This window comes from Caldanaerobacter subterraneus (genome assembly GCF_004345675.1).
GTDB lineage: Bacteria > Bacillota > Thermoanaerobacteria > Thermoanaerobacterales > Thermoanaerobacteraceae > Thermoanaerobacter > Thermoanaerobacter subterraneus.
This window is the reverse complement of the sequence record NZ_SLWU01000010.1, coordinates 1-57,671: the sequence shown is the minus strand read 5'-3', so window position 1 is coordinate 57,671 and position 57,671 is coordinate 1. Positions and strand designations below refer to the sequence as shown.

General features: G+C 36.6%; 54 protein-coding genes, 3 pseudogenes and 2 riboswitches (1 of these 59 running past the window's edge). Of the genes and pseudogenes, 44 read left to right on the top strand and 13 right to left on the bottom strand.

The window, feature by feature from the left end:
• The 5 genes from EV203_RS06230 to dusB form a co-directional block, all read left to right on the top strand.
• Positions 1 to 485: the 3' end of a BglG family transcription antiterminator gene (locus EV203_RS06230; protein WP_132039632.1), read on the top strand. It extends 1,549 nt beyond the left edge of the window; only the last 485 of its 2,034 coding nucleotides appear in the window; its start codon lies off the left edge, out of view; its stop codon occupies positions 483 to 485.
• Between the two features lie 11 nt (positions 486 to 496).
• On the top strand, positions 497 to 937 hold the full coding sequence (locus tag EV203_RS06225) for a PTS mannitol transporter subunit IIA (protein ID WP_132039630.1): 441 nt from the start codon (positions 497 to 499) through the stop codon (positions 935 to 937).
• A 1-nt stretch (position 938) separates the two neighbouring features.
• Complete coding sequence (locus EV203_RS06220) at positions 939 to 2,099, top strand: mannitol-1-phosphate 5-dehydrogenase (protein ID WP_132039663.1); 1,161 nt, start codon at positions 939 to 941, stop codon at positions 2,097 to 2,099.
• Between the two features lie 311 nt (positions 2,100 to 2,410).
• Entirely contained in the window at positions 2,411 to 6,100 is a 3,690-nt protein-coding gene (locus tag EV203_RS06215; protein WP_132039628.1) for a 5'-nucleotidase C-terminal domain-containing protein, read from the top strand.
• 95 nt (positions 6,101 to 6,195) lie between these two features.
• Entirely contained in the window at positions 6,196 to 7,164 is a 969-nt protein-coding gene (dusB, locus tag EV203_RS06210; protein ID WP_011024798.1) for a tRNA dihydrouridine synthase DusB, read from the top strand.
• Positions 7,165 to 7,190: 26 nt separating this feature from the next.
• Here the strand turns inward: dusB and EV203_RS06205 are convergent, their stop codons facing one another.
• Positions 7,191 to 7,985 (bottom strand): DUF169 domain-containing protein, encoded by a 795-nt coding sequence (locus EV203_RS06205; RefSeq protein WP_132039626.1) that lies wholly within the window; start codon positions 7,983 to 7,985, stop codon positions 7,191 to 7,193.
• A 12-nt stretch (positions 7,986 to 7,997) separates the two neighbouring features.
• Positions 7,998 to 8,243 (bottom strand): 4Fe-4S dicluster domain-containing protein, encoded by a 246-nt coding sequence (locus EV203_RS06200; protein WP_011024799.1) that lies wholly within the window; start codon positions 8,241 to 8,243, stop codon positions 7,998 to 8,000.
• A gap of 192 nt (positions 8,244 to 8,435) precedes the next feature.
• On the opposite strand from EV203_RS06200, the gene EV203_RS06195 reads away from it, so the two are divergent.
• The 11 genes from EV203_RS06195 (at position 8,436) to EV203_RS06145 (ending at position 21,733) form a co-directional block, all read left to right on the top strand.
• Positions 8,436 to 9,176, top strand: a complete 741-nt coding sequence (locus EV203_RS06195; RefSeq protein ID WP_132039624.1) for a hypothetical protein — start codon at positions 8,436 to 8,438, stop codon at positions 9,174 to 9,176.
• 212 nt (positions 9,177 to 9,388) lie between these two features.
• The gene (locus EV203_RS06190; protein WP_031314172.1) at positions 9,389 to 10,471 is read left to right on the top strand and encodes a LacI family DNA-binding transcriptional regulator; all 1,083 of its coding nucleotides are present in this window, start codon (positions 9,389 to 9,391) and stop codon (positions 10,469 to 10,471) included.
• A gap of 184 nt (positions 10,472 to 10,655) precedes the next feature.
• On the top strand, positions 10,656 to 12,407 hold the full coding sequence (locus EV203_RS06185; protein ID WP_011024802.1) for an ABC transporter substrate-binding protein: 1,752 nt from the start codon (positions 10,656 to 10,658) through the stop codon (positions 12,405 to 12,407).
• Positions 12,408 to 12,424: 17 nt separating this feature from the next.
• Positions 12,425 to 13,417, top strand: a complete 993-nt coding sequence (locus EV203_RS06180; protein ID WP_011024803.1) for an ABC transporter permease — start codon at positions 12,425 to 12,427, stop codon at positions 13,415 to 13,417.
• The gene (locus EV203_RS06175) at positions 13,414 to 14,256 is read left to right on the top strand and encodes an ABC transporter permease (protein WP_132039622.1); all 843 of its coding nucleotides are present in this window, start codon (positions 13,414 to 13,416) and stop codon (positions 14,254 to 14,256) included. Before EV203_RS06180 ends, EV203_RS06175 begins: the two co-directional genes overlap by 4 nt.
• Entirely contained in the window at positions 14,253 to 15,215 is a 963-nt protein-coding gene (locus EV203_RS06170; protein WP_011024805.1) for an ABC transporter ATP-binding protein, read from the top strand. Before EV203_RS06175 ends, EV203_RS06170 begins: the two co-directional genes overlap by 4 nt.
• Positions 15,212 to 16,150 carry an ABC transporter ATP-binding protein gene (locus EV203_RS06165; RefSeq protein ID WP_132039620.1) on the top strand — a complete coding sequence of 313 codons (939 nt, stop codon included), beginning with the start codon at positions 15,212 to 15,214 and terminating at the stop codon, positions 16,148 to 16,150. Before EV203_RS06170 ends, EV203_RS06165 begins: the two co-directional genes overlap by 4 nt.
• 14 nt (positions 16,151 to 16,164) lie before the next feature.
• Complete coding sequence (locus EV203_RS06160; protein ID WP_132039618.1) at positions 16,165 to 18,636, top strand: glycoside hydrolase family 2 protein; 2,472 nt, start codon at positions 16,165 to 16,167, stop codon at positions 18,634 to 18,636.
• A gap of 40 nt (positions 18,637 to 18,676) precedes the next feature.
• Positions 18,677 to 20,017 carry a GH1 family beta-glucosidase gene (locus tag EV203_RS06155; RefSeq protein WP_041587093.1) on the top strand — a complete coding sequence of 447 codons (1,341 nt, stop codon included), beginning with the start codon at positions 18,677 to 18,679 and terminating at the stop codon, positions 20,015 to 20,017.
• A gap of 83 nt (positions 20,018 to 20,100) precedes the next feature.
• A complete protein-coding gene (locus EV203_RS06150; RefSeq protein ID WP_011024808.1) occupies positions 20,101 to 21,243 on the top strand; it encodes a glycoside hydrolase family 5 protein in 1,143 nt (380 codons plus the stop codon).
• 37 nt (positions 21,244 to 21,280) lie between these two features.
• A complete protein-coding gene (locus tag EV203_RS06145; protein ID WP_011024809.1) occupies positions 21,281 to 21,733 on the top strand; it encodes a VOC family protein in 453 nt (150 codons plus the stop codon).
• 23 nt (positions 21,734 to 21,756) lie between these two features.
• Here EV203_RS06145 and EV203_RS06140 read toward each other — a convergent pair whose 3' ends face one another.
• From EV203_RS06140 to EV203_RS06120, 5 genes are read right to left on the bottom strand one after another with little or no spacing between them, the layout of a single operon-like run.
• Positions 21,757 to 22,548 (bottom strand): metal ABC transporter permease, encoded by a 792-nt coding sequence (locus EV203_RS06140; protein ID WP_132039616.1) that lies wholly within the window; start codon positions 22,546 to 22,548, stop codon positions 21,757 to 21,759.
• A complete protein-coding gene (locus tag EV203_RS06135) occupies positions 22,541 to 23,314 on the bottom strand; it encodes a metal ABC transporter ATP-binding protein (RefSeq protein ID WP_132039614.1) in 774 nt (257 codons plus the stop codon). The genes EV203_RS06140 and EV203_RS06135 overlap by 8 nt, the downstream gene beginning before the upstream one ends.
• A gap of 7 nt (positions 23,315 to 23,321) precedes the next feature.
• The gene (locus EV203_RS06130; RefSeq protein ID WP_243700597.1) at positions 23,322 to 24,203 is read right to left on the bottom strand and encodes a metal ABC transporter solute-binding protein, Zn/Mn family; all 882 of its coding nucleotides are present in this window, start codon (positions 24,201 to 24,203) and stop codon (positions 23,322 to 23,324) included.
• 25 nt (positions 24,204 to 24,228) lie between these two features.
• The gene (locus EV203_RS06125) at positions 24,229 to 25,107 is read right to left on the bottom strand and encodes a metal ABC transporter substrate-binding protein (RefSeq protein WP_132039610.1); all 879 of its coding nucleotides are present in this window, start codon (positions 25,105 to 25,107) and stop codon (positions 24,229 to 24,231) included.
• A gap of 20 nt (positions 25,108 to 25,127) precedes the next feature.
• Complete coding sequence (locus EV203_RS06120) at positions 25,128 to 25,544, bottom strand: Fur family transcriptional regulator (protein ID WP_022588310.1); 417 nt, start codon at positions 25,542 to 25,544, stop codon at positions 25,128 to 25,130.
• Between the two features lie 148 nt (positions 25,545 to 25,692).
• Between EV203_RS06120 and EV203_RS06115 the strand changes: the two genes are divergently transcribed.
• The 15 genes from EV203_RS06115 (at position 25,693) to cobS (ending at position 40,608) form a co-directional block, all read left to right on the top strand.
• Entirely contained in the window at positions 25,693 to 26,637 is a 945-nt protein-coding gene (locus EV203_RS06115; protein WP_011024813.1) for an AAA family ATPase, read from the top strand.
• Positions 26,638 to 26,656: 19 nt separating this feature from the next.
• Positions 26,657 to 27,802, top strand: coding sequence for a DUF58 domain-containing protein (locus tag EV203_RS06110; protein ID WP_132039608.1), 1,146 nt, complete (start codon positions 26,657 to 26,659; stop codon positions 27,800 to 27,802).
• Positions 27,786 to 29,084 (top strand): hypothetical protein, encoded by a 1,299-nt coding sequence (locus EV203_RS06105; RefSeq protein WP_243700596.1) that lies wholly within the window; start codon positions 27,786 to 27,788, stop codon positions 29,082 to 29,084. The genes EV203_RS06110 and EV203_RS06105 overlap by 17 nt, the downstream gene beginning before the upstream one ends.
• A gap of 45 nt (positions 29,085 to 29,129) precedes the next feature.
• Positions 29,130 to 29,369: riboswitch (cobalamin riboswitch) on the top strand.
• A gap of 104 nt (positions 29,370 to 29,473) precedes the next feature.
• Positions 29,474 to 30,004, top strand: coding sequence for a cob(I)yrinic acid a,c-diamide adenosyltransferase (gene cobO / locus EV203_RS06100; protein WP_132039606.1), 531 nt, complete (start codon positions 29,474 to 29,476; stop codon positions 30,002 to 30,004).
• A gap of 47 nt (positions 30,005 to 30,051) precedes the next feature.
• Positions 30,052 to 30,291: riboswitch (cobalamin riboswitch) on the top strand.
• A gap of 119 nt (positions 30,292 to 30,410) precedes the next feature.
• A complete protein-coding gene (locus EV203_RS06095; RefSeq protein ID WP_132039604.1) occupies positions 30,411 to 31,355 on the top strand; it encodes an ABC transporter substrate-binding protein in 945 nt (314 codons plus the stop codon).
• 1 nt (position 31,356) lies between these two features.
• Complete coding sequence (locus EV203_RS06090; RefSeq protein ID WP_132039602.1) at positions 31,357 to 32,349, top strand: FecCD family ABC transporter permease; 993 nt, start codon at positions 31,357 to 31,359, stop codon at positions 32,347 to 32,349.
• Positions 32,350 to 32,353: 4 nt separating this feature from the next.
• Positions 32,354 to 33,154 carry an ABC transporter ATP-binding protein gene (locus EV203_RS06085; protein WP_041587267.1) on the top strand — a complete coding sequence of 267 codons (801 nt, stop codon included), beginning with the start codon at positions 32,354 to 32,356 and terminating at the stop codon, positions 33,152 to 33,154.
• Complete coding sequence (locus EV203_RS06080; RefSeq protein WP_132039600.1) at positions 33,147 to 34,505, top strand: cobyrinic acid a,c-diamide synthase CobB; 1,359 nt, start codon at positions 33,147 to 33,149, stop codon at positions 34,503 to 34,505. Before EV203_RS06085 ends, EV203_RS06080 begins: the two co-directional genes overlap by 8 nt.
• 1 nt (position 34,506) lies before the next feature.
• A complete protein-coding gene (locus EV203_RS06075) occupies positions 34,507 to 36,033 on the top strand; it encodes a cobyric acid synthase (protein ID WP_132039598.1) in 1,527 nt (508 codons plus the stop codon).
• Positions 36,030 to 36,980 carry an adenosylcobinamide-phosphate synthase CbiB gene (cbiB, locus tag EV203_RS06070; RefSeq protein WP_132039596.1) on the top strand — a complete coding sequence of 317 codons (951 nt, stop codon included), beginning with the start codon at positions 36,030 to 36,032 and terminating at the stop codon, positions 36,978 to 36,980. Before EV203_RS06075 ends, cbiB begins: the two co-directional genes overlap by 4 nt.
• A 14-nt stretch (positions 36,981 to 36,994) precedes the next feature.
• Positions 36,995 to 37,477 carry an ECF transporter S component gene (locus EV203_RS06065; RefSeq protein WP_043883875.1) on the top strand — a complete coding sequence of 161 codons (483 nt, stop codon included), beginning with the start codon at positions 36,995 to 36,997 and terminating at the stop codon, positions 37,475 to 37,477.
• Between the two features lie 3 nt (positions 37,478 to 37,480).
• Positions 37,481 to 38,209: an AIR synthase related protein gene (locus tag EV203_RS06060; protein WP_132039594.1), complete on the top strand. Its 729-nt coding sequence runs from the start codon at positions 37,481 to 37,483 to the stop codon at positions 38,207 to 38,209.
• 14 nt (positions 38,210 to 38,223) lie between these two features.
• Entirely contained in the window at positions 38,224 to 39,309 is a 1,086-nt protein-coding gene (gene cobD, locus EV203_RS06055) for a threonine-phosphate decarboxylase CobD (protein ID WP_132039592.1), read from the top strand.
• Positions 39,309 to 39,857, top strand: a complete 549-nt coding sequence (gene cobU, locus EV203_RS06050) for a bifunctional adenosylcobinamide kinase/adenosylcobinamide-phosphate guanylyltransferase (RefSeq protein WP_132039590.1) — start codon at positions 39,309 to 39,311, stop codon at positions 39,855 to 39,857. Before cobD ends, cobU begins: the two co-directional genes overlap by 1 nt.
• A gap of 4 nt (positions 39,858 to 39,861) precedes the next feature.
• The gene (gene cobS / locus EV203_RS06045) at positions 39,862 to 40,608 is read left to right on the top strand and encodes an adenosylcobinamide-GDP ribazoletransferase (RefSeq protein WP_132039588.1); all 747 of its coding nucleotides are present in this window, start codon (positions 39,862 to 39,864) and stop codon (positions 40,606 to 40,608) included.
• Here the strand turns inward: cobS and EV203_RS13530 are convergent.
• Both EV203_RS13530 and EV203_RS06035 read right to left on the bottom strand, forming a co-directional pair.
• A pseudogene (locus EV203_RS13530) lies at positions 40,572 to 40,745 on the bottom strand (SPFH domain-containing protein); the annotation flags it as partial. The gene cobS and the pseudogene EV203_RS13530 sit on opposite strands and share 37 nt — an antisense overlap.
• A complete protein-coding gene (locus tag EV203_RS06035; protein ID WP_481752968.1) occupies positions 40,718 to 41,236 on the bottom strand; it encodes a hypothetical protein in 519 nt (172 codons plus the stop codon). The pseudogene EV203_RS13530 and the gene EV203_RS06035, both read right to left, overlap by 28 nt.
• A 159-nt stretch (positions 41,237 to 41,395) precedes the next feature.
• On the opposite strand from EV203_RS06035, the gene EV203_RS06030 reads away from it, so the two are divergent.
• On the top strand, positions 41,396 to 42,106 hold the full coding sequence (locus EV203_RS06030; protein ID WP_011024830.1) for a Yip1 family protein: 711 nt from the start codon (positions 41,396 to 41,398) through the stop codon (positions 42,104 to 42,106).
• 55 nt (positions 42,107 to 42,161) lie between these two features.
• On the opposite strand, the gene EV203_RS06025 is transcribed toward EV203_RS06030, so the two are convergent.
• Complete coding sequence (locus EV203_RS06025; protein WP_132039586.1) at positions 42,162 to 43,373, bottom strand: NADP-dependent isocitrate dehydrogenase; 1,212 nt, start codon at positions 43,371 to 43,373, stop codon at positions 42,162 to 42,164.
• A 205-nt stretch (positions 43,374 to 43,578) separates the two neighbouring features.
• On the opposite strand from EV203_RS06025, the gene EV203_RS06020 reads away from it, so the two are divergent.
• Complete coding sequence (locus EV203_RS06020) at positions 43,579 to 44,682, top strand: M20/M25/M40 family metallo-hydrolase (RefSeq protein WP_132039584.1); 1,104 nt, start codon at positions 43,579 to 43,581, stop codon at positions 44,680 to 44,682.
• On the opposite strand, the gene EV203_RS06015 is transcribed toward EV203_RS06020, so the two are convergent.
• The gene (locus EV203_RS06015; RefSeq protein ID WP_132039582.1) at positions 44,668 to 45,153 is read right to left on the bottom strand and encodes a GNAT family N-acetyltransferase; all 486 of its coding nucleotides are present in this window, start codon (positions 45,151 to 45,153) and stop codon (positions 44,668 to 44,670) included. The genes EV203_RS06020 and EV203_RS06015 overlap by 15 nt on opposite strands.
• Positions 45,154 to 45,645: 492 nt before the next feature.
• Between EV203_RS06015 and EV203_RS06010 the strand changes: the two genes are divergently transcribed.
• The 10 genes and pseudogenes from EV203_RS06010 to EV203_RS05965 all read left to right on the top strand — a co-directional run bounded on the left by EV203_RS06010 (position 45,646) and on the right by EV203_RS05965 (position 54,308).
• A complete protein-coding gene (locus EV203_RS06010) occupies positions 45,646 to 46,227 on the top strand; it encodes a hypothetical protein (RefSeq protein WP_207910868.1) in 582 nt (193 codons plus the stop codon).
• A gap of 39 nt (positions 46,228 to 46,266) precedes the next feature.
• Positions 46,267 to 46,689, top strand: coding sequence for a hypothetical protein (locus EV203_RS06005; RefSeq protein WP_022588924.1), 423 nt, complete (start codon positions 46,267 to 46,269; stop codon positions 46,687 to 46,689).
• 248 nt (positions 46,690 to 46,937) lie between these two features.
• Positions 46,938 to 47,300 (top strand): annotated as a pseudogene (locus tag EV203_RS06000) (LuxR family transcriptional regulator); the annotation flags it as partial.
• Between the two features lie 210 nt (positions 47,301 to 47,510).
• Positions 47,511 to 48,704: an MFS transporter gene (locus EV203_RS05995; RefSeq protein ID WP_009610217.1), complete on the top strand. Its 1,194-nt coding sequence runs from the start codon at positions 47,511 to 47,513 to the stop codon at positions 48,702 to 48,704.
• A gap of 153 nt (positions 48,705 to 48,857) precedes the next feature.
• A complete protein-coding gene (locus tag EV203_RS05990) occupies positions 48,858 to 49,874 on the top strand; it encodes an ABC transporter ATP-binding protein (protein WP_132039580.1) in 1,017 nt (338 codons plus the stop codon).
• Positions 49,867 to 50,658 carry an ABC transporter permease gene (locus tag EV203_RS05985; RefSeq protein ID WP_132039578.1) on the top strand — a complete coding sequence of 264 codons (792 nt, stop codon included), beginning with the start codon at positions 49,867 to 49,869 and terminating at the stop codon, positions 50,656 to 50,658. The genes EV203_RS05990 and EV203_RS05985 overlap by 8 nt, the downstream gene beginning before the upstream one ends.
• Before the next feature lie 4 nt (positions 50,659 to 50,662).
• Entirely contained in the window at positions 50,663 to 51,436 is a 774-nt protein-coding gene (locus tag EV203_RS05980) for an ABC transporter permease (protein ID WP_009610187.1), read from the top strand.
• Between the two features lie 20 nt (positions 51,437 to 51,456).
• The gene (locus EV203_RS05975) at positions 51,457 to 52,656 is read left to right on the top strand and encodes an MFS transporter (RefSeq protein WP_132039576.1); all 1,200 of its coding nucleotides are present in this window, start codon (positions 51,457 to 51,459) and stop codon (positions 52,654 to 52,656) included.
• A gap of 141 nt (positions 52,657 to 52,797) precedes the next feature.
• Positions 52,798 to 53,526, top strand: coding sequence for an ABC transporter ATP-binding protein (locus EV203_RS05970; RefSeq protein WP_009610225.1), 729 nt, complete (start codon positions 52,798 to 52,800; stop codon positions 53,524 to 53,526).
• Positions 53,527 to 53,528: 2 nt separating this feature from the next.
• Positions 53,529 to 54,308 carry an ABC transporter permease gene (locus EV203_RS05965; protein ID WP_009610228.1) on the top strand — a complete coding sequence of 260 codons (780 nt, stop codon included), beginning with the start codon at positions 53,529 to 53,531 and terminating at the stop codon, positions 54,306 to 54,308.
• A gap of 45 nt (positions 54,309 to 54,353) precedes the next feature.
• On the opposite strand, the gene EV203_RS05960 is transcribed toward EV203_RS05965, so the two are convergent.
• Positions 54,354 to 55,037: a rhomboid family intramembrane serine protease gene (locus EV203_RS05960; RefSeq protein ID WP_132039574.1), complete on the bottom strand. Its 684-nt coding sequence runs from the start codon at positions 55,035 to 55,037 to the stop codon at positions 54,354 to 54,356.
• A 306-nt stretch (positions 55,038 to 55,343) separates the two neighbouring features.
• Between EV203_RS05960 and EV203_RS05955 the strand changes: the two genes are divergently transcribed.
• Positions 55,344 to 56,126, top strand: a complete 783-nt coding sequence (locus EV203_RS05955; RefSeq protein ID WP_132039572.1) for a LuxR family transcriptional regulator — start codon at positions 55,344 to 55,346, stop codon at positions 56,124 to 56,126.
• A gap of 952 nt (positions 56,127 to 57,078) precedes the next feature.
• Here EV203_RS05955 and EV203_RS05950 read toward each other — a convergent pair.
• Positions 57,079 to 57,671 (bottom strand): annotated as a pseudogene (locus EV203_RS05950) (IS6 family transposase); the annotation flags it as partial.

Genomic DNA, 57,671 nt, shown 5'->3' with positions numbered 1-57,671 from the left:
AGGTAGAAGAGAATTTTGAAGTAGCAGATGAAATATTGAGAAATTTTAAAATAGAAGAAGTAGAAGCTGATAGCACAGAAAGACTGATAGAGCTAATTGGGCAAGACCTGTCAAAATCCATGCTTGCTGAAGATGCTGAAGAAATAAAAGAGCTTCTCCTTAAGAGGGAAGCAATGAGCAATGTGGTTATACCTGGTACTCGAATTGCCCTTTTGCACACTCGAAGTGATAAAATGGTACTTCCTTTTCTTGGAGTTTACAAGGTGAAAAGCCCTTTGAAACTTCAAAGCGTAGGGTTTGCCTACGAAGAAGTGGATACTTTTTTGGTTATGCTGGCGCGTAAGACAGAGAAAAGTGATATACTAGAGATGTTAGGAAAGGTGAGCATTTCTTTGATTGAGGACAAAAATTTTAGTGAGATTTTAAGGCTTGGGGATGTAAAAGATGTAAGAAATGCTTTGGTGAAAATATTAAATGAGGCATAGGAGGCGAAGTCATGGACAGAGAAATACTCAATGAAAAGAACATACTTTTAAACCTTCCTTCAGAGTCTAAAATAGAGGCTATTGAAAGGGTAGGGAATCTCCTTGTTGAAAACGGCTATGTTGAAAAAGAGTATATCGAAGGTATGAAGAAAAGAGAAGAAGACATAACGACTTATATAGGAAATGGGGTAGCTATACCTCATGGGGTTTCTGAATATGTCAAATACATCAAAAAATCGGGGATAGTCATAGCTCAGTATCCCGATGGGGTGGATTTTGGAGATGGCAACAGGGCCTATATTGTGATAGGAATTGCAGGTAAAGGAGATGAGCATCTTAACATTCTTTCAAAGATAGCTTTGACATGCCAGTACGAAGAAAATGTAGAAAAGCTCAAAAATGCAAAGACTCCACAGGAGATAATAGAAATCCTGGAGAAAGGTGATGAGTAAAATGCCGAAGGCGCTTCACTTTGGAGCAGGCAATATAGGGAGAGGATTTATTGGATATTTACTTAATAAATCCGGATATGAAGTTACCTTTGTAGATATTTCAAAAGAAATTGTAGATAATATTAATAAGTACCAGAGGTATAATGTCATTATTCTGAAAGACCCTGTGGAAAAAGAAGAAGTAAGAGGAGTCAAAGCCTTGCATTTAGAAGAAGAGGATAAAGTGCTTGATGCTTTTTTAGAAGCAGATGTGGTTACTACTTCTGTAGGTGTTTCAAACCTTTCTTCCATTGGTGAAAGGTTAAAGAAATACTTAAAGGCGAGAAAAGAAAAAAGTGAAAAATATCTTAACATAATGGCTTGTGAAAATGCTCTTTTTGCTACTGATGTTTTAAAAGAGAGCGTAGTAAAAGGGGAAAGCGACGATTTTATTTCTTATCTCAATCTAAAAGTCGGTTTTCCCAATACGGCAGTTGATAGAATTGTTCCAGCGGTTAAAGTTGATAAGGAACTTCCTGTGGATGTGGCAGTAGAAGAGTTTTTTGAATGGGATATTGAAAAGAATAATGTGAAGGGGAATCTAAAAATAGAGGGGGCAGAATTAGTAGACGATTTAAAGCCTTATATAGAAAGGAAATTATTTTTGTTAAATGGGGCTCATGCTACAACGGCTTATTTGGGCTATTTAAAAGGCTATACGTATATTCATCAGGCTATAAAGGAGGAAAGCATAAGAGCCGTAGTGAAAGGAATGCAGGAAGAAATATCTACTGCTCTTTCTAAAAAATATGATGTAGATAAAGAATCTCTTATGGCCTATGCAGAAAAAGTGATTAAAAGGTTTGAAAATCCATATTTACAAGATGAGGTTACAAGAGTAGGGAGGGAACCTTTGAGAAAGCTTTCATCAGAAGATAGATTAATTGCACCTTTAAAGCTTTGCAGTGAAGTTGGAATTACGCCAAACTTTATCCTCTATGGAATTGCTGCTGGGCTTTTATTTGACTACAAAGAAGACACACAGGCCGTTAAAGTGAGAGAATATGTAGAACAATTTGGTATAAAAAAGGCTGTAAGTGTTATTACAGGACTTGAAGAGGAAAGTGATTTAGTAGAAGAGATAGAGAAAAGGTACTTTGAGCTAAAAGGAAAATTAATATAAAAAGGGCGTTTTGTGATAAGGCACAAAATGCCCTTAAAAATGTTTACAAGAGAGAGAAAACGTATAAAATTGGGAGAAAATAAGAGCAAAGGCCAAAAAGTTCTTGCAAAATTGCGCTATATCAAAATTGAAAGGCAAAAGAAGTGTTTTATATAATTAAATCAAAGCTTGTCTGACATCTGATGTATGATTTAATTTACACAAAATTAATACTAGTTTAACTTCAATTTAACACTTTTTTGTTATACTTAAAACAGTTCTAGATTTTCACATTTTTTAACCCACATTCTAAAAGTAAAGGGAGGATGTAAATGTTTAGTCAAAGGTCACGTCTTCTTTCCATTCTGGTTGCAGCTCTATTGATTTTTAGCCTCATTTTCCCGTCAGTGCCACAAATCGCATTTGCTGCAACCTCCAAGACCTTCGATTTCATTGAAGTAACAGACTTCCACGGTTACCTACAAAATGATGGTAAGACATCTGATGGCACTTTGTACAAGCAGCAGATAGCAGCTGTAATGGCAAAACAAATTAAAGACATAAAAGCACAAAACCCCGACAGAACAGTGATTTTGTCCGGCGGGGATATGTTCCAAGGAACGCCACTTTCTAATGTGCTAAGGGGCAAGCCAGTCATTGAGATGATGAAAAACATCGGATTTGATGCAATGGCTCTTGGCAATCATGAGTATGACTGGGGTATTGAGTCAGTAATTGACACGCAGAATGCTACTTTGAAGAATTCCACAATTCCAGTTCTTGCTGCAAACGTGTATGACAAAACCACAGGCAAGCCAGTGAGCTATGTAAAACCATATGTTGTTATTGAAAGAGATGGAGTAAAGATTGGAATAATAGGTATTGTAGACAACAAGGAATTCCCCACTATAATAATGCCGGCATTTATACAAAATGTAGATTTTAAAGACCCTGTGCCAATTGTAAATGACCTTGCACAGCAGCTAAGACAGCAAGGTGTAAAGATTGTTGTGGTTTTGGCTCACATGGGAGCATATAAAGATAGCTCTGGAAATGTAACTGGCAACCTCATAGACTTTGCAAAACAGGTAAAAGGTGTAGATGCTATATTTGGCGGACATACTCATACTATAGTTACTACAAGGGTTAACGGAATACCAGTTGGAGTTGCTGCAAATTACGGGAAGGGAATTATTCACCTGAAGATTACAGTTAATGAAGATGGAACTGTCACAGCTGGTGACATGCAATACATTGACCTTACTAAGATTTATTCCACACCAAATATAGACCCTAAGTATATTGACCCAGAGGTACAGGCAATAGTTGACAAAGCCAATGAAGATGTAGGACCTATATTTAATGAAGTTATAGGCAAAGCGGCAATAGATTTGACAAGAACTCAGAGTGCTAAACCCTATGGGGATTCATTGCTTGGTAACTGGGCAGCTGAAGTGACAAGGAAGGCAGTCAATGCAGATTTTGGATTTGCCAATAACGGTGGCCTTAGGATTGACATTCCAAAAGGCGATATAACCGTTGGAATGATGTATCAGTTAATGCCTTTTGATAACACAATAGTTACGATGAAGATGACAGGTGCTCAGATTAAGACAATTCTTGAACAGGCAGTTCAAGACGGAGGAAAGGGTATACAGGTTGCAGGACTTTCCTTCAAATACGACCCCACCAGGCCTTCAATGCACAGAGTATTTGACATGAGAAAATCTGACGGTACACCTATAGACATGAATAAGTCCTACCTTGTTGCTACAAATAATTTTATGGGTACAGGTGGAGACGGTTTTACAGGATTTACTGACCCTGAGGTAAAGAAGAGCTATGTCGATACTTACAAACTTGTAAGAGATGCTTTCATTGAAGCAGTAAAAGAGCAGGGGACAATAACTTCAGTAATAGACGGAAGAATTGCTCCTGCTACAAAAGAGGGTACATTAATCACAGTTCTTGCTACATCTGATATACATGGCAATATATTCCCATGGGATTACAACACGGCTAAGCCTGCTAACAGAGGATTGGCAAAAGTTTCAACTTATGTAAAGCAAGTGAGAGAAAAGTATCCTTATGTAGTGCTTGTTGACAATGGAGATACAATACAGGGTACACCATTATCTTACTACTATAACAAGATAGACACGAAGACAGAGTATCCACTTGCAAAAGTGATGGGCGCAATGAAGTATGATACTTGGACATTAGGAAACCACGAGTTTAACTATGGACTTGAAGTATTAAACAGAGTAATAAAGGATATGAGAAACGAAGGAATACATGTTCTTTCTGCTAATACCTACAAAGATGATGGAACAAATTATGTAGACGCTTATTACATCAAAACATTTAATACACCTCAAGGACCTGTCAGAGTAGGTATCCTGGGACTAACAACTAAGATGATACCTGCATGGGAAAACAAAGAAAATTACGCAGGACTTCACTTCAATGACCTTGTAGATGAAGCTAAGAAATGGGTGCCAAAATTAAGAGAAGCAGGGGCAGATATTGTAGTGGTCACAATGCACTCTGGTGAAGAAAAACCAACAGACATAATACCAGAAAACCAGGTAATTGCAGTGGCAACGAATGTCGATGGAATAGATGCAATAGTTGCAGGGCATACTCATGTTAATATACCGCAGCATAACTACAAGAATCCATCAGGACAGACTGTAATAGTTACACAGCCTCGCAAGTGGGGTGAATATGTATCACAGATATACTTTGATATCACAAAGAACGATCAGGGCAAATGGGTAATTGCAGACAAATGGAGCACTACAATAAAAATGGACGATTCAATACAGGCAGACCCTGAGATAATAAACTTGGCACAGCCATATCACGATGCTACATTAAAATACATTGGCACAAAGATTGGGGTTGCAACAGGCGATTTCTTGGGCACAGAACAAACAATAAAGCCTACAGCAATAATGGACCTTATAAACAAAGTGCAGAAATACTATGCAAAGACAGACCTCTCAATTGCAGCACCTTTGAGCAGCTCAGCTAAGATATTAAAAGGTGACATCACTATACAGGATATAATGGGCGTGTATGTTTATGAGAACTACCTCTATGGAATAAAGATGACTGGAAAGCAGTTAAAGGCTTGGTTGGAGTGGTCAGCAAGGTATTACAAACAAGTGTCTTCACCAAATGATCCAATAACAAAAGATCCGACACTCAATATACCTGATTACAACCTCGACCAGCTGTACGGTGCAAGCTATGTGATAGATTTGACACAGCCGGCAGGACACAGAATCAAAAACCTCAAAGTAAATGGCAAACTTGTAAAAGATGATGATGTATTCACTGTCGCAATAAATAACTACAGGTTCAACGGTGGCGGTGGATTTATGCAGGCTGCTGGAATAACGAATCCAGAAGTTGTGTTTGACTCTGCAAAAGTATATGGTGATGACGGACAGGTAAGGAATTTGATGATAAGATATATACAGGAGCACGGCACGATAAGCCCTGTGGTTGAGAGCGATTGGTACATCTCAACGACGCCAGTACAGGAAGAAGCAGAAGTAAGCCAGGGTACAACTCAGCCATCACAGCAGACAGAACAACAGACAGCTTCTCAGCCAGTTTACAATTACGGAATTGTCACAGCATCAGCACTTAATGTGAGAGAAGGCGCAGGGCTTGGATATAAGGTAATAGGAGTGCTTCCTGCAGGTAAAGTTGTTACACTGCTTGAAGAAGTAAATGGCTGGTATAAGATTAACTACAACGGAAAGACAGGATATATTTACAGCAAGTATGTTGCTGCAACTCCGAATCCGTCAAATGTTGTTGTGCTAAAAGCTGTTAAGGTCACTGCTAAGAGTGGACTAAATGTAAGAGTAAACAATTCTATCAATGCGAGAAAGATAGGAGCAGTGCCATACGGAACGGAGCTTAAAGTGGTTGGAGAGTACAACGGATGGTATCAAGTACTCTACAATGGCGGATTTGGATATGTATATGCAAAATATACAAAATAAACTAAAGGGAGTGGTTTTCCACTCCCTTATTATTTTTGTATCAAAATATGATAGAATATATGAAGGAAACATTCGTTAAAGGGGTTGAAGCTCTGTTGAAAATAGGGGATGTAGTTTTAGAAAATAACGTATTTTTATCACCTATGGCAGGAGTTACAGATAAGCCGTTCAGATTGATATGTCAGGAAATGGGTGCAGGACTTACTTATACTGAAATGGTAAGCGCTAAAGGGCTTTACTATGGGAGTGAAAATACAAAGGCACTTTTGGATATTGACGATGGGGAAAAAGTAGCCATTCAGATATTTGGCTCTGACCCCGAGATTATGGGAGAGATTGCAAGAAGGTTGAATGAAAGCAAAGCGTTAATCATTGATATAAACATGGGATGCCCTACTCCAAAGATAGTAAAAAATGGAGATGGAGCAGCTTTAATGTTAAAACCGGATTTGGCTGAAAAAGTGATGGAGGCGGTGGTAAAGGCTTCATATAAACCAGTAACTGTAAAAATAAGAAAAGGATGGAATGATAATAATGTAAATGCAGTAGAGATTGCACAAATTGCTGAGAGAGTAGGCATTAAAGCTGTAGCGGTACACGGGAGGACAAGAGAACAGTTTTATTCAGGAAAAGCTGACTGGGAGATAATTAAAAAAGTCAAGGAAAGCGTAAAGATACCTGTAATAGGCAATGGAGATATATTTACGCCAGAAGATGCAAAAAGAATGCTTGATGAAACAGGTTGCGATGCCGTAATGATTGGGAGAGGAGCCCAGGGCAATCCGTGGATATTTAAAAGGACTGTCCATTATCTTAAAACGGGTGAACTTTTGCCTGAACCTACAATAAAGGAAAAAGTAGACCTTATGATAAGGCATCTTACTATGATGGTTGAGTATAAAGGTGAAAGAACAGGTGTGGTAGAAATGAGAAAGCACATCGCTTGGTATTTAAAAGGCCTTCCAGGCAGTGCACGAATGAGAGAAGCAGTATTTAAAATGGAAAGTTATAAAGAAATAAAAGAATTTTTAGAAGGTATTCCTAAAATTTACGAAAAAGGGTAATAAAAAATCCTGCGAGAGCAGGATTTTTATCTTAAATTTTCAGGCAACGTCTGTCTCATTGGGATGTTTTGCCTATTTAGAAGGTTTTCTACCAAGTCAGGGAATTCTTCAGCGGGTATACCTGCTCCCATTTCTGTTGGGTCGTGAAAGGCATGGGCTCTTGCACCGCCACAGAGAAGGGAGAAGTTCATTTTTCTATTCACAAGAGGGGATACTGTCATTTCAGAACATACTCCACAGGTTCCAAGTAAGTCTATATTAAGCCTCCCGCCTTTTTTCATCAGATAATGCCCTTCTAAAGCGAGTATTTGTGCTGGTACTCCAAACATTAACACCACCTGTGGCTCTACAGGAGCTTTTGGAAGTTTAAATACGATAACTTCGGAAATGCTTCCAGGTTCTAGTCTTGGTATTTTCTCTCTTGTTATTCTTGAAGTTTCTAATGAATAAAATCTTCTTAGCAAAAAATCTCTTTCCCCGTTTTTAATAGGTTCAGGCAAATCGTATAGTCCAAGATTTGCAGCTCCTGCAGCGCACATAAAATCTTCTGCCTTAAGCCTTAAAGCATCAGGCGGTTCAGGTAATCCAGAGTAATTTGTTGAACCTCTTACTGTTTCAACCGCCTGGCAGTAAGTTAATCTGCCATTGGGCCTTGGGATATCTTCAAAAAACTTCTCATACCTTTCTTTGTGAACAGATGGTACCAAAAATACACCTACAGGTTCATATTTTAGCTTTAATTTTTTTACTATTTTTGAAGTTAAGTCTTTCCAGTCATGTTTTGGCTTTATGAGTTGCTCTTCTAAAAGTGGACCGGCCATTTTAACAACCTCCTATTGTTTGCCAAAAATATATATGGCATTAGTCGGGCAGATTTCCAAACAAGAAAGGCATAGTATGCACTTTTCAGGATATAAGGCTATAGATTTGTATTCTCTGTTCGGATTCGTTTCTCCTTCCCTCTTTACAAGTTCATATACATCTTCAGGGCATACTTCTACACATCTTCTACAACCTATGCACTTTTTGTCGTCTATTGTTATCTCAGCTCCTGGCTTAAAAATATTGACATCAGTCATTCTATCACCTCAAATTTTTTAGGGCTTACACCCTAATTTTAAACCTTTTTTACATATAATGCAATTTAAAATGCATCAGTTATTTTTATATTATCCATAGGTCAAAGCTAATAATTTTTTGTAAAAACTTAGGACAGGCACATACGGGAAAGTAGGGCACATTATGTTATTACAAAAGGAGATGATGTATAAATGGAGGAGGTTAGGAAATACAAAGGGATCGATTTGTTAGAATTTCAGTATAAAGAAGAAATCAAAAGAAGAAGCATTATACCAAAAGAAAAGTTTTATCACCGTTTTTTAAAAATTGGAAACCTAATAATGATTTCTAAACCTTATGATGAAGAATGGCAAGAAAAAAGCTATAAGATGAGTTTGTATGAACTTATGAAAGAAATAGACTATGAAGAGGTATTTGGATTAAGAATTCCTGGAAAGTCTAATAAGAAGAAGGTTTACACAAACAGGCTTTCTTTTGAAAAATTCACTATTGGAGATATAGTACTTGCGACAAGTCTGGGCTTTCACATACAGGGAGCTATAAGGCATGCTGCTATATTTGACAGCAGAAGATATCATGGAAGTATTGATGATGAGTGTTTGCTCACTGCAGAACCTGACAAAGGAGTAATATACGAATCTATTCGGTTTTATTACGAAAATTTTGGAGAAGCATGGGGGCTTTTTGTTCCAGGGACAACTTTCAAACAGAGGATTGAAATAGTTGAAGAACTTTCAAAACACGTAGGAGAAAGGTATTACTGGAGCGCCCATAAAAACAACCCTACAGCCTGGTACTGTTCTTTGGTTCCATGGAGAGGATATTATGAAATTGCAGGGATAGACATAGACTACAATGGAGGTTACTGGGTGCTCCCTATAGATATTTTCATGAGCGAATATACAGAGGTGTTTGAGTACGCAAGGGGATAAAATTCTTATCCCCTTGCAAGTTATAAGATGTCTGACAATTTGAAAATACATGAAAATACAAAAACCATATTGACTTTTAGGTAAGGGGTAATATATAATTATCTCGTAAACACGTGTTCATGAAATTTATTTTAAGAGTTTTTGTTGAAAAATGCGAAAAGTTACTCTATAATCTATAACAAACAATATAGAAATAGAGGAGAATTGTTATGATTAATAGCAAAGACATTGCTAGGATTGCCGGTGTGTCTCGCAGTACTGTGTCAAGAGTCATAAATAATTATCCCAATGTTTCGCCTGAAACTAAGGAAAAAGTGTTAAAAGCTATTAAGGAATATAACTATGTTCCTCATGCTTCAGCTCGCATGTTGAGAGGAAAAAGCTCTAAGACGATTGGCCTTGTGATTGTAGATTTGAAGAGGAATAGTGATATTCATAAGGTTTATGACAATGTTTACTTTGGACCTTTTACAACTGCGGTTATCGATTTTGCAAATCAGCTAGGATATAATGTTCTTGTCATTACTGTTTATAAACCGAAAGATTATAAAAAAGTGAGGGAAGTCTTTTACAATAAGACTATCAATGGAGCAATTTTTATTGGTGTAAAAAATGATGACCCCGAAATAAAAAATCTTATTGAGGCAGGGCTTAAGACGGCAGTGATTGACCAGGAAATAAGAGATGATGAGAATGACCCATTCAATAAAAGTATCATAGTCAACATGGATAATGTGACTGGAGCCTATGAAGCTACAAAGTACTTGATAAGTCTGGGTCACAGGGAAATTGCCCATATAACAGGTGATATGGAAAAGCTCTCTGGTTTTGCAAGATTAGAAGGATACAAGAAAGCATTGAAAGAAGCGGGAATTCCATTTAAAAGTAGTCTGGTAGTAAAAGGGGATTTTGTTGAAGAAAGCGGTTATAAGGCTGCATATAAATTATTCAAAAAAGCAAAACCCACGGCGATTTTTGCTTCAAATGATCAGATGGCTATAGGAGCTATGCAGGCTTTAGAAGAGATGGGATACAAAATTCCAGATGATGTTTCTATAATTGGTTTTGATGATATTACTATATCTCGCTATTTGAAACCTGCTTTAACGACGATGAGCGTTTCTTTATTGCAAATGGCAGAGTTAGCAGTAGAAAATCTTATTAGGTCAGTCGAGGAAGAGATAGCAATTAAAGCTAAATTTGTAGTACCTGTAAAACTGGTAGAAAGAGAATCTTGTAAAAGAATTGAGATAAAAGAAGAAAATGAAAAGAAAGAATATCTTTTATCAAGATGAAGGTCAACATTTTTGTTTCTATACTCTTTTGTAAACACGTGTTTATTGGATTTTTGTATAATATATGGTATAAAAAGGCTTAAAGCCTTTTTAATCTAAAAATTGAGAAAGGGGTGATAAAAAGAAAAGGTATATTTAAAAAATTTATAGACTTTGAAAACTATTTCAAAAGGGGGATTGTGAGGTGCGAAGGCTCTTAAGTGTATTATTGGTTTTAATGTTGGTGACGGGTGCACTGGCAGGCTGTGGACAAAAGAGCCAGGAAGCAGCTGATAAAACCCAGCAAAGTGAAACAGCCCAGCAACCTGCCCAAGAAACTACCTATCAGAGAAATGAAACTCTTTATGCTGGAGGCGGATTGTGGGCACCACCGAGCAACTGGAATCCGCTTACACCATGGAATGCAGTAACAGGTACAGTAGGATTGATTTACGAAACTTTGTTTAATTATGACCCGCTTAAAAACGAATTCATTCCATGGTTAGCCGAAAAAGGTGAATGGACCTCTGATAATACTTATCAAGTAACATTAAGAGATGGACTTACTTGGTCAGATGGTCAGCCTTTGACTTCAGAGGATGTAAAATTCACTTTTGAAATAGCAAAAGAACACCCTGAAATCTATTATAGCCCAATGTGGCAATGGTTGCAATCTGTAGATACTCCTGATAATAAGACTGTGGTATTTAAATTTTCAACTTCCCATTATCACGAATGGCAATATAACTTATATCAAATTCCTATTATACCAAAACATATTTGGCAGAATAAATCTAAAGATGATTTGCTGAATGGTGCTAATGAAAAGGCAATTGGTTCAGGACCTTACTTATTTGATACTTACAGCAATGACCGCATGGTATATAAGAGAAATGATAACTGGTGGGGTATAAAAGCTCTGGGACTTACTCCACAACCTAAGAGAATAGTGTACTTAATTGTTCCAAGTAATAACGTAGCTCTCGGAATGTTGATGAAAGGAGAACTGGATGTAAGTAATTTCTTCCTCCCTGGTATACCGACGTTAAAAGCTAATTATGGAATAACGACTTTCTATGACAATCCACCATACATGATTCCTGATAATACAGTGTTTATGTTTATCAATGTGACTAAAGAACCTCTTAGCAATGTAGAACTAAGACGCGCCATGGCTTATGCTATAAATCCAAAAGTAATAGCTGAAAAGGTGTACGAAAATCAGGTTGAACCTTCAAATCCTCTAGGTTTTGTGCCTGCTAAGTCTTGGGAAGAATATTATGATAAGAACGTAGTTTCACAGTATGGATTTAGCTATGATCCTAATAAAGCAAAAGCGATTTTGGATGCTGCAGGATTTAAATTGGGTAACGATGGAGTGAGGACAACTCCAGATGGCAAGAAGTTTAAATTAGAAATTAGCGTTCCGTATGGTTGGACTGACTGGATGGAAGCAGCTAAGATTGTTGCAGACCAGTTAAAGGCTGTAGGAATTGATGCAGAAGCAAAATTCCCTGATTATAGCAAATATTGGGAAGATTTAACTAAAGGGACATTTGATTTATCTTTCAACAACTTCGGAAGCCAAGTAACCTCAACACCATGGACGCTTTACAACTGGCTCTTCAATCCTATAACAGGAGATGCTCAATACAATGGTAACTTTGGGCGCTTTGATGTAGAAGGGTTGCAGGATATGGTGGCAGCTTTAAATGAAGCAAAACCTGGAACAGATGAAGCTAAAAAGGCTGCTTCAAAATTGGAAGAAGTATTCTTAAAGAACATACCGGCCATACCGCTTTGGTACAATGGTCTCTGGTTCCAGGCATCAAATGCAGCATGGGAAAATTGGCCAACAGAACATGACCCATATGCTTACCCAGTAACTTGGGGAGGCAGATGGCAGACAGGCGGTACAATGATGATGATGAAAATAAAACCGAAAGCTTCGCAATAATAAATGGGGGTATATAGATGTTACGGTATTTGATTAAGAAATTGTACATCTACATTTTGACTTTCTTTTTTGCAGTGACAATCGACTGGCTGATCCCCAGGTTTATGCCTGGGGACCCCATTCTTGTATTAGTATCAAGATTTTCGGGGTTACCAGAGTCGGCAAAAGTAATGTATGGATATTTGATTAAAGCTTTTGGATTGGATTTGCCTTTGTGGAAGCAGTATCTGAATTTCTGGATGGCTATATTTAAAGGTGATTTGGGTATAAGCATATATCTATATCCTAAACCTGTTTTATCAGTTATCGCTCAGGCCATACCTTATACACTTGTAGTTTTGCTGCCCTCTATTCTTTTGAGCTGGATAGTGGGGAACTATATAGGGGCTGCAGCAGCAAGGCACAGGAGCCTTGATTCCAGTATGTTACCTGTATTTTATATTATCACTTCAATTCCATATATGTGGCTTGGAATACTTTTAGCGTGGGCTTTTGGCGTCCTATTAGGGATTTTTCCAATTGCAGGTGCTTACAGTTTTAGCATGAGACCTAATTGGTCGTGGCAGTTTGTAGCAGACTTCTTAAAGCACTGGATATTACCTTTCTTGTCTTTATTTATTGTGCAAATTGGCGGTTGGGCAATAGGCATGAGAAACTTGATAATATATGAGCTTGAAGCGAATTATTCAAGGTATTTAGAAGCTCTAGGTGCATCCGAAGGGCTTATAAGGCGATACGCTTTTAAAAATGCTATACTTCCACAGATTACTGGTTTGGCTCTTCAATTGGGTACAATTGTCGCAGGTTCCATAGCGACAGAGGTAGTTTTTGCTTATCCAGGAATGGGATATATATTGTTGCAAGGAATATTAAACCAGGATTATTTTTTGGTCCAAGGAGTGTTTTTATTCATAATCATTGGGGTATTACTTGCTAACTTTCTGGTAGACATACTTTATATGATAGTTGATCCAAGGATCAGACTAGGACTTGGAGGAGAAAATGTATGAAAGAGTTTATGTATTTTGCATTTAAAAATACGAAATTTAAAATAGGCCTTAGTATACTGCTTTTTTTCTTGATATTGGCTACAATTGGTCCCTACCTTTCTCACTATAAAGATCCTCTTGAATATGTGAGTATGAGCAATTTGCCTCCTAATAAAGATAACTGGCTGGGGACGACCACCTTTGGTCAAGATGTTTTTACTCAGTTTGTATATGGGTTAAGGTCCACATTTTTTATTGGGCTGTTTGGAGGAGGATTAGCTACTATAATAGGGCTTTTAATCGGTTTTATAGCAGGGTATAAAGGCGGCTGGATAGATGAGATTTTGATGATGCTTACAAATATCTTGATAGTGATTCCAACTTTAGCTCTTCTTATAATAATTGCTGCTTATCTCCCTTACAGAGGGATAGGAATTCAAAGTGTGATAATAGGTTTGACGGCTTGGCCTTGGACTGCAAGGGCTGTGCGAGCTCAAACTCTTTCTTTGAAGTCAAGGGAATTCGTGAATCTGGCGAAGATAACGGCTTTACCACCTTTAAAAATAGTTTTAGAAGAAATAGCACCAAATATGATGTCCTATGTAGTGATGGTATTTATTCTCCAATTTGCAGGTGCGATACTTGCAGCAGTGGGACTGGATTTTATAGGTTTGGGACCTACAAGAGGGATTTCTCTTGGATTGATGCTCCAGTACTCCGTGCTGTGGAATGCAATTCAATTGGGAATATGGTGGTGGTTTATTCCTCCGGGGTTGGCAATAACGATGATAGTAAGTTCGCTGTACTTTCTCAATATAGGCCTTGATGAGATATTCAATCCAAGGCTTAGGGAGGAGTGACCAATTTGGTAGAGATAAAGGGTTTGAAAATATATTATAAAACTTTGCGCGGAGACGCTAAAGCATTAGACGACGTGACTTTTACGATAAATGACAGAGAAATACTGGGGATAGCTGGCGAATCAGGATGTGGCAAGTCGACCCTGGGGAATTCCTTGATCCTTTTAAAGCCACCAATGAAATACGTCTCTGGTGAGGTTAGACTAAATGGCGAGAGATTACCGATTGACAATACTGTTGAGATGAGAAAATATCGCTATAAAAAAATTTCTCTTATACCCCAGTATGCTATGGATGCTTTAAATCCAACTCGTAAAATAGGGGGAATAATAAAGGATTTGGTTGGTCAGCATAGGGTAAAATACGAGGAGATAGAAGGAAGGCTACATGAAAGGCTTAGAATGGTTAAATTATCTAAAGATATACTTAATATGTACCCTTTTGAGCTATCAGGTGGAATGAAGCAAAGGTTAGTTTTAGTAATATCTACTTTGTTAAATCCAGACCTTTTGATAGCAGATGAAGTCACTTCTGCGCTGGATGTTTCTTCACAGAAAGCAGTTTCTCTCATGTTTAAAGAATTTAGGGATGAAAAGATTGTAAATTCTATAGTTTTTATTACTCACGACATAGCGGTTTTGTATCAAATAGCGGACAGGATAGCTATAATGTACGCAGGTAAAGTAGTGGAGATTGGTCCTACGGAAGAGATAATGAAAAATCCTCTCCATCCGTATACAAAGGCTTTAATTAAATCTTTGCCAAATGCGGGGATTAGACATACACATCAAAAGTTAGAGGGAATTCCTGGTCATCCCCCTAATCTTATAAACCCACCGGAAGGTTGCAGATTTAAAGATAGGTGTCCTTTTGCCAGTGACGAGTGTTTAAATGAACCGCCACTTGTGGAAGTTGAACCAGGGAGATACGTTGCTTGTTGGAAGGTGAAGGGAAGATGATTAGGGTAGAAAATCTCACAAAGGTATTTACTTCAGGAGGGATATTTTCTAAAAACACAATAGTGGCAGTAGATGGAGTAGATTTTGAAATAAAAAAAAGCGAAATTTTAGCTTTGGTAGGAGAGAGTGGAAGTGGTAAATCTACAATTGGCAAGATGATGTTAAAGCTATTAAAACCCAGTGGCGGTCAAATCCTTCTAAACGATAAGGACATCTATAAAATAAAGAACAATAAAGAGTTTTATTCAAAAGTACAGGGCATTTTTCAAGACCCCTACTCTTCCTTTAACCCCATATTCAAAGTAGACAGAATTTTTAAGCTAATAAAGCAGTCATTTAAAAAAGAAGTTTCTTCCTCTGAATGGGAAGGGAGAGTAGAAGAGGTATTAAAAAAGGTGGGGCTTAATGTAGGAGATGTTTTAAATAAATACATTCACCAATTAAGCGGAGGACAGCTCCAGAGGTTGTTAATAGCAAGGGCCTTGCTCATGGATGTCGATGTACTGATTGCCGATGAAATTACAAGTATGTTGGATGCTTCAACCCGAGTAGATGTATTGGAGGCTTTGCTGAGCTTGAAGGAGATAGGCGCTTCTATACTCTTTATTACCCACGATCTTTCACAGGCTTATTATATGAGCGATAAGATAGTAGTTTTGTACAAGGGCTCTGTTGTAGAATCAGGGTCTATAGAAAAAGTGTTTTCCAATCCAATGCATCCTTATACTAGAATGCTTTTAGATTCTATACCGCAATTAGATAGAAAATGGGAAGAAGACAGGATAAGCGTTGAGGATTTTGATAAGTCTCGTGCAGCCTGGAAAGAAGGGTTATGCAAGTATATAGATAGATGTCCGTTGGCAGATTTAAATTGCGTAAGGCCGAAGCTTAAGTTAGTGGAAGAAGACCATTATGTAGCTTGTGTAAAAATGTAAAAAAGGTGATTTTTATGGAGAAGAGAATTTCACTGAATGGGAAGTGGCATTTTAAGGAGATTGGAACGGATGTATGGTATGAAGAGCAAGTTCCAGGGTGTGTTCAGCTGGATTTGATAAAGTTAGGAAAATTGCAAGACCCTTATTATAGAATGAATGAAATAGAGTTTCACAAGTTAGAAGACAAAGAATGGGTTTACAAAAAAGAATTTACATTAAGCACAGAGCATTTAAATGAATATGACGCAGTGAAGTTGGTGTTTGAAGGAGTGGATACTTTTGCAGATGTATACTTAAACGGCGTGTATCTCGGTAAAACGCAAAACATGTTCATACCTTATGAATTTGACATAAAGGGCGTAATAAGAGAAGGGATAAATATTTTAGAGGTTTACTTCAAATCTATAACAAAAACTGTAAAGTTGATGGAAAAGGTAAGTCCTGTCAAACTAGAATGGTCGGGAGACAGTGGAAGGCCTTATGTGAGGAAAGCCCAGTATTCATTTGGATGGGACTGGGGACCAAGAATTGTACAGGTGGGTCTTTGGAGAGGTGTATATATAAGATTAGTAAAACACGCAGAAATTAAGAATCCATACTTTTATACGGAAAAAATTGAAGATGATAAGGCTTATGTTGTAATAAGCGCAGATATTGAAAGATATGTACGTGGTGATTTTGAGGCGGAAGTAGAGCTTATTGAAAAAGATATATCTATTATCAAAACAAGAACTAAAGTTGAAAAGGACAGAATAGACCTGAGGATAAAAGTAGACAATCCTAAATTATGGTATCCCAATGGTTTAGGGGACCAGCATCTTTATGAAATAAAAATAAGGCTTTTCTCAGGTGCAGAAATATTAGATGAAAAAAGTTTTAGAAGTGGGATAAGAACGATTAGATTGATAAGGGAAAAAGATGAAGAAGGGGAAAGCTTCATTTTTGAAATAAACGGTGTAAGAGTCTTTGCAAAGGGAGCCAACTGGATACCAGCTGATAATTTATTGCCAAGGCTTAGCAGAAAAGATTATTACGAATATATAAGGCTTGCAAAAGAAGCAAATATGAACATGCTGAGAATATGGGGAGGAGGGATATACGAAGACGAGGCATTTTACGAAGCCTGCGATGAGATGGGAATAATGGTGTGGCAGGACTTCATGTACGCCTGCGCAGAGTATCCCGACCAGTTTGAATGGTTCCAGAAATTAGCAAAAGAAGAGGCTGAGAAAGTGATATTAAGCCTTAGAAATCATCCCTCTATTGTGCTTTGGTGCGGGAATAACGAGAATAATTGGGGATTTCATTCCTGGTGGAATAAGGGGGATCCAAAATACCTGGGCAATTACATTTACAAGGAGATACTGCCTAAAGTATGCGCAAAGCTGGACCCATCAAGGCCTTATTGGGTATCGAGCCCTTATGGAGGAGAAGACCCGAATAGCGAAGCAGAAGGGGATAGGCATCAGTGGAATGTATGGAGCGGATGGGTGGACTATGAAGAATATAGAAAAGACAGGGGCAGGTTCATAAGTGAATTTGGTTTTCAGGCGATGCCTGATTGGAGGACGGTTTTATCTTATACGGCGCCAGAAGAGAGGAAAATATTGAGCCCAGTCATGATTTCTCACAACAAAATGGTCGAGGGAATGGAAAGACTGGTAAGGTTTATGGTAGGCCGGTTGGGATTTCCCAAAGACCTTAAGAGCTTTGTCTATTTGACCCAGTTTAATCAAGCAGAGGCTATAAAGACAGGAGTGGAACACTGGAGGTTAAGAAAATTTAAAACAGCAGGTGCTCTTTACTGGCAGTTTGATGATTGCTGGCCTGTAGCCAGCTGGTCTGCAGTCGATTATTACAAGAGAAAAAAGGCTTTGTACTATTATTCCAAAAGATTTTATGCAGAAATTCTACCTTATGTAGAAGAGGAAGTTAATGGTGTAACAGTTTATGGAATAAGTGATTTGCCATACGATAAAGAAGTAGAAGTTGTTGTAAAAGTTTTCAAATTAAATGGCGAAGAACTTGCAGAAAAAAAGCTAAAAGCTAGATTAATAGCAAATGATGTTACAAAAATAGCCCATTACAGTTTTGAAGATTTGAATATTGGATATAGAGTAAAAGAAATGCCTATAGCGATCCCAGGGTGTACGCTGCCGGTGGAGAAGAACGGGGAGTTATTGAATAGCGTTGTGTATGTAGAAATAATCACTGATGATACGGTTTATGAGAATTATAAAGTATTTGGCAAATTCAGAGATCTGGATTTAGCAAAGCCAAAAATCGATTATGAAGTAAGGGAGAATAAAATAATTTTAAGAACAAATGTTCCTGCTTTTGGAGTATTTATAGAAACGGAGGATGATATGGAGTTGTCAGATAATTGTTTAAATATGATGCCAGATAAAAAATATGAGGTAAGTTATTCAGGTAAGTTAAAAGAGATTAAAATTTTTGACATTACTCAGTTAATAGCAAATATATAAAAATTGTACCAAAAATCATTAAAGAATAGGAGTGATAGAATTGGTAAAATTTCCAAAAGATTTTACTTGGGGAGTAGCTACGTCATCATACCAAATAGAAGGAGCAGTAAATGAAGATGGAAGAACTCCTTCTATATGGGATACATTTTCCAAGACAGAAGGGAAAACATATCAAGGCCATACAGGAGATGTAGCTTGTGATCATTACCACAGATATAAAGAAGACGTACAGATAATGAAAGAAATAGGAGTTAAAGCCTATAGATTTTCCATAGCATGGCCAAGAATTTTCCCTGAAGAAGGCAAGTACAACCCGAAAGGAATGGACTTTTACAAGAGGCTGGTAGATGAACTGTTGAAAAGAGAGATAATACCGGTAGCGACAATTTATCATTGGGATTTGCCTCAATGGGCGTATGAAAAGAACGGAGGATGGCTAAATAGAGAGAGTGTGAAATGGTATGTAGAATATGCATCAAAGCTTTTTGAAGAATTAGGGGATGTGATACCTTTATGGATAACCCATAACGAGCCTTGGTGTTCATCAATATTAAGCTATGGGATAGGGGAGCATGCGCCAGGCCATAAGGATTGGAGAGAGGCCTTGATAGCAGCTCATCATATATTGCTTTCTCACGGAGAGGCCGTAAAAGTATTTAGGGACATGAATCTGAAAGGGGCGCAAATAGGTATAACGTTAAATCTGACACCTGCATATCCGGCGAGTGAAAAAGAAGAAGACAAATTAGCAGTCCAATATGCAGATGGATTTGCAAATAGGTGGTTTTTAGATCCAATATTTAAAGGCAATTATCCAGAGGATATGATGGAATTATATAGTAAAATAATTGGAGAATTTGATTTTATAAGAGAAGGAGATTTAGAGACCATAAGTGTTCCAATAGATTTTCTTGGAGTCAATTATTATACAAGGAGTATTGTAAAATACAACGAAGATTCCATGTTAAAAGCAGAGAATGTACCGGGGCCAGGTAAAAAGACAGAGATGGGATGGGAGATAAGCCCAGAGTCCTTGTATGACCTTTTAAAGAGGTTAGACAGAGAATACACGAAACTGCCTATGTACATTACGGAAAATGGAGTAGCATTTAAAGATGAAGTAACAGAAGATGGACGAGTGCATGATTATGAAAGAATAGAATACATAAAAGAACATCTGAAGGCAATAGCGAGGTTCATAGAAGAAGGCGGCAATTTGAAAGGATACTTTGTATGGTCTTTGTTAGATAATTTTGAATGGGCACATGGATATTCAAAGAGATTTGGAATAGTTTATGTGGATTATGAGACACAAAAAAGAATATTAAAAGATAGTGCATTTTGGTACAAAGGGGTAATAGAAAAAGGTGTAATCGAATGAATACAGCATCTATGAGGCAGGGTATAAATTGTTCTGCCTCTTTATTTCTAAGCAAATACCCTTAAATGGAGTGAGATGAGACTATGAATAAATGGTATGCTTTTACTGGTGTGCTTGTGATAATCATTATAATCATGTATTTAATTTTAAAAGATACTTCTTTAACTTTTAGCTGTTATGAGAGAGAAAAATTTCCGCATTTGATGGGGAATGCTTTAGTAAAAAAACCTTCAGTAGCGGGTAGGCTTAAGATTATAGAAAAAGATGGAAGAAAAATATTGGGGGACCAGTATGGCAATCCAATACAGCTAAGAGGAATGAGTACACACGGATTGCAGTGGTTTTCAGAGATTATTAATCATAATGCTTTTTCTGGATTGTCAAGAGATTGGGAATCAAACGTGATTAGACTTGCTATGTACGTTGGTGAAGGTGGTTATGCTACAAATCCAAGTGTTAAAGATAAGGTTATAGAAGGAATAAATTTAGCAATTCAAAATGATATGTATGTAATAGTTGACTGGCATGTTTTAAATCCGGGAGACCCTAATGCGGACATATACAGTGGCGCAAAAGATTTCTTCAAGGAAATAGCTACTAAATATCCAAATGACCTTCATATAATTTATGAATTAGCAAATGAGCCCAATCCAACCCCTCCAGGAGTGACAAATGATGTTGAGGGGTGGAAAAAAGTTAAAAACTATGCTGAACCGATAATTCAAATGCTGAGAGATATGGGGAACCAAAATATAATTATTGTAGGTTCTCCTAACTGGAGTCAACGCCCGGATTTAGCGGCAGAGGAACCAATAAATGATCCCAATGTAATGTATTCTGTACATTTTTATACAGGTACTCATAAAGTAGAAGAACACGGTAAGCCCGGATATGTTTTTGGCAATATGGCTAAAGCATTGGAAAAAGGTGTACCTATTTTTGTAAGTGAATGGGGTACCAGTGAAGCTAGTGGTGATGGAGGTCCATATTTAGATGAAGCAGATAAATGGCTTGAATTTTTAAATGCCAATAATATAAGCTGGATAAATTGGTCTTTGGCAAATAAGAATGAAGTTTCAGCAGCATTTTTAACATCTACTAATTTAAATCCTGGTGATGGTAAAGCATGGGCTGTAAATCAATTGAGTCTCTCAGGAGAATATGTAAGAGCAAGAATAAAAGGAATTCCCTATAAACCTATTTCTCGTGAGGCAAGAGGAAAGTAACTTTATCAAAAACTATAAAACTGAAGAGGTGACTAAAATGAGCAAAAATATTCTAGATATGCGGAATACAGTGCAAATAGGTATTGTAGTGAGGGATATTGAAGAATCTTTGCAAAATTACGCAGAATTTTTTGGGGTAGAAAAGCCTCAGTGGTTTTGGACAGATGATTACAGCAAAGCCCATACCAAATTTAATGGAAGACCTACAAAAGCAAGAGCCAAACTTGCATTTTTTGAGCTGGGGCCATTACAACTGGAATTGATAGAGCCTGATGAGAATCCGAGCACTTGGAGAGAGTTTCTCGATAAAAATGGGGAGGGAATTCATCACATAGCTTTCGTTGTAAAAGACATGGACAGAAAAGTAGAAGAACTTTATAGAAAAGGCATGAAAGTAATTCAAAAAGGGGATTTTGAAGGGGGAAGATACGCTTATATAGATACTTTGAGAGCATTGAAAGTCATGATTGAACTTTTAGAAAATTATTAAAGTGGAGCGCTATGCTCCACCTTTTATTTTTTTAACGATGTTATTCCCATTATAGCGAGGGAAATGAGTATTATTGTTCCACCTGGTGATAAATCGAAGTAAAAAGAGAGTATAATTCCAGCGAACACTGATATAAAGGAGAAGATAATCGAGTAGATTATGGCTTGTTTAAAGCTTTGAGCGATTTTTAAACTGGCGGCAGAGGGTGTGACCATTAAGCTCGACACCAAAAGCGCTCCTACAATTCTCATTGCTAGTGCTACTGTTAGAGCTACTAAAATTGTGAAGAGAAAGTTTATAGCTGACACAGGTAATCCTGATATTGTGGCAGCTTCTTCGTCAAAAGTGATGTACAAAAGTTCCTTGTAAAAAAGCGCTATAGTGAGAATGACTAAAAGGCCTAAGGTGGAAATTAACACAACATCTGTATATGTTACAGATACAATGCTACCAAAGAGGTAGTTCATTACATTGACTGCTCCGCCTCTTGCAAAATTTAAGAGTATTATCGCAACTGCCATTCCTGCAGATACAATTATAGCAATTGAAAGCTCAGAATACTGAAAATAGGTTTTTCTCAGTCCTTCTATTCCAAAGGCGGCTAGAAGGACTATGGCAATTGATCCTATAGTAGGGTCAATGCCGGCCAAAATTCCAGCTGCTACTCCCGCTAAAGCCACATGGGACAGAGCATGCCCCATTTGGGAAAGCCTTCTTAGTACCAAGAAATTTCCCACTAAAGGGGCTATCACTGCTATTATAGCCCCTGCTATAAAAGCTCTCCTCATAAATTCGTAAGAAAAAATGTCAAACATGTTCTACACTCCCATTATTATTATGCTGATGCTTTACTTTCTTCACAGGATATTCGTAGAGGAAAGAAGTAAAGTCGTGCTTTTCTATATCGATAGCTTCGCATTTTTCGTTTATTTTGCCGTCAGTCATACATATGATTCTGTGGGCCTTGTTTGTTATAGCCATGATGTCGTGAGTCATCATGACAATTGTTATTCCTCTTTCTTTGTTGAGCTTTTCCAAAAGCTCGTAAAGAGCCTTTTCTGATTTAGCGTCAATTCCTGTTGTGGGTTCGTCTAGAAAAAGTATCTGCGGCTCAGATACTATGGACCTTGCTATGAAAACCCTCTGAAGCTGTCCTCCTGAAAGTCTCCCAATTAAGCGGCTTCTAAATTCAAACATGTCCACTATTTTTAAGGCTTCATACACTTTTTCCCAGTCTTCCTTTGAAAGCCTTTTAAATAACCCTTTCCTGGCGTAAAGGCCCATAGACACAACTTCCTCTACGCTTGCCGGAAAAGAAGAGTTAAAGGAAAAAGAACGCTGGGGAAGGTAGCTTATAAAGGAGCGGTCCTTTATGTTCTGGAGGTTTACACCTTCATACAGGACTTCCCCAGTGGAAGGCACGAGATTGCCTACCATTACTTTTACTAGGGTACTTTTCCCTGAGCCGTTAGGACCAATAATCCCTACAAACTCGCCTTTTTCAATTTTTAAAGAGACGTTGCGAAGGACCTGCCTTCCATCGTAAGCAAAATTTACATTTTTAACCTCGATATAACTCATTTTTCATCTACTCCAATCCTTTTTTTAGTTTTTCTAGATTTTCCTTCATGAGAGAGATAAAATCTGCATTTCTCTCCATATCCTCCTTGCTTAAAGTGCCTATTGTACTTATTCTCATTATCTGTGCTCCACTTTCCTTAGCTATGGTTTCCATTGGTTTTGCAGGTGCCATTCCTTCCACAAATACATATTTTATGCCCTCTTTTTTAATTAAGTCAACTAATTCACTTATCCTCGCAGGACTTGGCTCTGCCTCATCGCTCATCCCAACCAAGGGCTCCTGCTTTAATCCATAGTCTCTTGCTACATATGCAAAAGCGCTGTGGAAGAGGACGATGGTTTTTAATCTTGTCTTTGAAAGTTCTTCCCTGTATTGTTTATCAAGATTTTCAATTTCTGATTTTAGGTTTTGATAATTTTTTTCAAAATAATCTTTATTAGAAGGATCGATATCTACCAGAGCGTCTTTTATATTTTTTATGATTATCAATGCTTCTTTAGGAGAAAGCCATGGATGCGGGTTTATGGCGTTTCCCTTTTTTATAGGCTCAATCCCCTTGGACACTTCAAAAAATTCAGTATTTGGCGCTGCTTCTTTTACTTTATTGATCCACGGGTCTTCCATCGTCATTCCCAAATATATTACCGCTTTTGCTTTTGCTATTTCTGTCATTTCTTTAGCGCTGGGTTCCCAACCGTGAGGGCTTTCATTAAAAGGTATTATGTTCTTTACGGTTAGTTTGTCTCCTGCTATTTTAGATGTCAGGTCATAAATTGGATAGAAGGAGGCATACACTAAAGGCTTGGATGTTTCACTTGGCTTTGCTGTGCAGGAGGCAAGGCTAAGTATTAGTGTAAAAGCGATTAAAATTGCTAAAAATTTCTTCATACTTTTTGTGGCCTCCCTTATCATTTTATTCATTTAGCGCCTTTTTTAAATTTTCTAGATTTTCTTTCATCAAAGCTATGTAGTCTTTGTATTGCTTTGCTTCTTCTTTCGTAAGCCCTTCAATAGGATTAAGGGATAAAACCCTGGCTCCAGTTTCTTTGGCTATAGTTTGGATAGGTTTAGGAGAAGTCAGGGGCTCTGTAAAAATGTATTTTATCTGTTTTTCCCTTATTATGTTTATAATTTCAGCCATTCTAGCAGGGCTTACTTCTACTTCCTCATTTGCCCCTACTAATGCTTCTTCTTTTAAATTGTAATCTCTTGCGAGGTATTCAAAGGCGCTATGGTAGACTATAAACGTCTTGTGCTTTGTGTTTGACAGAGCATCAGTGTATTTCTTGTCTAACTCTTCCAAGGTATTTTTTAGGCTTTGATAATTTTGCTCAAAATAATCTTTGTACTCTGGGAAAGTCTGTTTTAAGGCATCATTTATATTTTTTGCCATTATTGAAGCTTCTTTTGGAGAAAGCCATATATGAGGATTTGGCTGATTTCCTTCCATTATAGGAGTGACTCCTTTGGATACTTCATAAAAGACTACATTTGGTGCATTAGGTTTGACCTTTTCTATCCATGAGTCCATTCCTAAGCCCAAATACAGAATAGCTTTTGCCTTTGTCATCTCAGCGACATCTTTTGTTGAGGGTTCCCAATCGTGAGGTTCAACTCCCGGAGGAATTATGGTTTTTACTTCTAGTTTATCTCCTGCTATTTTTAAGGTAAGGTCATAAATTGGATAAAAAGAAGCGTATACCAAAGGCTTAGATGAATTAGCAGTGGTGCTGCAAGAAACCAGTGTAAAAATCATTGAAGCTAAGACTAAAGCCATTACTAGTTTTTTCATAATTTGAAAGCCTCCATTTCTCAGTTTGGATTTGATCTGCATTCTTTGCAGTATCCTACAATTTCTATTTTGTGGTCTACGACTTCAAAATCTTTTATCTGGTCCATCAAAAGCTCAAGAGGGCATATTTCCATTTCAAATACTCTGCCGCATTTTAAACACCTCATTGTGTGATTGTGAAGCTGTTTTTTTACCACGTACATAATATTATTTCCAATTACCGCCTCATTTAAAATATTCAAGCTCTTTAAAAGGCTTAAAGTCCTGTACACAGTGTCAATGCTAACCTGAGGGAAGACTTCTCTTACTTTTTCGTACACATCTTTTACAGACAAATAGCCCTGGTTGGAAAGCATTATGTCAAGTATTAATTCTCTCTGAGGCGTAAGCTTGTAATTATGTGCTTTTAATTTTTTTAAAGCTTCCTCTTTCTGCACTTTAATCACAACCTTTTATTAAATAAGAAAGTTTTCTCAATTAAGATTATATTACGATTTAAAAGGTATGTCAATATCCAGATTCTTATTGAAATTTCAGTAAATGTTTTCTATAATAAAGAGAGGCGAAAAATTTTTTGAAAAGGTGATGGAATTGGAACAGTCAGAAGTGATAGAGAGAATAAGAAAGAATATAGAAAAAGTCATAATAGGGAAGAGTGAGGTAATAGACCTCATGCTGACAGCCTTGATAGCTTCAGGTCATGTTCTTTTAGAAGACGTACCGGGAGTAGGGAAGACTAGTTTAGCTAAGGCTTTGGCAAGGTCAATAGACTGCGATTTTAAAAGGGTGCAGTTTACTCCCGACCTTTTGCCAGGGGATTTGACAGGAATAAATGTTTTTAACCAGAAGATAGGCGATTTTGAGTTTAAAAAAGGTCCTATCTTTACAAATATTTTGCTGGCTGATGAGATAAACAGGGCAACCCCCAGGACTCAGTCCAGCCTTTTAGAGTGCATGGAAGAAAGACAGGTGACAGTAGACGGCGTGACATATAAACTCGATAGACCTTTTTTCGTTATAGCTACTCAAAATCCTATAGAAAGCTATGGTACTTTTCCTCTTCCTGAAGCTCAGATAGACAGGTTTTTGATGAAGGTAAAAATGGGTTATCCAAAGAGAGAAGAGGAGAAAAGGATAATCGAGGTTTTTGACAAGAAAAATCCTTTGGAAGAGTTAAAGCCTGTATGCACAAAAGAGGATGTGCTGAAAATGCAGGAAGAGTACAAAGAGGTGTATGTGGATAAAGACGTGTCGGAGTATATATTGGATATTGTAGAAAAAACGCGCAATATGGAGGAAATAGAACTAGGGGCAAGTCCCAGAGCTACTCTGTTTCTTTATAAGACCAGTCAAGCTTACGCTTACGTAAAAGGCCGTGATTTTGTGACACCAGACGATGTAAGGTATATAGCGCCTTTTGTTCTAGCTCACAGGATTATTTTAAAAGGTTCAGGGAAGCTAAGAGATATAAAGGCAGAAGAGGTTATAGGTAGAATTCTAGAGGAAGTACCTGTTCCTTTAGAAAAATAATTTACAGGTGGTTTTTAATATGAATGCCTTGTGGTTTATACTCGTCATAGTTGCCTTGGTGGCTTTGCAGTCAAATCTTTACAAAAAAAACATATTTAAAAATTTGATAATTGAGAGGGAATTTGAGAGAAAGGCAGTTTTTCCAGGCGAAAAAACTGCATTAAAACTTACCATACACAATAAGAAATTTTTCCCCATTACCTATCTCAAGTTGCAACAGAAAATACCCGTAGAGCTCAGCATGAAAAAATCTAAACTGGTGGAAAAACAGGATAAGGTCAAATACCTTCACAATACCGTTCTTTCAATGCTTCCTTTTCAAAAAGTGACGCGTAAGTTTGAGGTGGTGGCTACAAAAAGAGGCATATACAACCTTTTTGATGGTATAAAGGCTTTTTCAACAGATTTATTCGGGGCAGAAGAGTACGAAGTAGAGCTTCCAGCTCCTGCAAGACTTATCGTTTATCCCAGGCTAATTGATTTAAAAAGTTTTAGGCTTATCGCTAATTCTCTTTACGGGGATTTATTTGTGAGAAGGTGGATAATAGAAGATCCTGTCATAATAAGTGGAGTGAGAGATTACACGACTTCAGACAGCTTTAAGAGTATAAACTGGAAAGTCACTGCAAAGACTCAGAAACTTAAGGTTAACAAGTATGACTATACAGCTGATAAGAAAATAGTGCTCTTTTTTAACGTGGATTTTCACAGGTATGTGTTTAGGGTAGAAGAAATAGAAAAATTTGAGAGAGCGATAGAAGTGGCGGCGACTTTATCCGTTAATTTAATAAAAGAAGGGATTCCTGTGGGATTTTCTACGAATGCAATATGTCTTGCAGAAGGGGACTACACATTTGTGGAGCCTTCGGCAGGGGAGGGCCAGATTGCAAGGCTTTTAGAAATTTTTGCAGGCCTATCTTTTTTGAAAAAATACAGCGTAGAGGATATGGCAAGTTATCTTTCTAAAACTCTTTCATGGGGAACAGACCTTTTGGTTGTAACGCCTTTTGTGGATGAAGGGATGTTGTCTCTCCTAGAGAGGTTTTTTGGGGATAAGGATGTAATGCTTGTATACATGAGTTCAAAGGGAATTGAGAATGTTCCTCATAATGCAAAGCTCTTTTACTATAGTGAAGAGGGGAAAGAAATTGAAGTGGTGGGATAGGGAAAAGTTTGTTAAAATATTTGCGACAATTTTAGAAGGTTTGCTTATATTTTTAGTTTTTACTTTGCTAAACGGCCTTATCGTTCAAGAAAAGGCGGTGCCTTTTTTAGCCTTTTTTGTCCTCTCTTTTGTTTCGGGAATTGTGAATGCATTAGAGTATTGGGATATAAAACTTTATAGGACCTTTAGTTTGGCTGTGGGTATTTTTTCAAGTCTTTTACTGAGCGTAAAAGTGAGTGAAAATTACTATCAGCTTATGGCAGACTTTATTGTATTTTTGTTTTTATGGTATAGAGGGGCGAAAATTAAAAGTACAATGGTAGAAGACGTAATGAATATAAAAATTTTTTACAGGAATTTAATGTGGCTCTTTTTCTTAAATTTATTTGCCTATTACCTCCCCCCACAGGAAATTGCCATGATACAAAAATACACGATTTTGTATATACTTTTGAGCATTTTTCTCCTCCTTGAGGTAAAGGCTTTGAAATATCACGGCAGTGAAGGGAGAATTTCTCTATTTGAGTGGATAGGTTTTGGGCTAGTACTGTTAGCTACTTTTGCATTTTCTCTACCTTCAGTGACTCATATTATTTACGAAATATATACTGTAATTGGGAAAGTGTTTGTTTTATTATCCACCTACCTTGCTTATGGGATGTTCTGGATGCTTTCCAAAATTTTTAGTCTGATTCCTTTTGATAGGGAATTTTTTAAAAAGGCTATGGAAAGCTTTTATAAAGAAGGCAAGAATCCAGAGAACTTTTTACAGGAGGAAACGCCTCAGGATTATACCTGGCTTTCTAATTTACTGCACATGGCGGCTTTTCTGATTGCTTTAACTGTAATAGTTTTACTCATTATCCTCATAATAAGGGTTATAAGCAGAATTGAAGTAGAGAAACGGGAAAGAGATTTTGTAGAAGAGAAAGAGATTGATATAAATCTTAAGGATGCGCCCTTTGTTAAAAAATTTAGAGAGGCCAGAAACAGGATTTTGAAGGCGGTGGAAAAAATAAAGTTTTATAGGGATAACAGGGAAAAGGTTAGGTTTTATTACAAAAAACTTTTGATATCTCTTTATCAAAAGAAAGCCTTAGAAAGAGGGAATTATTCTGTAAAGGACGTATACGAGAAAGTTACGGCTTCTTTTGAAAATGTAAGGGAACCAATGGAAAGGGTAAGTCGACTTTATGAAAAGGTAAGGTATGGGAAATACTATCCTAAAAGGGAAGAAGTGGAGGAATTTATAAAAGAAATTGGAAAGGTGATGAAAAGTTAAGGCTTGACTAAAAAACTGAAAAGGTTTAGAATAAAAATGTGAAACTAAATATTAAAGCCTTATGGTCCTATGATGGGTTAAAAGGGAAGACGGGTGAGAATCCCGCGCAGCCCCCGCTACTGTGAGGGAGGACGAAGCCCTAGTAAGCCACTGTCCGGCACGCAACTTGAAGCGTTAGTAAGGAGAAAAGAGGGAGAGAAATTGCGTTCAGTTGAGTGCCGGGTGGGAAGGCAGGGTGGAGGATGAGTCCCGAGCCAGGAGACCTGCCATAAGGTTTTAGAAGTTCGCCTTCGGAGGGAAGGTTGAACCTTTTTGAAGTTTTGTGCAAAAAGGTCTTCCTCTGAAGGGAAGGCCTTTTTTATATAAAATTTTTGAAAGGAGTTTTTTCTATGAAAAAAGGCTATGTGCAGGTATACACTGGGGACGGCAAGGGGAAGACTACTGCAGCTTTGGGACTTGCTTTCAGGGCAGTTGGAAGGGGCATGAAAGTTATAATGTTTCAATTTTTAAAAGGGATGGCTACAGGGGAGTTGAAATCGGCAGAACTTCTAAAGCCTAATTTTGAGATAAAAAGATTTGCAGAGTCTAAGAAATTTACATGGGATATGACAGAAGAAGAACTGAAAGAACTGAAGAGCAAGGTTAGAGAAGAGTATGAAGAGCTTCTTAGAATATTAAAAAGTGGAGAGTATGATATTGTGATTGTAGATGAGGCGATGGCAGCCATACACTCAGGACTTTTAAGTGTGGAAGATGTGTTGAGGTTGATAGAGGAAAAGCCAAAGAGTGTGGAACTAATTTTGACAGGAAGGAGTGCTCCTCAAGAAATCATAGAAAAGGCTGACCTTGTGACAGAGATGAAGGAGATAAAACATTATTACAAGAAAGGTGTTCCGGCGAGGGTGGGTATAGAGATTTGAGATTAATTGACTTACTCAAAAGTAAGAGTTAAAATGAAATTAAAACTGAATATAAAAAGCCTTATGGTCCCGTGATGGGTTAAAAGGGAAGACGGGTGAGAATCCCGCGCAGCCCCCGCTACTGTGAGGGAGGACGAAGCCCTAGTAAGCCACTGTCCGGCACTCAACTGAGCGCGTTAGTAAGGAGAAAAGAGGGAGAGAAATTGCGTTCAGTTGAGTGCCGGATGGGAAGGCAGGGTGGAGGATGAGTCCCGAGCCAGGAGACCTGCCATAAGGTTTTTAAAAGTTCGCCTTCGGAGGGAAGGTTGAACGGCCTTTGTGTGTTTTTAAGTGAAAAAGGTCTACCTCCGCAAGGGGTAGGCCTTTTTTGATAGATAAGACAAAATTTTTAGATAGGAGGGTACTTATGAAAAGATTCAAAGGGATAGTTGCGTTTCTTGTAATATTTGCTTTAGTATTTTCACTTGCTGCTTGTTCTACTCAAAATGCTACAAAGCCCCAGGAAACAGCGAAACCAGCCGAAGAGGTAAAGACACAGTTTCCGCTGAAAATTACAGACTTTCTTGGCAGAGAAGTGACGATTGAAAAGCAACCAGAGAGAATTGTATCTTTGGTGCCTTCAGTCACAGAGCTTCTGTTTGCAATAGGGGCAGGGAGCAAAGTAGTTGGAGTTACTGATTTTGACAATTATCCTGAAGAAGTGAAGGACATACCCAAAGTGGGAGGTTTTAAAGGACCCAACATAGAGGCGATAACGGCTCAAAAGCCTGACATAATATTTGCTTCCAGATTATCAGGGAAAGAACAGATGGAATCTTTGGAGAAGATGGGTATACCAGTTGTAGTGCTGGATGCTCAGAATTTTGATCAAATATATCAGTCGATAGAACTTCTTGGTAAAATAACAGGAAATGAGAAGAAGGCGGAAGAAGTCATAAACGATGTGAAGAATAAAATAAAAGAGATAAGAGATAAGGTAAAAGACCTTCCAAAAGTAAAAGTATTTTACCTGGTCTCTCTTGATGGCAACTGGACTGCAGGAAAAGGCACTTTCATAGACGAGATTATAAACCTCGCAGGTGGAGAAAATGTGGCATCCGATGTGAACGGATGGGCTCAGTACAGCATTGAAGAGCTGGTGAAGAAAAACCCTGATGTCATAATAACATCACCTCATGCTGGAGATGTGAAGGACCTTAAAAATATGGCTGGATACAAGGACACAAATGCCGTGAAAAATGACAAGGTATTTGTGGTGTCCAATGACGACATAATTGTAAGAGGAACAAATAGGATTGTATTAGGGCTTGAAGAAGTAGCAAAATTCTTACATCCGGAGGCATTTAAATAAAGTGAAGGCTAAGAGAGGTTTTTACTTTACATCAGCATTTTTCCTTCTTCTTTTGATAATGGCTCTTTCAATTTCTGCAGGGGCGGTTAAAATCCCCCTGCAGGAAATACTAAATGTGCTTTTGGGGAAAGGGGATGAAGTCAACAGGCGCATTATACTTACATTAAGGCTTCCAAGAGTTATAGAATCAGCTCTTGTGGGCATGGGACTATCTGTTGTGGGAGCTTTTTTCCAGGGGCTCCTGAGAAATCCCATGGCAGACCCTTATGTTTTGGGTATATCTTCAGGTGCAGCTTTTGGAGCCACAATTGCCATAATAATGGGTTTAGGCATATTTGGCTTAAGCTCTATGGCTTTCATAACAGCCCTTTTGACAATATTTTTTGTGTACACTGTGTCAAGGACGGGTTCCAGGCTTTCAATGACCACAATGCTTCTGGCTGGAATTGCTATAAGTGCTTTTATGTCTGCCATAATCTCTTTGCTCATGCTTTTAAACCATGACCAGTTTTCACGGATTGTCTTCTGGACTATGGGGGGTTTTGGCCTTGTGAGCTGGCCACAGGTTATCTACTCTTCGCCTTTAATACTCATAGGTTCTTTTGTTATGTACGCATTTTCAAGGGATGTAAATGCCATTTTAACAGGGGAAGAATCTGCAGAGCATTTAGGTGTAAATGCGGAGCTTGTCAAGAAAATTATACTTGTCCTGGGGTCATTGGTGACAGCTTCTTGTGTCTCTGTTGGAGGAATTATAGGCTTTGTAGGGCTTATAGTTCCACATATTTCAAGGTTTATTGTAGGACCTGACAACAGAGTTCTGGTTCCCTTTAGTGCTCTTTTTGGCGCTTCTTTTCTCACCTTTGCAGACCTTTTGGCGAGAGTGATTTTAAAGCCTGTAGAGATGCCAATAGGGATAATTACGGCGACTTTTGGAGGGCCCTTTTTCCTGTATCTCCTTGTAAGGAGCAAGCAAAAAAATGAAGGAATGTGATATTATGTCTATTTTAGAAGTGAAAGACCTCTACTTTTCTTATGGGCAGAAGCGGGTATTAAAAGGGATAAATTTAAAAGTGGACAAAAGTGAAATGATAGGAATAATAGGAGCGAATGGGAGCGGGAAGACCACTCTTTTAAGAAATATTTCAGGATATCTTAAGCCTGACAAGGGGAGTGTGCTAATATTTGGGAAAAACATACGAAGCTTAAGTGTGAAGGAAAGGGCAAAGCTTATAGGATATGTGCCACAGGATATAATATACGATTTTGAGTTTACATGTTATGACATAGTGATGATGGGGAGGATTCCCTACCTTAGAAGATTTCAGTCAGAAGGAAAAGAAGACAAAGAAATTGTGAGAGAAGCGATGGAAATGACAAACACGTGGCAGTTCAAAGATAAGCCAGTGAGGGAGCTTTCCGGAGGAGAAAGGCAGAGAGTGTATATAGCAAGGGCTTTAGCGCAGAGGCCGAAGATTTTGCTCATGGATGAACCGGTCTCCCATCTTGACATAAAGTACCAGATAGAAGTTTTATCAATTGCAAAAGAATTGAGCTTAAACGGCATACTTGTAATATCCGTACTGCATGATGTTAATTTGGCATCTCAGTTTTGTGACGAAATCGTCATAATGAGGGAAGGTACTATAATGGCAAAAGGGGAGCCTAAAAAGGTGCTTACCTTTGAAAATATAAAACTGGCATTTTCAATAGATGTTCAGATATTTGAAGACCCGATTACCAGAACCCCTTACATCATACCTTCTTTAAATGGAAAGGAGAAGCTGAAAGTTGTGTAGAGCTTTCATGATAGCTGGAACCCATTCGGGGGCAGGTAAGACTACTTTAAGTCTTGGGATCATGGGCGTTCTTTCAAAGAAGTATAATGTTAGGCCTTTCAAAGTTGGACCTGACTATATAGATACTGCCTACCACAGGTATGTGACAAGGAATTTTTCAGTGAATCTCGACCTTTTTATGCTGGGAGAGGAGAATCTCAAAAATTTGTTTTATAAAAATGCATCACGTGCGGATGTTTCAATAATAGAAGGGGTCATGGGGCTTTACGACGGGATAGATACGACATCAAGAGGAAGCAGTGCCCACATAGCAAAGCTTGTAAATGTGCCTGTTGTGCTCGTGGTGGATGCTTCTTCTATGGCAGCTAGTGTCTCGGCTTTAATAATGGGATATATCTATTACGACAAAGATGTAGACATAAGAGGAGTTATTCTGAATAAAGTTGGAAGTGAAAGGCACTACACCCTCTTAAAAGAGGTTATAGAGAGGGATTTGAATATTGAAGTTTTTGGTTATCTTCCTAAAGATGTGGAACTTGAGCTTCCTGAAAGGCATTTAGGACTTTTACCTGTATATGAGACAGAAAATTTAGATAAAAAATTGGAAAAATTATATGGCTATATTGAAAATTGCATTGATGTGGAAAAATTGATGAATTTGACAGTTAAGCCGCCTGATTTTATTGAAAAGGAAGATAGAGTCCTGAAAGAGAAAAAGGTAAAAATAGCTTATGCTTATGACGAGGCTTTTAACTTTTACTACAAAGAAAGTCTTGAAACCTTAGAGGAAATGGGGGCACATCTTATTCCTTTCAGCCCTCTTGATGATGAAAGACTTCCAGAAGGAACTGAGGGACTTTACATTGGGGGTGGGTTTCCAGAGGTTTTTGCGAAAAGGCTCAGTGAAAATGAGAGTATGTTGAGAGAAATAAAAGAAGCTGTTGAAAAAGGCATGCCTGTTTACGCTGAATGCGGGGGACTTATGTATCTTTCAAAAGGCATAAGGGATTTAGAGGGGAATAGATACAGCATGGTGGGAGTTTACGACTTTGAAGTAGTGATGACAAAAAAATTGCAGAGGTTTGGATATGTGGAAGCTGAAATTACCATGGATAATGTGCTCTTCAAAAAAGGTGAAAGGATAAAGGGACATGAGTTTCACTATTCTCGCATAGAAGGTTTTTCACAAAATGCCTCTTATATTGTGAATAGACCGGGCAAGGAAGAGAAGTGGGAATGTGGATTTGTGCATAAAAACTGTCTCGCAAGTTTTGTTCACATAAACTTATACACATACAAAGAAGGAGTGAAGAGATTTTTAGACAGGTGTTCATCTTTTGGGAGGAAATAGTATGGCGTTGAAACTTATGATACAGGGTACGGCCTCTTCAGTGGGTAAAAGCCTTATTGTCACAGCTTTGTGCAGGATATTCAAACAGGATGGACTTAAAGTTGCGCCTTTCAAATCTCAAAATATGGCTTTGAACTCCTATATTACAGAAGAAGGGCTGGAAATAGGGAGAGCTCAGGCTGTTCAGGCAGAAGCGGCAGGAATAAAGCCTTCCTATCACATGAATCCAATACTTCTAAAGCCTAGCTCTGACAAGAAAAGCCAGGTTGTCTTAAGAGGAAGAGTCTATGAAAACATGAGTGCAGAAGAATACTTTAAGTTCAGACCCAAGCTTTTGGAACTCATAAAAGAGGACTTTGACTTTCTTGCCAAAAGAAATGACGTGGTGGTCATAGAAGGAGCAGGAAGTCCTGCAGAGATAAACTTAAAAGAGAAGGATATTGTCAACATGGGCTTGGCAGAGCTGGTAAATGCGCCAGTGCTACTTGTTGGCGACATAGATAGAGGAGGAGTGTTTGCTTCAATTGCCGGTACTTTGCTTCTTCTCGATGAAAAAGAAAGAAATCGCGTAGAAGGAGTTATAATAAACAAATTCAGGGGAGATATAGAAATATTAAAGCCGGGGCTTAAAATGCTTGAAAATATAATACAAAAAGAAGTGCTAGGAGTTATACCCTATATGGATGTGCACATTGATGAAGAAGACGGGGCTACTGACAGATTTTATACAAAATGTGCCCAGGGAGAAGTGGATGTAGCTATAATAAACCTTCCTCACATATCCAATTTTACTGATTTTGACCCTCTTACAAAAATTCCAGGTGTAAAGATAAAGTATGTGAACAAAGGAGAAAGAATAGGGGATTGTGATGTTTTGATAATACCGGGAACCAAAAACACGATAGGGGATTTAAAGGTTTTAAAAGATTATGGCTTGGATAAAGAGATTTTAAACTTGAGGGGGAAAGGGAAATTCATAATTGGGATATGCGGTGGATTTCAGATGCTTGGAAAAGTAATAAAAGACCCCTATCACATAGAGAGCGATACAGAGGAAATGGAAGGGTTGGGACTTCTTAGTATAGAGACAGTGATTGAGCGTGAAAAAACTACTTCAGAGACTAAAGCGTTCTTGGGAGAAGAACTGCCGGATATTCTTTCATCTTTGAAAGGACTTTTTGTGACAGGATACGAGATACACATGGGAGAAAGCTACATTTTGGGAAAAGGGAAGCACTTTTCTATTGTCGTGGAAAGGAATAAAGAAAAAGTAAAAGTTCTGGATGGAGCAGTGAGTGAAGATGGTAGAGTATTCGGGACATATATTCACGGCATTTTTGAAAACAGCCTTTTTACGAAGAAATTTATAAACATTGTAAGGAAAGAAAAAGGGCTTACTCCTTTAGAAGAGGTCATCAATTACAAAGAATTTAGAGAAAAAGAATATGACAGGCTTGCAGATATTGTGAGAAACTCCCTTGACATGGAAAGGATATACCAAATAATGGAGAGGTATAGAGACAGATGAAAGTGTATCTTGCATATATTCTCGATTTGATTTTAGGAGACCCTGAGGGTTATCCTCATCCTGTAAGGCTGATAGGATCTCTTATATCAAAAGAAGAAAGGATAATAAGAAAATACGCAAAAGGTGAAAAAGCTTTAAAAATTGCAGGGTTTGTCATGTGCCTTTTTACAACTGCTGTAGCGTATTTTGTGACATATCTTCTCATCTATTTGGCGGGCTTTATAAATTGTTACTTTCAATATTTCCTCGAAGTAGTGCTCATATACACAACTCTTGCGACAAAAGACCTGGCAAAAGCGGCTTACAGAGTTTTTAAACCTTTAGAAGAGAAAGATTTAGAAACTGCTCGGAAAAAACTTTCTCTCATAGTGAGCAGGGATACTGAAAAATTAGAGGAAAAAGACATAATAAGAGGAGTTTTGGAGACAGTTTCAGAAAATATCTCAGACGGAATAATAGCTCCGATGTTTTACGCATTTTTAGGAGGAGCCCCTCTTGCAATGCTTTATAAAGCTGCAAGTACCCTGGATTCTATGGTGGGATATAAAAATGAAAAGTACAAAGACCTAGGCTTTGCTTCTGCTAAATTAGATGATATTTTGAACTTCATACCTGCGAGAATAACTGGTCTTCTGATAGTAATCTCTTCCTTTTTACTGGGTTATGACTACAAAAACAGTTTCAGGATTTTTATGAGGGATAGGTTAAAGCACGAGAGTCCCAATAGCGCCCATGGGGAAGCTGCTTTGGCTGGAGCGCTGGGTGTAGAGCTGGGAGGGTTAAATTACTATTTTGGAAAGCCTGTTATAAAGCCTAGGTTAGGAGACAAAAAAGTTGATTTATCTTTAAAACACATAAAAGACAGCGTAAAAATAATGTATATGACCTCTTTTATAGGGTTAATCGTATTTTATCTACTCGAAAATTTCTTTAAAAAATTGATTTGAGAGGGGAGATTTGAATGAAAGAAAAAGAGGTATCTTTAGGGAATGTGAAGACTCTCACTTTAGTTGCCATGTTAATAGCTCTGTCAGCTGTAGGGGCTTTGATTAAAATCTTTAACACGGTCGCCTTTGATTCAATGCCTGGATATTTTGCGGCTTTGTATCTGGGAAGCTTGTATGGAGCTATTGTCATAGCTTTGGGACATCTTTTAACTGCGGTTACATCCGGTTTCCCTCTGGGAGTTTTAAATCACCTCTACATAGCATTGCAGATGGCTGTATACGCTTATCTCTTCCGTGTCTTTTACAAGAAATTTAATGTTTATGTAGCTATAGTTCTCACAACCCTCTTGAACGGTCCACTAGCTACGCTGCTCTTTGTTCCAATGTTTGGATGGGGATTTTTTATAGCATGGGTATTCCCGCTGACAATTGCCTCCTTTATAAACATATCCCTTGCGGCTTTAATATATAAAATACTTTCAAAGAAGGAGCAATGAGAAGTGATAGAGAGATACAGGGATTTGGTGATAATCTATGAGAAAGATGTGGCTTTTGTCGTATCTTGTGATAGCCTTGGAGCTATAGGGAGTAAGGAAAATGACATCTTGAAAGTTGATGAAGAAATTGTGGGGAGGACTACGCTAAAAGTTGCTCTCTCGGAATTGCTATCTGTGGGTGCAACACCTCTTGTAGTTTCTGATACGCTTTCTGTTGAAATGTACCCGACAGGCGAGAAAATTTTAAAAGGCATAAAGAAAGAGCTTGAGGAAAATGGCTTGGAGGTAGTTTTGACAGGCAGTACAGAAGAGAACTTTCCTACCTCCATGACGGGAATAGGAATTACAGCTGTTGGGAGGGCAAGGAAAGAGGGTTTAAAAATAAAAAAAGCGAGAAAAGGAATGCATGTAGTTCTTATAGGATATCCAAGGGTTGGAAGTGAAGTTCTAGGCGCAGAAGATGTAATGACTCTAAAGGACTATATAAAAATTTCTCAGACAAAAGAAGTAGTGGAAGCCATACCTGTTGGTTCTAAAGGAATAGCCTATGAACTTGGAGTTTTAGAGGACCTTTATGGATTCAGAATCAAGGAAGACGAGGGGCTTAATATTGACCTTTTTAAATCGGCAGGACCCGCCACCTGCTGCCTTGTAGTTTACAGAGAAGAAGATGCAAAGTTTATAAAAACCATGACAGACAAGCCTGTAACACATATAGGCATCATAGAGTGAAAGAAGGTGAGAAAATGAAGCCCTATGAGCACGGCGGAAATATCTATGATTATCAAGGAAATCTGATAGATTTTAGTTCAAATATAAATCCTCTCGGACCTCCTGAGTGGATTTGGGAAGCCATAAAAGAAGTAGATTTATCCAGATATCCGGATATAAAGTATAGAAGGCTCAAAGAAGCTATAGCAGAGTATGTCGGCTGCGATAGAGAAAATATAATTGTCGGAAATGGTGCAGCAGAGCTTATACATCTCTTTGTCAGAGCTTTTAAGCTGAAAAAACCCCTTATTCCCTCTCCCTCTTTTCTGGAGTATGAGAGGGCTGTAAAGCTAAACGGAGGAGAACCTGTATACCTTAAGCTGGAGGAGGAAGAGGGGTTTAAGGTAAATTTTGCAAAAGTGCTTTCAAAAATAGAAGAGGCAGACAGCTTGATTTTGGGCAATCCCAATAATCCTACGGGGCAGGGGATTATAAGGGAAGAGATAGGGATTTTGCTGAAAAAGGCGGAACTTATGAATATCCCGGTTTTGATAGATGAAGCTTTTATAGAATTTATGAAGGACTACAAAAAATATGAGGCGCTTCCTCTTGTTAAAAAGCACGACAAACTTTTTGTTGTAAGGGCCGTCACAAAATTTTTTGGAATGCCGGGAATAAGGTTGGGATATGGAATTGGCAGCCCTTCTTTAATACAAAAGTTAGAGGAATACAAAGAACCGTGGACAGTAAATGCCTTTGCCGAAGCTGTTGGAAGATGGCTTTTTAAAGACAGAGAATATATAGAAAAAACCAGAGAGTACGTAAATGCTGAAATAGAGTACATGCTCTTTTCACTAAGGACAATAGATTATTTAGTAGCTTTTGATACAAAAGTAAACTTTATTCTCCTCAAATTAAAGGCAGGTACTGTAGACGAAGTAAAAGAGAAGCTATTGAAAAAGGGGATTCTTATAAGAGATGCCTCTAATTTCAGGTATCTTGACAAGAGATTTTTCAGAGTGGCTGTAAAAAGAAGGGAAGACAATATGTGCCTTATAGAGGCTTTAAGAGGATTGTACGAAGAAGGTGTCATGCCAGATAAAGAGAGGGTCGTAGTGTAATGGGATTGATAATGGTAACAGGCGGTGCCAGGTCAGGAAAAAGTGAATTTGCAGAAAAACTGGCTTATGAAAAGGGGAAAGATGAAGTTTTATATATAGCAACATCTCTTCCAGTAGATGAGGAAATGAAAGAAAGGATAAAAAGACACAGAGAAAGAAGACCCTCCTCATGGGAGACAGTAGAAGCTTATAAAGACCTTGATAAGGAAATTTTAAAAAGAGAAAAGAAGGTTGTATTGATTGACTGCCTCACTGTTATGATAAGCAATCTCCTAATGGAAGTAGATTTGACATGGGAAAATTCTACTTTAGAGCAAATTGATGAAATAGAAGATAGGATAAGTCAAGAGGTAGATAAAATATTGATTGTATCAAATGGCGTAGAAATAATAATTGTCACAAATGAGGTAGGAATGGGGCTGGTTCCTGAGTATAAACTTGGGAGGATTTTTAGAGATATAGCAGGCAGAATGAATAAAAAAGTAGCAGAAGCATCAAAAGAGGTGTACCTTATGATATCAGGCATTCCTATTAAGATAAAGGGGTAATTGTATGGAAGAACTTAAGGCTTTAATACTTTCAATACAATTTATGACAGGTATTCCCATACCAATAAATATCGATGTTAAAGAGGATAAGATTTATAAAATAGCTTCTTATTTTCCTGTAGTAGGCCTTTTGATAGGTGGTATTTTATACATCGCTTACCTTCTTCTAAAAGATTTGTTTTCCCGGGAAATTGTTATGACATTCCTTGTTGCTTTTTCTTACATCCTTACAAGAGGAATGCATATAGATGGGCTGGCAGACACTTTTGATGGACTTTTTAGCAACAAGGACAGAGAAAAAATCATTGAAATAATGAAGGATTCAAGGCTTGGAACAAATGGAGTTTTAGCTTTGGTTTTCATGGTGATCTTGAAAATCTTATTTTTAAGTGATATAAGACAAAGCCTTTTGTTTTCTGCGCTTTTAGTTTCACCTGTCATTGCTAGATTATCTGTGGTGTTTTCAATTGCAATAAGCAAGTCTGCAAGAGGTGGAAAAGGGCTTGGAGGATTATTACTTGAAAGGGCTGGCTTAAGGGAATTTGTCATAGCTTTACTGATTTCTACAATAGCAGGTTATTTTGTGATGCCTTTAAAAGACTTGGCGCTTTTATACGTGATTTCTCTTTCATTTACTTACCTTATTTCAAAATATATTTCTAAAAAAATAGGTGGAATGACGGGAGATACTTTGGGAGCAGTTAATGAGTTTGTTGAGCTTATAGCTTTTATATATTTTTCAATTTTATAACTTATTTGTTCAGCACTTATTATTTTTGCACGGCGTTCTCTTTCTGCTTCTGCCTGTGCTGCCATGGCCCTTTGCATGCTCTGAGGCAATTCTACATCTCTTATTTCAACTAAATTGACTTTGACTCCCCATGGCTGGGGTCTCTTCCTCTATTTTCTGCAATGCTCCTTATCCACGCAGCAGCATCATGCGTTATTTTTTGCCTTTGAATTTCTGACATAGCAGAGTCATCTTCAATTGACACGGGGTGCGCAGCGCCAATTCTACTTCCCGGAGCCATTGCTGCAATGTTTGCTGAAAGGGTTATAAACGTTCCAGCAGAACCTGCCCACGCGCCTGCAGGAGATACGTATACAACTACAGGGATAGGGGAGTTTAATATTTGTGTTACAATTTTCTGAGTAGTAGTGTAAAGGCCTCCTGGTGTAGAGAGTTCAATTACTATGCAACTTGCTCCATCTCTTTCTGCTGCTTTAAAGCCATTTTCAATGTAGTCTGCAACAACCGGTACGATTGGCCCGTCTACAGTGAGTACATATACAGGATTTTGGGTTGTTGTTGCTTCCAGAAAAGAAGGTGGCAGGATGATGAAAACTAACAAGATTGTGGTCAACAAAATTTTCCTCATGGTAAACACTTTCTGTTCCCCCTTTAATGACATTTTAACATAAATGAAAAATTTTATATAGTCTTTTATTTGATTGGCAAAAATTTTCTTGAAGGATTTTTTATAAAAATGTAGAATTTAATCTGTGGACTTAATTTTAGATTAAAGGAGGAAGCTCAGTTGGCTTTTTTTAAAATTGAGACAGAGGAAGACATAAAAAACTTGAATTTTTTCGAGAGAATTTACGGGATTTTATTTAAGCCTTCGGTGACAATAAAAAATTTAATGTATCAGCCTAAATTAGTTTATCCTGCCGTAGTAAAAATTGGAGGAATAGTATTTCTTTATCTTTTGCGTTATCCCGTTTATGTAAAACATATAAGGGAACTTTTGAAAATGAGATTATCCCAGCCAGATGCTGGTTTTACTCCTCAGGAAATAGAATTGGCGATGAAATTGGCTCCAAAATCTGTAATCACTTCCACTCTGATAAATAACCTGCTTTCATGGCTTTTTGTTGTCCTTGCAGTATATGCTATTATAAAATGGGTATTTAGAGGAAGGGCTGATGTGTCGGAATTATTTTCAATTACAGGTTATGCCTATACGCCGGTCTTAATATATTTTCTGATATGCTTCATTGCTTCCTTTTTTACAGGGGAGCTCTTGGTTGATATGTCTCCAGCGCTTTTATTTCCTTCCTTAAAAGGGACTACAACCTATGGCTTTTTAAGAAGTATTGACCCATTTATGATATGGCAGTTTGTGATTGTGTGGATAGGAATAAAAATGTCCAGCAGAATGAACAATAGCGATGTCACATGGGTTACGGTTTTCGCTTTTCTTGTGACAGTGTTTGTGAATATTGATTACTATAAACTGCTGGACTAAAAATCAAACAAAGGGGACGGTTCCTTTTATCTGAGGACCGTCCCTTTTCATGTATTTACAGCATCTCTTCTAAAGTTTTTTTAATTTCAATGAGGAAAGTTTCCGTGTTTACAACAGTTTTATTTGGCAATTCAGATAGCATAGCTAAGTCTTTTGTCATTATCCCTTTTTCAACCGTTTTAAGTGAGGCTTTTTCAAGCTTATTAGCAAAATTGACAAGGTCTTTTATTCCGTCAAGTTCTCCTCTCTTTTTCAAAGCGCCTGTCCATGCGAAAATTGTAGCAATGGGATTAGTAGAAGTTTCTTCTCCTTTAAGGTATTTATAATAATGCCTTGTAACTGTTCCATGAGCTGCTTCAAATTCGTATTTTCCATCAGGAGAGACTAATACTGATGTCATCATGGCAAGACTACCAAAGGCTGTTGCCACCATATCTGACATTACATCGCCGTCATAATTTTTGCATGCCCAAATCATTCCACCTTCAGACCTCAGTACACGGGCTACTGCATCGTCAATAAGAGTGTAGAAATATTCAATTCCTGCTTCCTCAAATTTTTCTTTATATTCATTTTCATATATTTCCTGGAATATGTCTTTAAATCTGTGGTCGTATATTTTTGAAATGGTGTCTTTAGTCGCAAACCACAAATCCTGCTTCGTATCTAAAGCGTAATTAAAACATGCTCTCGCAAAACTTTTTATTGACTCATCAGTGTTGTGCATACCTAATATGACGCCAGGAGTTTCAAACTCGTGTATTGCATGCCTTATCTCTTCTCCTTTTTCAGAAGTAAAGACAAGCTCTGCCTTACCTTTTTCAGGGATTCTGTATTCTACCCCTTTATAAATATCCCCATAAGCATGCCTTGCAATTGTAATAGGTTTTTTCCATGTCCTTACAAGCGGCTTTATTCCTTCAACCAGAATAGGTGTGCGAAATACTGTCCCATCGAGTATGGATCGTATAGTAGCGTTAGGGCTTTTCCACATATTTTTCAAATTGTATTCTTTTACTCTTTCAGCATTTGGGGTGATTGTTGCGCATTTTACCCCGACTCCGTATTTTTTTATTGCGTATGCTGCATCAACTGTGACCTGGTCTTCTGTTTCATCTCTGTTTTTAATGCCCAAATCATAGTACTCTGTCTTTAAATCTACATAGGGCTTTATAAGCATTTCTTTTATTAATTTCCATATAATTCTTGTCATTTCATCTCCGTCCATTTCCACAATAGGAACCTTCATCTCAATTTTTTGTGCCATTTTCTTCTCCCCTTTGTTTAAAATGTAACAATAAAATTTTTAAAATGCTTTATTGCGATTTTTTATCACAGCTTGATTCTATTATATAGAATATAAGGGGTTTTTGCAATATTCATTGTTCAAACTTTCAGTGCTTGACCTAAACATATCAATTTGCTACCATATGGGCAGAGTGTGTTATCCCGTGTAAAAGAGGTGAGAGCTCATGATTGAGGCGAAAGAACTGCTTAAAGCCCTTATTAGAAAAGCCTCTACTGACCCTCAGCGAGGTGCACTTATTCCCATTATTTCAGCCCTTCAATCTATAGGATTGGACTGGAAATTGGAAGTGGTAGAGGAGGATATGTATAATATTCTTCTGCCTTTAAGTCCTTCTCCCAAGTTTATAGTAGAAGTCCACTACGATGTAGTCCCCCCTGTTATAGAGGGCTATCAAACAAAAGAGGGAGAAGAAAATGGGCGAATATACGGAAGAGGGGCCTCAGATGTGCTCGGAGGAGTGGCTATTTTATTAGAAGTTTTAAAAAAACTTGGAAGGGAATTTCCATGGGAGAGAGCCGGTGTTTGGATAGCATTTGTAGCTGATGAAGAAAAGGGTGGGAAAGGATCGTGCCATTTGGCCAGTTCTTTGCCATCTTCTATACAATATGCTCTAGTGCTTGAACCTACACAAAGTAAATTAGCTTTTTCTTCCTGTGGTGCGTTGGAATATGAATTGATAATAAAAGGTATTCCCAGCCATGGGAGTATTCCTGAAAGAGGGAAAAATCCTATTACATGGGCTTCAAGATTTATCATAAAAATGGAAGAAGCTCTCTCAAAACTTAATACCCTTTACAAACCAGATATCCCTGTCCAAATTACTCCCCTTTTTATATCAGGAGGAAGTGAAGAGTATTCTGTACCGCATGAGACGCGCCTCAACTTTGATATACGCATACCTCCTAAAGTGCCTATTTCTGATGTTGAAAAAGAAGTAAATTCTCTTTTAGAAAATGATAAAGATGTAGAAGTTCATTGCAAATTGGTTGAAGAATGGGCTCCTTCGTGGGAGACGGATGAGGACACAGATTTTGGCCAATTCTTGCAAAAACTTTATAGAGAAGTTTACAATGAAGAACCAAAATTTAAAATAATGGAGAGCTGGACTGACGCCCACAATTTCTGGGCAAAAGGTATAAAACCTGTGATATGGGGGCCAGGAGATTTAGCTTTGGCTCATACTCCTTTTGAATATATAGATATTCAAGAACTGGAAAAAGGAAAAGAACTTCTTGAAAAATTTTTCTACCGATTACTTGAGTTTTAAATACATTCTAAGCCACTTACCCGCCTGAGGACCTGGTGTAAAGCCATGCTTCTTGTAGAAATCTTGAGCTTTAGAGTTTTCTATTCCCACCCAAAGCCCTATTGTGTGATGGCCTTTTTCCTGTAGGAACTCTATTCCCTTTTTTAGGAGTAGAGTTCCTATTCCTTTTTTCTGGGAGGAGGGGCTTACCACTATTTCATGAATTTCTCCTACTTTTTCCCCCAACCAGTGGTCTTCCCATGAAGGGTCAGTAGATATAAAACCTATAGGCATGGTATCTTCCAAGGCTACAAAGAATCCTCCCTGGCTGTGGTTAAAAAGCCACTGAAGATATTCTTTTACTTCTCTAGGATGATTATACGCATATTCTGGAAAAGAAGAATAGGCTTCAAGGTAGAGTTTGATGAGATATTTTTTGAAATTGCTTAAAGTTGATTTTTCAGTAACTGGGATAATCTCAATATTTTCCATATTTATCACTCCCGCATATCCCGCTTTCAAAGATTACTGTGTATTTTTATTATAACACGCCAGGGAAAAATCTAAATCTATAACTTTCTAATTGGAAAATATTAGACGAAAAATGCATTTTTGTTCTCCAAAATGACACTTTCGTTCCAAATTTCATAAATTTTATTAAAAAATTGTCTAATATTAAAAAGTTGTTTTAAAATTCATAAATGAGAACATGTAAAAAAATCCAAACTGCAAACCGACATTAGCTTTAAAGTTTTGCTTATTTATGTAAACATTAACTGGTAATGTAATAAAGACTATACTAAAATATAGTAGACATGCTATTTATTTTATTGTACAATGAAAATGGAAAAAGTATAGAAATTTAGGAAAAGAAGGAGGAGATGCTCTTGTTGAGATTAGAAATTTAAAAAACCAAGATATTAAGAGAAAATAGAATATAATAGAGTAAGGTGATGGTTATTGAAAAAAATAAGTATAATTTTAATGATATTTGTTTTGAGTACTTTGTTGTTTACAGCTTGTAATACGGAAAGTACTGATACAAAAACCGATGACTATATAATTAATACAGTCAAAAAAGTTGAAATCTTAGATCACAAATTTTCAAACTACTTTTTGACGTATGAGGAATATTTAAAAGGACTGAAAGACTTATTTGTTAATGCATTTGATGAAAATAAACACTATGAGAGAAAATATGCGGAAATAGACATAAGAAATTTTACTGATGAACAGTTAAAAAATATAAGGGAGAAATACATAAAGGAGAATAAAGAAGATAAAGTTGAAGTAGAAATTTCAAAAATATACAGTGATGGAAAATACAAGTATGTGTTTACGAAAGCAAACATTATTCAGCCGTACATGCCGAAAAACAAAGAAAATATTACTGGTATAGTTATTACTAGAAAATATGCTTTTGTAAAAGAAAATAATGATTGGAAAATACAATACATTGACCAGGCTTTGTATTCAAATAATATCCCATTTGAAAAAATGGAATATAATAAATTCAACAACAAATTAGTTCAATATATAACAAAATTTGACCCATTAGAAAATTAAAAATGCGAATTATGTAATTAAGGAAGAAGTGGATTTCCTATGAAAAAGATACTTATGTTTTTTTCAGTAGCTGTTTTAATTGTTTTGTCATCTGGTATTGTATTTGCTAATGTAGGTAATGACAACATAATTCCTCTAAAAGATACAAGTAAAATTAAGAGTCAAATTGAACCTTTGTATGTAGTTTACTGTCCAGGTGGTTCACCTGATGGCAAGCATCATTTTTACCGTTCAGGCCGAAATACTTCTATAACGCTAAAGGATTCTTCCAATAGGACAGTTGGTACATGGTGGGGAATACCATGCCAATGCAAATATTGCGGGAGCCAAATATCTCTTAGTCTAGATTATAGTAACTATATTAATTCCTCAGATATTTATTATGATGGTTGGTTTGGGCTTTGGGCATATATAACTTCTATACATCCTGTTAACCCTGAAGAGATGGTTTTATTTAAATAATTTAGAAATATAATCCAAATATTAATTTTGTAAAATTTATCTATAAGGACAGAAAAAAATCTGTCCATTTTTTATTAGGTGATAAGAATGGTAAATATTAGGCGAAAAATATATTTTCGCTTCCAAAAATGACACTTTCGCTCTAAAATTCACAAGTTTTATTTTAAATATTTTATAATATTTAAAAAGCCCTTTAAATTTCAGGGGAGGTATAAAAAGTGAATTTTTTATGTTCACAGTAGGAACTAATTTCTTCATATAAGCGATGTAGTAAAATAGGTATTGAGCCTTCAATAACTGTGCCATTAGTGGTACTGAATTCAGGAGATTTGCAAAAGAAAATACATAAAAATAAAGAACTCATAGAAGCTTTTCATATGAGTGTAGAAGAGGATTGGGTAAAAGGTGAATATCTATTTTTGCTTACTGACATTGAAGGAGATTTATTGGATGTAAAATGCAGCACAAAAGAGAAAAAGTGTATAAAAAATTCAGGCTTTGAACCGGGGGTATCCTTTAGAGAAGAAAGCTGTGGTACAAATGCAATTTCAATGGCAATGCGATTAAAGAGGGTAGTGTATGTAAGACCTAAGGAGCACTACTGTGACATAACTCTTCTGTTAACGGATTTATTTCAGAGCAGACAAAGGAGACGGTTCATTTTGTCTCAATTTTAAATTATTCAAAAAGGAAGAACCGTCCTCTTTGTTTGCTTCTCTGCGTACTTTTAAAGACATAAGTGTTAGAAATGGTTTAAATAGAGCTTTTGATTTTCACATTACACTTGGTAAATTTATTCCTTCAGAGGAGGATTTAAATAAATGCAAAATTTAAAAAGGAATGAACGATTTTTCTTGACAGTAACATTGTTTTCAAGTTTTTTTACATCTTTAATGGCACCATTTTGGGTAATATATTTTAATAAAATTAATTTAGATTTTTCACAAATTTCACTCCTCATAATAATAAACCACATAGCGGTCACATTATTTGAAATACCTACGGGTGCTTTTGCTGATACATATAGCCGTAAATTTTCTGTTCTTTTATCTTTATTGATTGGCAGTTTAACTTCTATTGGGATATATTTCAACACCTCTTTTACAGTTTTATTATTTTTATATTTCTTATCAGGAGTTGGAGCAACTCTTAATTCTGGAGCCTTTGAATCTTGGTTTGCTGATTCATTTCTTTTCGGTCAAAAAGAAATAGACCTGACAAAATACTGGGGACGTCTTACAAGTTTTAACTATTTAGGTAGTACGATAGGATTTTTAGGAGGCAGCGTTTTAGTACGTTATAATATCTTTAGAGAAATCTGGCTAATAGAAGGTATAGGGATTTTTTTGGTTTTTATTTACGTATTTTTAGCGGGCAAAGAAGCTAAATTACAGAAAAAAACGGACGAATACAGTTACAGAGAGTATTTTAATAAAATTGCTAAAGGAACTGTGTATCTATTTAAACACAGGATTTTGTTATCCATTACAGTCGGGTCTTTTTTCTTCTTTTTTTCGTCAGGAATCATGTCAATGTTGTGGCAGCCCTATTTCGAAAGGGCAGGCATACCTGTAGAATTGTTTGGTATTATTTTAGCATTAACGATGGTACTTAGTATTTTTGTGCCCCGTTATGCTGACAGGATAGCTGAAAGATTTAAAGGGGCAGCTCGCACACTAATGATTGTCAGTATTACATCTGCATTGTTTATATTTATGATGTATGCGATTCCCAAGTATTCGTTTATACCTTATATTATTTATACAGCAGTATATTCTGCACACACTCCGATTTTTATGTCTTATTTTAATAAGTTAATACCTTCTTCAGAGCGTGCAACGATTATTTCAATATATAGTTTGTTTATTAGTGTTTCTACAATTCTATGTACTTACTCCTTTGGAGTCTTAAGTGACAAAAAGGGTCTTTATGCTGCACTTTTCTTATCTTTAATTACAGCTTTAATTTCCAGTATACCTTTTAAAAGGGCAATAGGATTAGAAAAAGAGCTGTGACTTTGAGTACTTTAGACAATAGGGAAGAAGATTTGCAAAAGAAATTGACAGGTTACTTGATGTATTAGGTAAAGTTAAGTGGATAGATGTTGATTTATTTATAAAGAGGGAATAAGGATTTTAAACATAATTTTTGAAAGGCAGAGGAGAAAAATGAGTAGGTATGTAATTGAAGTAGCCAATCTTACAAAAATTTATAGAAGACAGGTGAAAGAGGCAGGCCTTATAGAAAGTGTAAAGAGTATATTTAAACCTTTATATGAAGAAGTTGAAGCATTAAGAGGAGTTTCTTTTAATGTAGGAGAAGGAGAAATTGTAGGATATATAGGACCAAATGGGGCAGGCAAAACTACTACTTTGAAAATTCTTGCAGGAGTCCTTTTCCCTACAGAAGGAGAAGTTCGTGTGCTTGATGAAATTCCATACAAAAGGAGTAAAAAATTTTTATCTAAAGTAAGCTTTATTATGGCATCAAGGGGATTTCTTGAAGAAGTAGCATGGGACCTACCTGTTTTGGACGGCTTTTATTTTATAAAAGAAATTTACAATCTTTCGTATAGCGAATATAAAAATAGAGTAGACAAACTTTCTGAAATGATGAAGATAGAAGATATTTTAAAAAGTCCTGTGAGAAACCTTTCCCATGGGCAGAGAAAAAAAGCGGAGATAGTTGCAAATTTGCTATGGGAGCCAAAGTTAATTTTATTAGACGAACCAACTTTAGGGCTTGACATATTTTCACAAAATGAACTTCACAATTTTTTAAAAGAGTATGTAAAGGATTATAAGGCTACTGTAATCCTCACAAGCCATAATATGAAAGATATAGAAAAATGTGCTTCAAGGGTTATAATGATTGATAAAGGTCGGAAATTATATGATGGAGATATTGAGGGGCTGAAGAAAAAAATATTTGGCAGGAAATTTATAAAAATCTGTTTTGATGAGGTATTTGATGAAAGTCTAGAAAAGAAATTCCTGAGTATAGAAGGTGTATCAGTCATATCAAAGGAAGAAAACTGCCTTACAATTAGTGCAGAAGAAAGCATTTCAAAGGATGTGGCGAAAGAAATTTTAAACAAATACAATATTTCAGATATTGAGATTATGGATCCAACATTAGAAGAAGTGGTGTATAGATTCTACAGTGAGGGGAAGGAAAATGATTAGACTGTATTTAGAAGGTGCAAAATGTGAAATAAAGAGAATGCTTCAATACAAAGCAAATTCACTATTTTACTTAACAGTTGTCCTCATTCCGCCTTTAGCCCTTTTCTTCCTCTGGAAGACAATACTTTCCCATGGAGGAAGCATTGGAGGATATAACCTTTCAGATATGGTTACATATTTTATTGTGACACAATTTTTTGTAATGAATACTCCTTATTCTGCTTGGATAGAAATAGGGGAAAGTATAAAAGATGGAAGTTTAAGCCTTTGGCTTACAAAGCCCGTGAACCATTATCTTCTTTATCTTTTTAGGCTTATTGGCTCATGGATTTTACAGTGGATCTTTGGAATCGCAGGAGTTATAGTGGTATCAATTATACTAAAAGATTATGTTGTAATTCCAAAGGAAGCCAGTACATATTTTTTAAGTATTTTATTTTGGATGGGTGGAATAGTAATAGGGTTTAGTTATGGTTATATACTTAACCTTTTGAGTTTTTGGTTTGAGAGAAGTACATACATTATATATTTTTCTGAAGGGATTGTTGCACTTTTATCTGGTATGCTGATTCCGCTGGATTTGCTGCCAGCTAAAAGCCTCTGGCTTTTTTTGCCCTTTAAGTTTTGCGGCTATGTACCAGCACAGATATTTTTAAGGAAAATATCGGGATTAGATATTGTTTTTGAGTTTGTTTCAATGGCAATTTGGATATTTGTTTTAGTATCATTAAGCCATTTAGTCTTTAAAATAGGAAGTAGGAGATTTACTGCGTCGGGAGGATAATAAAATGAGGTTTATAAAGTCCCTTTTTAAATTGAGGCTAAAAATGGATTTGGCTTTTAGGGTTGATGTATTCTTCAACTTTTTTACCCAACTGGTTTATTTAATTGGTATCCTTTTACTTTTTAGAGTGATATATTTGAATGTCAGTGAAATAGGAGGCTTTACTTTAGGGGATGTGTATGTCTTACTTGGGACCTATTTTATCCTTATTGAGGTCTATAACATGACCTTTAGAGGAGGTATATTGAGTTTGCCTGAAACTGTAAAGGGAGGGAATTTGGAGATTTACCTATTAAAGCCTGTAAATACAATTGCATTTATATTACTTAAAAGAGTGAATATTGGAAGAGTATGGAGGGCACTGCCTGGATTTATACTTTTAATTTATGGACTTAAGATGAATGACATTCATACAGGCATGAACTTAGTTTATTATATAATTTCACTTATTTTATCTTTAATCATATATACTGTTTCAAACTTTTGTATAAGCCTTCTTTCCTTTTGGTTTTACGAAGTAAACAACATGTTTTATATATATGATGATTTGATGGAATTTGCTAAATATCCTGATGTAATATATTCAGGCATCATAAGGAAGGTATTTATGACAATTATACCTGTTATAATATTTTCCTCTTTTCCTGCAAGAATATTAATTGGACTTTCAAGCTTTCAAGAAATACTTATATATCAGGCAATTTTATTACTTGTATTTTCAGGAATATCACTTATACTATGGCAAAGAGGTCTTGTAAAATATCAGGGAAGGGGATAGGGGGAGGAGGATTTAAATAAATGCAAAATTTAAAAAGGAATGAACGATTTTTCTTGACAGTAACATTGTTTTCAAGTTTTTTTACATCTTTAATGGCACCATTTTGGGTAATATATTTTAATAAAATTAATTTAGATTTTTCACAAATTTCACTCCTCATAATAATAAACCACATAGCGGTCATGTTATTCGAAATACCTACGGGTGCTCTTGCTGATACATATAGCCGTAAATTTTCTGTTCTTTTATCTTTATTGATTGGCAGTTTAACTTCTATTGGGATATATTTCAACACCTCTTTTACAGTTTTATTATTTTTATATTTCTTATCAGGAGTTGGAGCAACTCTTAACTCTGGAGCCTTTGAATCTTGGTTTGCTGATTCGTTTCTTTTGGGTCAAAAAGAAATGGACCTGACAAAATACTGGGGACGTCTTACAAGTTTTAACTATTTAGGTAGTACCATAGGATTTTTAGGAGGCAGCGTTTTAGTACGTTATAATATCTTTAGAGAAATCTGGCTAATAGAAGGTATAGGGATTTTTTTGGTTTTTATTTACGTATTTTTAGCGGGCAAAGAAGCTAAATTACAGAAAAAAACGGACGAATACAGTTACAGAGAGTATTTTAATAAAATTGCTAAAGGAACTGTGTATCTATTTAAACACAGGATTTTGTTATCCATTACAGTCGGGTCTTTTTTCTTCTTTTTTTCGTCAGGAATCATGTCAATGTTGTGGCAGCCCTATTTCGAAAGGGCAGGCATACCTGTAGAATTGTTTGGTATTATTTTAGCATTAACGATGGTACTTAGTATTTTTGTACCCCGTTATGCTGACAGGATAGGTGAAAGATTTAAAGGGGCAGCTCGCACACTAATGATTGTCAGTATTACATCTGCATTGTTTATATTTATGATGTATGCGATTCCCAAGTATTCGTTTATACCTTATATTATTTATACAGCAGTATATTCTGCACACACTCCGATTTTTATGTCTTATTTTAATAAGTTAATACCTTCTTCAGAGCGTGCAACGATTATTTCAATATATAGTTTGTTTATTAGTGTTTCTACAATTCTATGTACTTACTCCTTTGGAGTCTTAAGTGACAAAAAGGGGCTTTATGCTGCACTTTTCTTATCTTTAATTACAGCTTTAATTTCTAGTATACCTTTTAAAAGGGCAATAGGATTAGAAAAAGAGCTGTGCCTTTGAGTACTTTAGACAATAGGGGAAGAGGCAAGAAAAAATATTGCCATTACTTTACGGACAGATTTTAAATACAGTTGAAAGCACAAAAACTTTTCCCACAGAGCCTTTTCTCGTGCTTAATAATGAGAGGGAGGGATAAAAGATTTGCTTAGTGTCAAAAATTTATACAAAAAATACAATAAAAGCAAGATTATAGCTTTAAACAATGTATCTATGGATGTAAATAAAGGGGAAATAGTAGGACTTCTTGGTCCGAATGGAGCAGGTAAAACCACTTTACTTAAAATAATATGCGGTTTAACAATTCCTGATTCGGGTGAGGTTATTATATCCAATATCAAAATGGGAGATAAAACTCGATTGAAAATAATGGAGAAAATAGGTGTAGTACTCGAAGGCAACAGAAATTTATACTGGGCTATTTCGGTTCTTGATAATTATTATTATTTTGGAAGTATAAAAGGGAAAACAGGGAGAGAAATAAAGAAAAATATAGAAAAATACGCAGACATTCTAAAAACAAAAGAATTATTAACACGAAAAGTAAACACGCTTTCAATGGGTCAAAAACAAAGAGTAGCAATAACTGCTTCTTTACTTCACGAACCGGAGCTTTTAATTTTGGATGAACCTTCTAATGGATTAGATATAGAATCGCGTATTTTACTTACCAGTGCTGTTAAGACCTTGAGAGAGGAGATGAAAATAACAATATTGATTGCTTCTCATGATGTAGATTTTTTGAGAAAGACAGTTGACAGATTTATAATAATAAACAATGGGAACATCGTTGATGAATTCGCAAATATCAATATTACAGCAGAAGACATAGAAAATAAATATAAAATACATGCAAATTTAAAGGAGGCTTAAATATGTTCAAATATTTAAATATTGTAATAGCTGAAATAAGAAGAAGTTTAAAGGAAAGTTTTTCATATAAAATGGGTTTGGTCAGTGATATTGTAGTGTTAACACTTCTTTATGCTGGACTTATTTTCATGGATACGGGTAGTATGTTAGGAGAATATTATAACAATCCTGGAAATTCTAAAACGCTCCTTCTTTTGGGGTATATTTTTTGGAGCTATTCGATAGCAGCTATAAGTGGAGTAAGCAATGAAATTAGTATAGAAGCAGTTAAAGGTACTTTGGAACAAAAATTTATGGCAGTAATTCCTTACCCTTTTCTTATAGCAGGAAATATAATTAGCAGCCTTCTATTAAGCAGTATCGTAGCTGCTGTAATAATTGCTTTTTCAAACCTAATTATAGGAGTGAGTATTACAGTAAATGGAAAAGTTATACTATCCCTTTTAATGACCTTAGTTGGAATGTATGGCATGGGTCTTATTTTGGGAGGACTTTCCCTAATAGCAAAAAGAATTAATCAATTAACACTACTTATACAAATCCTACTTCTTTTTGTAACAGACACATTGAGTAAAACATCTCCTTCTAGCGCAATTAGTTGCATTATACCTCTTACAGTGGGAAATGATATAGCAAGAAAATCCGTAAGTAATATTGCTATTTCTTACAATGAGTGGCTGATGCTTATACTTGTAAGTATGCTGTGGTTTATAGTTGGTTCGGTAGTTTTTGGCATAAGTAGTAGATACGCCAGAAAAAATGGATTATTGGGTACATATTAGCTTCCTTGGGACTGTGGGGGAATTGCCATTGTGAGCACGAGTTAATTAATACCTATCTCTAAGGAACAACCTATTTAACAATACACCACTGATAAATCCTCCTATATGCGCCCACCAGGCTATTCCACCAACCGTTGTACCACCAATGACAGAATAGACCATGCCGGAATAGAGCTGTGTCAGGAACCATAGGAAGAGGTAGACCACGGCTGGTATCGGAAGGAAGACTGGAACCAGGAAAAAGCTTGGTACCAGCGTAATTATCCTTGCCGACGGGAATAATACGAAATATGCACCCATAATGCCTGCAATAGCTCCAGAAGCCCCTACCACCGGCACTGGTGAGATGGGATTAAAAACCAGGTGAAATACACCTGCGATTACCCCACTAAGGAGGTAGAAAATGAGGAATCTTATATGGCCCATCCTATCTTCAACATTATCTCCGAACAGCCAGAGTATCCACATGTTGCTAATTAGGTGAAATGTGTTACCGTGAAGAAACATACTGGTGATAAAAGGGTATAAGTTGCTGCCGGAAAGCGGTACACCGGATATAATCAGTTTTGTAATTTTTGCCGGTATAAGCCCGTATTTGTAAACAAACTCGGCAAAAGTGCTGTATGAAGCACTTGAAAGAGTGAAAAATATGAGCGAATTTATTATTATGAGCGAGAGCGTAATAACGGGTGGTCTTCTGCTTGGTATATTATCCCTGATTGGAAACATCTTTAACCCTCCACTTTTTTTATTCTACCTTTGCAGGAAAACCGAGTTCCGTATCAAATCAAAATTATATTAAGATTATAGCACAAGTAATTCTGAAAAAGTAATATTGTAATGATTAAGTAAATTTATTAAGTGCCAGGAAAAGAGGAGGTTATTCTCCTCATTTTTTATTTCTAATTGTAAAATATTAGGCAAAAAATGCATTTTCGTTTCCCAAAATGACACTTTCGTTCCAAATTTCACAAATTTTGCTCTAAATATTGTATAATATTAAAAAACAGTTCAATCTTTTTGGGGGTATAAAAAATGAATTTTTTATGCCCACAGGAGGAACTAATTTCTTCATATGAGCGGTGTAGGGAAATTGGTATTGACCCTTCAATAACTCTGCCATTGGTGATATTAAATCAAGAAGATTTGCAAAAGAAAATACATAAAAATAAAGAACTCATAGAAGCTTTTCATATGAGTGTAGAAGAGGATTGGGTAAAAGGTGAATATCTATTTTTGCTTACTGACATTGAAGGATATTTGTTGGATGTAAAATGCAATACAGAAGAGAAAAAGTGTATAAAAGATTCAGGCTTTGAACCGGGGGTATCCTTTAGAGAAGAAAGCTGTGGGACAAATGCGATTTCAATGGCAATACGATTAAAGAGGGTAGTGTATGTAAGACCTAAGGAGCACTACTGTGACATATTCAAAAAATGGCACTGCATTGCTTCACCTATAATGGTAGAAAATGGGGAAATAGTAGGCTATGTGGATATATCAACCATTGATAAAAAAATTGCGGATGAAGTATCAATGGTAATAAAACTGCTAGCTGAGAAAATAGCAATTGAATATGGAAAGAGAATAAAAGAAAAAGAGCTAAATGAGATAAAGATAAAATTAAATGACAGCCAGATAAAAATACTGGCATTAGAGGCAAAGGGATACAGAGAATTAGACATAGCAGAAGCTCTGGGAATAGGGGTTGTGACTGTGAAATATCACAAAAGAAAAATAGTAGAGAAACTTGGGGTAAAAAATATCAAAGAGGCAGTAATAAAGGCAATTAGGTTGGGATTGATGGATTTGGATTAAAATTTGAGACTATACTTTAGTATAATTTTTTTGCTTATTTATGTAAACCTTAACTGGAAATATAATAAAAACTATACTAAAGTATAGTAGACATGTAATTAGTTTCATTGTATAATGAAAATAAAGAATAAATAAAGAATGAATACAGAGGAAAATATATAACAATAATTTCTTAATCCATAAAGATTTTGAAATTTAGCAAAACCTAAATAAGGGAAAAGGGGGATATGAGGTTTATTAAACTCACTTATTTAATGGTTAGATAAGTAAGAAATAACAATATAAGCCATGAGATGCTCTTGTTGTGATGAGAAATTTAAAGAAAAACTAAGATATTAAGAGAAAATAAAAGATAATAGAGGGAGGGAGGTGAAGACGTGGGCAATATTAAATTGTTAAAATTAATAAAAAAACATCCTTTATTTTGTCGAATTGAAATATTAGGGGAACATGCACATGGACATTGGCACAGCACAATAATAGATAAATAATAAATTGGTAAATTAAGCAAATAATTAACATGTGTTATGCACAATGGAGTACAAGTCATCTTTTTAGTTTGTAAGAAATAATTAATAGCAAAAAGTTCCAGAACATATGTTTACAATTTTAATTTTAGCGGGGTTACTGACTATATTTTTTACCAGTAGCTACCCGCTTTTGTTTTATAAAATAATGTGTAATGTATATATTTTGAGTACTACCATAGTTATTGGGGTAGCGTCAAGTAGGAACATGAGGATTCCCTAAAAAATAGAAATTGTAGGTAGTAGTTAGCAAAGAAATTAGTGATTATTAAATCAATAACTTAAAATGACACCTAGGGAAAAACTATAAGTAAATAAAATCTAAGCTTTTATGGGCAAAGAAGGCAAACATCACCCTATGGTAAGCTAGACTATTTCAAATACAGTCTAACTTAACCACATAAAAGTTGTCAAGATTATAGAGTTTAATTAAGCTCAACAAACAATTGAATCAGTTTAGCCCAATTATCCACTTGGTGGCCATGTTTATCTTTAAGGGGTGCAAATACTTTGCCATCGGAAGCCTCATGAGGTTTCAAGTGATTGTAGTACAGCTGATATAGCAATGCATGAGCGACGGCACCTTCAAAAGAACTAAAAGACTTATGGCGCTTGTAATGAGCCTTGTAAGAGCCAAATAAGCGTTCTAAACGGTTTTTATACGGTCTGTAAGTATGACTGTCACCACCGGGTGGAGGAGAGATTCCCAACACAGGTCGATGACGGATATTGGCTCCAAAGAAAACCGAAGCGAAATGGACTGCCACATCATAAATAGGCGCTCTATCTGTGACTAAAATGAATTCTCGGTTGTTGTAACGGTCAATGACCTCTTTAAGGATTGTCAAAGCAGCGAGGAGAAAGGTGCTGTGAGATAATAAAACCTCTCAAGCCATCACAGGCAGTAAAAAGGTAATGCCACCTACCTTTGACCTTTATGTAAGTCTCATCAATAACAACAAGGCTTGACAAAGGGAGGTTGATAGACTTAACAAGCGGAGCGAGTTTAGAGGCCAAG

Coding starts and splice junctions, on each gene's coding strand:
- EV203_RS06225 (WP_132039630.1), top strand. CDS start 497: ATGGACAGAGAAATACTCAATGAAAAGAACATACTTTTAAACCTTCCT.
- EV203_RS06220 (WP_132039663.1), top strand. CDS start 939: ATGCCGAAGGCGCTTCACTTTGGAGCAGGCAATATAGGGAGAGGATTT.
- EV203_RS06215 (WP_132039628.1), top strand. CDS start 2,411: ATGTTTAGTCAAAGGTCACGTCTTCTTTCCATTCTGGTTGCAGCTCTA.
- EV203_RS06205 (WP_132039626.1), bottom strand. CDS start 7,985: ATGGCCGGTCCACTTTTAGAAGAGCAACTCATAAAGCCAAAACATGAC.
- EV203_RS06200 (WP_011024799.1), bottom strand. CDS start 8,243: ATGACTGATGTCAATATTTTTAAGCCAGGAGCTGAGATAACAATAGAC.
- EV203_RS06195 (WP_132039624.1), top strand. CDS start 8,436: ATGGAGGAGGTTAGGAAATACAAAGGGATCGATTTGTTAGAATTTCAG.
- EV203_RS06180 (WP_011024803.1), top strand. CDS start 12,425: ATGTTACGGTATTTGATTAAGAAATTGTACATCTACATTTTGACTTTC.
- EV203_RS06175 (WP_132039622.1), top strand. CDS start 13,414: ATGAAAGAGTTTATGTATTTTGCATTTAAAAATACGAAATTTAAAATA.
- EV203_RS06165 (WP_132039620.1), top strand. CDS start 15,212: ATGATTAGGGTAGAAAATCTCACAAAGGTATTTACTTCAGGAGGGATA.
- EV203_RS06160 (WP_132039618.1), top strand. CDS start 16,165: ATGGAGAAGAGAATTTCACTGAATGGGAAGTGGCATTTTAAGGAGATT.
- EV203_RS06150 (WP_011024808.1), top strand. CDS start 20,101: ATGAATAAATGGTATGCTTTTACTGGTGTGCTTGTGATAATCATTATA.
- EV203_RS06145 (WP_011024809.1), top strand. CDS start 21,281: ATGAGCAAAAATATTCTAGATATGCGGAATACAGTGCAAATAGGTATT.
- EV203_RS06140 (WP_132039616.1), bottom strand. CDS start 22,548: ATGTTTGACATTTTTTCTTACGAATTTATGAGGAGAGCTTTTATAGCA.
- EV203_RS06135 (WP_132039614.1), bottom strand. CDS start 23,314: ATGAGTTATATCGAGGTTAAAAATGTAAATTTTGCTTACGATGGAAGG.
- EV203_RS06130 (WP_243700597.1), bottom strand. CDS start 24,203: ATGAAGAAATTTTTAGCAATTTTAATCGCTTTTACACTAATACTTAGC.
- EV203_RS06125 (WP_132039610.1), bottom strand. CDS start 25,107: ATGAAAAAACTAGTAATGGCTTTAGTCTTAGCTTCAATGATTTTTACA.
- EV203_RS06115 (WP_011024813.1), top strand. CDS start 25,693: ATGGAATTGGAACAGTCAGAAGTGATAGAGAGAATAAGAAAGAATATA.
- EV203_RS06110 (WP_132039608.1), top strand. CDS start 26,657: ATGAATGCCTTGTGGTTTATACTCGTCATAGTTGCCTTGGTGGCTTTG.
- cobO (WP_132039606.1), top strand. CDS start 29,474: ATGAAAAAAGGCTATGTGCAGGTATACACTGGGGACGGCAAGGGGAAG.
- EV203_RS06095 (WP_132039604.1), top strand. CDS start 30,411: ATGAAAAGATTCAAAGGGATAGTTGCGTTTCTTGTAATATTTGCTTTA.
- EV203_RS06085 (WP_041587267.1), top strand. CDS start 32,354: ATGTCTATTTTAGAAGTGAAAGACCTCTACTTTTCTTATGGGCAGAAG.
- EV203_RS06075 (WP_132039598.1), top strand. CDS start 34,507: ATGGCGTTGAAACTTATGATACAGGGTACGGCCTCTTCAGTGGGTAAA.
- cbiB (WP_132039596.1), top strand. CDS start 36,030: ATGAAAGTGTATCTTGCATATATTCTCGATTTGATTTTAGGAGACCCT.
- EV203_RS06065 (WP_043883875.1), top strand. CDS start 36,995: ATGAAAGAAAAAGAGGTATCTTTAGGGAATGTGAAGACTCTCACTTTA.
- cobD (WP_132039592.1), top strand. CDS start 38,224: ATGAAGCCCTATGAGCACGGCGGAAATATCTATGATTATCAAGGAAAT.
- cobU (WP_132039590.1), top strand. CDS start 39,309: ATGGGATTGATAATGGTAACAGGCGGTGCCAGGTCAGGAAAAAGTGAA.
- cobS (WP_132039588.1), top strand. CDS start 39,862: ATGGAAGAACTTAAGGCTTTAATACTTTCAATACAATTTATGACAGGT.
- EV203_RS06035 (WP_481752968.1), bottom strand. CDS start 41,236: ATGAGGAAAATTTTGTTGACCACAATCTTGTTAGTTTTCATCATCCTG.
- EV203_RS06025 (WP_132039586.1), bottom strand. CDS start 43,373: ATGGCACAAAAAATTGAGATGAAGGTTCCTATTGTGGAAATGGACGGA.
- EV203_RS06020 (WP_132039584.1), top strand. CDS start 43,579: ATGATTGAGGCGAAAGAACTGCTTAAAGCCCTTATTAGAAAAGCCTCT.
- EV203_RS06015 (WP_132039582.1), bottom strand. CDS start 45,153: ATGGAAAATATTGAGATTATCCCAGTTACTGAAAAATCAACTTTAAGC.
- EV203_RS06010 (WP_207910868.1), top strand. CDS start 45,646: ATGATATTTGTTTTGAGTACTTTGTTGTTTACAGCTTGTAATACGGAA.
- EV203_RS06005 (WP_022588924.1), top strand. CDS start 46,267: ATGAAAAAGATACTTATGTTTTTTTCAGTAGCTGTTTTAATTGTTTTG.
- EV203_RS05995 (WP_009610217.1), top strand. CDS start 47,511: ATGCAAAATTTAAAAAGGAATGAACGATTTTTCTTGACAGTAACATTG.
- EV203_RS05990 (WP_132039580.1), top strand. CDS start 48,858: ATGAGTAGGTATGTAATTGAAGTAGCCAATCTTACAAAAATTTATAGA.
- EV203_RS05985 (WP_132039578.1), top strand. CDS start 49,867: ATGATTAGACTGTATTTAGAAGGTGCAAAATGTGAAATAAAGAGAATG.
- EV203_RS05980 (WP_009610187.1), top strand. CDS start 50,663: ATGAGGTTTATAAAGTCCCTTTTTAAATTGAGGCTAAAAATGGATTTG.
- EV203_RS05975 (WP_132039576.1), top strand. CDS start 51,457: ATGCAAAATTTAAAAAGGAATGAACGATTTTTCTTGACAGTAACATTG.
- EV203_RS05965 (WP_009610228.1), top strand. CDS start 53,529: ATGTTCAAATATTTAAATATTGTAATAGCTGAAATAAGAAGAAGTTTA.
- EV203_RS05960 (WP_132039574.1), bottom strand. CDS start 55,037: ATGTTTCCAATCAGGGATAATATACCAAGCAGAAGACCACCCGTTATT.
- EV203_RS05955 (WP_132039572.1), top strand. CDS start 55,344: ATGAATTTTTTATGCCCACAGGAGGAACTAATTTCTTCATATGAGCGG.